The 56250-nt window shown below is 74.0% G+C and carries 56 protein-coding genes and 1 tRNA gene (1 of these 57 running past the window's edge); 36 read left to right on the forward strand and 21 right to left on the reverse strand.

Annotated elements, in window-relative coordinates:
- The 3 genes from EAO77_RS02555 to EAO77_RS02565 all read left to right on the forward strand — a co-directional run.
- A partial coding sequence (locus EAO77_RS02555; protein WP_410088204.1) for a PP2C family protein-serine/threonine phosphatase occupies window positions 1-1424 on the forward strand: 1424 nt, incomplete at its 5' end.
- 92 nt (window positions 1425-1516) lie between these two features.
- A complete protein-coding gene (locus EAO77_RS02560) occupies window positions 1517-2878 on the forward strand; it encodes a vWA domain-containing protein (RefSeq protein WP_147986502.1) in 1362 nt (453 codons plus the stop codon).
- Between the two features lie 70 nt (window positions 2879-2948).
- Window positions 2949-4295: an FHA domain-containing protein gene (locus EAO77_RS02565; RefSeq protein WP_147986503.1), complete on the forward strand. Its 1347-nt coding sequence runs from the start codon at window positions 2949-2951 to the stop codon at window positions 4293-4295.
- 27 nt (window positions 4296-4322) lie between these two features.
- On the opposite strand, the gene EAO77_RS02570 is transcribed toward EAO77_RS02565, so the two are convergent.
- Entirely contained in the window at window positions 4323-5348 is a 1026-nt protein-coding gene (locus EAO77_RS02570) for a methyltransferase domain-containing protein (RefSeq protein ID WP_147986504.1), read from the reverse strand.
- A 233-nt stretch (window positions 5349-5581) separates the two neighbouring features.
- Between EAO77_RS02570 and EAO77_RS02575 the strand changes: the two genes are divergently transcribed.
- The 4 genes from EAO77_RS02575 (at window position 5582) to EAO77_RS02590 (ending at window position 13294) form a co-directional block, all read left to right on the forward strand.
- The gene (locus EAO77_RS02575) at window positions 5582-5989 is read left to right on the forward strand and encodes a globin (protein WP_147986505.1); all 408 of its coding nucleotides are present in this window, start codon (window positions 5582-5584) and stop codon (window positions 5987-5989) included.
- A gap of 201 nt (window positions 5990-6190) precedes the next feature.
- Window positions 6191-9556, forward strand: a complete 3366-nt coding sequence (locus EAO77_RS02580; RefSeq protein ID WP_147986506.1) for an ABC transporter permease — start codon at window positions 6191-6193, stop codon at window positions 9554-9556.
- Window position 9557: 1 nt separating this feature from the next.
- Window positions 9558-12344: an FtsX-like permease family protein gene (locus EAO77_RS02585; RefSeq protein ID WP_147986507.1), complete on the forward strand. Its 2787-nt coding sequence runs from the start codon at window positions 9558-9560 to the stop codon at window positions 12342-12344.
- Window positions 12341-13294: an ABC transporter ATP-binding protein gene (locus EAO77_RS02590; RefSeq protein ID WP_147986508.1), complete on the forward strand. Its 954-nt coding sequence runs from the start codon at window positions 12341-12343 to the stop codon at window positions 13292-13294. Before EAO77_RS02585 ends, EAO77_RS02590 begins: the two co-directional genes overlap by 4 nt.
- A 190-nt stretch (window positions 13295-13484) precedes the next feature.
- On the opposite strand, the gene EAO77_RS02595 is transcribed toward EAO77_RS02590, so the two are convergent.
- From EAO77_RS02595 to EAO77_RS02625, 7 genes are all read right to left on the reverse strand, one after another.
- Window positions 13485-14144: a hypothetical protein gene (locus tag EAO77_RS02595; protein ID WP_147988901.1), complete on the reverse strand. Its 660-nt coding sequence runs from the start codon at window positions 14142-14144 to the stop codon at window positions 13485-13487.
- A gap of 8 nt (window positions 14145-14152) precedes the next feature.
- Complete coding sequence (locus EAO77_RS02600; RefSeq protein WP_147986509.1) at window positions 14153-14635, reverse strand: acyl-CoA thioesterase; 483 nt, start codon at window positions 14633-14635, stop codon at window positions 14153-14155.
- A 4-nt stretch (window positions 14636-14639) separates the two neighbouring features.
- Entirely contained in the window at window positions 14640-16304 is a 1665-nt protein-coding gene (gene ettA / locus EAO77_RS02605) for an energy-dependent translational throttle protein EttA (protein ID WP_147986510.1), read from the reverse strand.
- 168 nt (window positions 16305-16472) lie between these two features.
- Window positions 16473-17897, reverse strand: a complete 1425-nt coding sequence (locus EAO77_RS02610; RefSeq protein ID WP_147986511.1) for an LAETG motif-containing sortase-dependent surface protein — start codon at window positions 17895-17897, stop codon at window positions 16473-16475.
- A 280-nt stretch (window positions 17898-18177) separates the two neighbouring features.
- Window positions 18178-18630, reverse strand: a complete 453-nt coding sequence (locus EAO77_RS02615) for a single-stranded DNA-binding protein (RefSeq protein ID WP_147986512.1) — start codon at window positions 18628-18630, stop codon at window positions 18178-18180.
- A 213-nt stretch (window positions 18631-18843) separates the two neighbouring features.
- Window positions 18844-20685 (reverse strand): YfjP family GTPase, encoded by a 1842-nt coding sequence (locus EAO77_RS02620; protein WP_147986513.1) that lies wholly within the window; start codon window positions 20683-20685, stop codon window positions 18844-18846.
- A gap of 7 nt (window positions 20686-20692) precedes the next feature.
- Window positions 20693-22318 (reverse strand): dynamin family protein, encoded by a 1626-nt coding sequence (locus EAO77_RS02625; RefSeq protein ID WP_147986514.1) that lies wholly within the window; start codon window positions 22316-22318, stop codon window positions 20693-20695.
- Window positions 22319-22623: 305 nt separating this feature from the next.
- Here EAO77_RS02625 and EAO77_RS02630 point away from each other — a divergent pair.
- Window positions 22624-22696: transfer RNA gene (locus EAO77_RS02630), tRNA-Arg, on the forward strand.
- A 186-nt stretch (window positions 22697-22882) separates the two neighbouring features.
- Window positions 22883-23866, forward strand: a complete 984-nt coding sequence (locus EAO77_RS02635; RefSeq protein ID WP_261993776.1) for a tyrosine-type recombinase/integrase — start codon at window positions 22883-22885, stop codon at window positions 23864-23866.
- A gap of 430 nt (window positions 23867-24296) precedes the next feature.
- On the opposite strand, the gene EAO77_RS02640 is transcribed toward EAO77_RS02635, so the two are convergent.
- Window positions 24297-24707 carry a hypothetical protein gene (locus tag EAO77_RS02640; RefSeq protein ID WP_147986515.1) on the reverse strand — a complete coding sequence of 137 codons (411 nt, stop codon included), beginning with the start codon at window positions 24705-24707 and terminating at the stop codon, window positions 24297-24299.
- A 527-nt stretch (window positions 24708-25234) separates the two neighbouring features.
- Here EAO77_RS02640 and EAO77_RS02645 point away from each other — a divergent pair.
- The 22 genes from EAO77_RS02645 to EAO77_RS02755 all read left to right on the forward strand — a co-directional run bounded on the left by EAO77_RS02645 (window position 25235) and on the right by EAO77_RS02755 (window position 38406).
- Window positions 25235-25501 carry a hypothetical protein gene (locus EAO77_RS02645; protein ID WP_147986516.1) on the forward strand — a complete coding sequence of 89 codons (267 nt, stop codon included), beginning with the start codon at window positions 25235-25237 and terminating at the stop codon, window positions 25499-25501.
- A gap of 77 nt (window positions 25502-25578) precedes the next feature.
- Window positions 25579-26007 carry a cobalt-precorrin-5B (C(1))-methyltransferase gene (locus EAO77_RS02650; protein WP_147986517.1) on the forward strand — a complete coding sequence of 143 codons (429 nt, stop codon included), beginning with the start codon at window positions 25579-25581 and terminating at the stop codon, window positions 26005-26007.
- Window positions 26007-26498 (forward strand): hypothetical protein, encoded by a 492-nt coding sequence (locus EAO77_RS02655; RefSeq protein ID WP_147986518.1) that lies wholly within the window; start codon window positions 26007-26009, stop codon window positions 26496-26498. The genes EAO77_RS02650 and EAO77_RS02655 overlap by 1 nt, the downstream gene beginning before the upstream one ends.
- Window positions 26495-26758, forward strand: a complete 264-nt coding sequence (locus EAO77_RS02660; protein ID WP_147986519.1) for a hypothetical protein — start codon at window positions 26495-26497, stop codon at window positions 26756-26758. Before EAO77_RS02655 ends, EAO77_RS02660 begins: the two co-directional genes overlap by 4 nt.
- The gene (locus tag EAO77_RS02665; protein WP_147986520.1) at window positions 26755-27198 is read left to right on the forward strand and encodes a phiSA1p31-related protein; all 444 of its coding nucleotides are present in this window, start codon (window positions 26755-26757) and stop codon (window positions 27196-27198) included. The genes EAO77_RS02660 and EAO77_RS02665 overlap by 4 nt, the downstream gene beginning before the upstream one ends.
- A gap of 20 nt (window positions 27199-27218) precedes the next feature.
- On the forward strand, window positions 27219-27947 hold the full coding sequence (locus EAO77_RS02670; RefSeq protein WP_147986521.1) for a hypothetical protein: 729 nt from the start codon (window positions 27219-27221) through the stop codon (window positions 27945-27947).
- Window positions 27944-28225, forward strand: coding sequence for a hypothetical protein (locus EAO77_RS02675; RefSeq protein ID WP_147986522.1), 282 nt, complete (start codon window positions 27944-27946; stop codon window positions 28223-28225). Before EAO77_RS02670 ends, EAO77_RS02675 begins: the two co-directional genes overlap by 4 nt.
- Entirely contained in the window at window positions 28222-28593 is a 372-nt protein-coding gene (locus EAO77_RS02680; protein WP_147986523.1) for a hypothetical protein, read from the forward strand. Before EAO77_RS02675 ends, EAO77_RS02680 begins: the two co-directional genes overlap by 4 nt.
- Entirely contained in the window at window positions 28590-28790 is a 201-nt protein-coding gene (locus EAO77_RS02685; protein ID WP_147986524.1) for a hypothetical protein, read from the forward strand. The genes EAO77_RS02680 and EAO77_RS02685 overlap by 4 nt, the downstream gene beginning before the upstream one ends.
- Before the next feature lie 394 nt (window positions 28791-29184).
- Window positions 29185-29622 (forward strand): hypothetical protein, encoded by a 438-nt coding sequence (locus tag EAO77_RS02695; protein WP_147986526.1) that lies wholly within the window; start codon window positions 29185-29187, stop codon window positions 29620-29622.
- 17 nt (window positions 29623-29639) lie between these two features.
- Window positions 29640-30356, forward strand: coding sequence for a hypothetical protein (locus tag EAO77_RS02700; RefSeq protein ID WP_147986527.1), 717 nt, complete (start codon window positions 29640-29642; stop codon window positions 30354-30356).
- 728 nt (window positions 30357-31084) lie between these two features.
- Window positions 31085-31924, forward strand: a complete 840-nt coding sequence (locus EAO77_RS02705; RefSeq protein ID WP_147986528.1) for a hypothetical protein — start codon at window positions 31085-31087, stop codon at window positions 31922-31924.
- Window positions 31925-31940: 16 nt separating this feature from the next.
- On the forward strand, window positions 31941-32801 hold the full coding sequence (locus EAO77_RS02710) for a phage distal tail protein (protein ID WP_147986529.1): 861 nt from the start codon (window positions 31941-31943) through the stop codon (window positions 32799-32801).
- A gap of 25 nt (window positions 32802-32826) precedes the next feature.
- Window positions 32827-33810: a hypothetical protein gene (locus EAO77_RS02715; RefSeq protein ID WP_147986530.1), complete on the forward strand. Its 984-nt coding sequence runs from the start codon at window positions 32827-32829 to the stop codon at window positions 33808-33810.
- Window positions 33800-34885 (forward strand): hypothetical protein, encoded by a 1086-nt coding sequence (locus EAO77_RS02720; protein WP_147986531.1) that lies wholly within the window; start codon window positions 33800-33802, stop codon window positions 34883-34885. Before EAO77_RS02715 ends, EAO77_RS02720 begins: the two co-directional genes overlap by 11 nt.
- Window positions 34886-35620: a hypothetical protein gene (locus EAO77_RS02725; protein ID WP_147986532.1), complete on the forward strand. Its 735-nt coding sequence runs from the start codon at window positions 34886-34888 to the stop codon at window positions 35618-35620.
- A complete protein-coding gene (locus EAO77_RS02730) occupies window positions 35617-35871 on the forward strand; it encodes a hypothetical protein (protein ID WP_147986533.1) in 255 nt (84 codons plus the stop codon). Before EAO77_RS02725 ends, EAO77_RS02730 begins: the two co-directional genes overlap by 4 nt.
- 64 nt (window positions 35872-35935) lie before the next feature.
- Window positions 35936-36811, forward strand: coding sequence for a peptidoglycan-binding protein (locus tag EAO77_RS02735; RefSeq protein WP_147986534.1), 876 nt, complete (start codon window positions 35936-35938; stop codon window positions 36809-36811).
- On the forward strand, window positions 36811-37116 hold the full coding sequence (locus tag EAO77_RS02740) for a hypothetical protein (RefSeq protein ID WP_147986535.1): 306 nt from the start codon (window positions 36811-36813) through the stop codon (window positions 37114-37116). The genes EAO77_RS02735 and EAO77_RS02740 overlap by 1 nt, the downstream gene beginning before the upstream one ends.
- Before the next feature lie 47 nt (window positions 37117-37163).
- Entirely contained in the window at window positions 37164-37346 is a 183-nt protein-coding gene (locus EAO77_RS02745) for a hypothetical protein (RefSeq protein ID WP_147986536.1), read from the forward strand.
- A 68-nt stretch (window positions 37347-37414) separates the two neighbouring features.
- Complete coding sequence (locus EAO77_RS02750; protein ID WP_147986537.1) at window positions 37415-37747, forward strand: hypothetical protein; 333 nt, start codon at window positions 37415-37417, stop codon at window positions 37745-37747.
- A complete protein-coding gene (locus EAO77_RS02755) occupies window positions 37744-38406 on the forward strand; it encodes a collagen-like protein (RefSeq protein WP_147986538.1) in 663 nt (220 codons plus the stop codon). The genes EAO77_RS02750 and EAO77_RS02755 overlap by 4 nt, the downstream gene beginning before the upstream one ends.
- Window positions 38407-38454: 48 nt before the next feature.
- On the opposite strand, the gene EAO77_RS02760 is transcribed toward EAO77_RS02755, so the two are convergent.
- Window positions 38455-38982: a flavoprotein gene (locus EAO77_RS02760; RefSeq protein ID WP_147986539.1), complete on the reverse strand. Its 528-nt coding sequence runs from the start codon at window positions 38980-38982 to the stop codon at window positions 38455-38457.
- A gap of 118 nt (window positions 38983-39100) precedes the next feature.
- Here EAO77_RS02760 and EAO77_RS02765 point away from each other — a divergent pair, with 118 nt between their 5' ends.
- From EAO77_RS02765 to EAO77_RS02780, 4 genes are all read left to right on the forward strand, one after another.
- On the forward strand, window positions 39101-40282 hold the full coding sequence (locus EAO77_RS02765; RefSeq protein WP_147986540.1) for a multiprotein-bridging factor 1 family protein: 1182 nt from the start codon (window positions 39101-39103) through the stop codon (window positions 40280-40282).
- 52 nt (window positions 40283-40334) lie between these two features.
- On the forward strand, window positions 40335-40706 hold the full coding sequence (locus tag EAO77_RS02770; protein ID WP_147986541.1) for a DUF6415 family natural product biosynthesis protein: 372 nt from the start codon (window positions 40335-40337) through the stop codon (window positions 40704-40706).
- A 75-nt stretch (window positions 40707-40781) separates the two neighbouring features.
- Entirely contained in the window at window positions 40782-41123 is a 342-nt protein-coding gene (locus tag EAO77_RS02775) for a DUF397 domain-containing protein (RefSeq protein ID WP_147986542.1), read from the forward strand.
- Window positions 41123-41362: a hypothetical protein gene (locus EAO77_RS02780; RefSeq protein ID WP_147986543.1), complete on the forward strand. Its 240-nt coding sequence runs from the start codon at window positions 41123-41125 to the stop codon at window positions 41360-41362. Before EAO77_RS02775 ends, EAO77_RS02780 begins: the two co-directional genes overlap by 1 nt.
- A 49-nt stretch (window positions 41363-41411) precedes the next feature.
- On the opposite strand, the gene EAO77_RS39710 is transcribed toward EAO77_RS02780, so the two are convergent.
- The 11 genes from EAO77_RS39710 to iolC all read right to left on the reverse strand — a co-directional run bounded on the left by EAO77_RS39710 (window position 41412) and on the right by iolC (window position 55613).
- Window positions 41412-41606, reverse strand: coding sequence for a helix-turn-helix domain-containing protein (locus EAO77_RS39710; RefSeq protein ID WP_261993777.1), 195 nt, complete (start codon window positions 41604-41606; stop codon window positions 41412-41414).
- A gap of 533 nt (window positions 41607-42139) precedes the next feature.
- Window positions 42140-42613 (reverse strand): DUF1772 domain-containing protein, encoded by a 474-nt coding sequence (locus EAO77_RS02790; protein WP_147986545.1) that lies wholly within the window; start codon window positions 42611-42613, stop codon window positions 42140-42142.
- A 294-nt stretch (window positions 42614-42907) separates the two neighbouring features.
- Window positions 42908-44494 (reverse strand): vWA domain-containing protein, encoded by a 1587-nt coding sequence (locus EAO77_RS02795; RefSeq protein ID WP_147986546.1) that lies wholly within the window; start codon window positions 44492-44494, stop codon window positions 42908-42910.
- A 229-nt stretch (window positions 44495-44723) separates the two neighbouring features.
- Window positions 44724-45605 carry an ABC transporter permease gene (locus EAO77_RS02800; RefSeq protein ID WP_147986547.1) on the reverse strand — a complete coding sequence of 294 codons (882 nt, stop codon included), beginning with the start codon at window positions 45603-45605 and terminating at the stop codon, window positions 44724-44726.
- A complete protein-coding gene (locus tag EAO77_RS02805; protein ID WP_147986548.1) occupies window positions 45602-48385 on the reverse strand; it encodes an alpha/beta fold hydrolase in 2784 nt (927 codons plus the stop codon). The genes EAO77_RS02800 and EAO77_RS02805 overlap by 4 nt, the downstream gene beginning before the upstream one ends.
- Before the next feature lie 290 nt (window positions 48386-48675).
- Window positions 48676-49275 carry a DUF4291 domain-containing protein gene (locus tag EAO77_RS02810; RefSeq protein ID WP_147986549.1) on the reverse strand — a complete coding sequence of 200 codons (600 nt, stop codon included), beginning with the start codon at window positions 49273-49275 and terminating at the stop codon, window positions 48676-48678.
- 154 nt (window positions 49276-49429) lie between these two features.
- Window positions 49430-50932: a CoA-acylating methylmalonate-semialdehyde dehydrogenase gene (locus EAO77_RS02815; protein ID WP_147986550.1), complete on the reverse strand. Its 1503-nt coding sequence runs from the start codon at window positions 50930-50932 to the stop codon at window positions 49430-49432.
- Between the two features lie 23 nt (window positions 50933-50955).
- On the reverse strand, window positions 50956-52827 hold the full coding sequence (gene iolD, locus EAO77_RS02820; protein WP_147986551.1) for a 3D-(3,5/4)-trihydroxycyclohexane-1,2-dione acylhydrolase (decyclizing): 1872 nt from the start codon (window positions 52825-52827) through the stop codon (window positions 50956-50958).
- The gene (iolB, locus tag EAO77_RS02825) at window positions 52824-53657 is read right to left on the reverse strand and encodes a 5-deoxy-glucuronate isomerase (RefSeq protein WP_147986552.1); all 834 of its coding nucleotides are present in this window, start codon (window positions 53655-53657) and stop codon (window positions 52824-52826) included. The genes iolD and iolB overlap by 4 nt, the downstream gene beginning before the upstream one ends.
- Window positions 53658-53673: 16 nt before the next feature.
- The gene (locus EAO77_RS02830) at window positions 53674-54558 is read right to left on the reverse strand and encodes a deoxyribose-phosphate aldolase (protein ID WP_147986553.1); all 885 of its coding nucleotides are present in this window, start codon (window positions 54556-54558) and stop codon (window positions 53674-53676) included.
- Entirely contained in the window at window positions 54555-55613 is a 1059-nt protein-coding gene (iolC, locus tag EAO77_RS02835; protein WP_147986554.1) for a 5-dehydro-2-deoxygluconokinase, read from the reverse strand. Before iolC ends, EAO77_RS02830 begins: the two co-directional genes overlap by 4 nt.
- Before the next feature lie 125 nt (window positions 55614-55738).
- Here iolC and EAO77_RS02840 point away from each other — a divergent pair, with 125 nt between their 5' ends.
- Window positions 55739-56250: the 5' portion of a sugar phosphate isomerase/epimerase family protein gene (locus tag EAO77_RS02840; RefSeq protein WP_147986555.1), read on the forward strand. It continues 400 nt past the right edge of the window; 512 of the gene's 912 nt are visible here — the first part of the coding sequence; the start codon lies at window positions 55739-55741; the stop codon falls past the right edge of the window.

Consider the following 56250-nt stretch of genomic DNA (forward strand, 5'->3'; position numbering starts at 1 on the left):
CCGCCGGAACGCAGCCCACCCCGCCGCCGCCGGCGGCACCGCCGTCGGCCGGCGCGCCGGGCGCGGTCCACGGCGGTGCGGCTGTGCTGCCCGCGGCCGGCTCCGCCCACGGCGGTGCCCCGGTTCACGCGCCCACCGCTCCCCCGGCAGGCGCGGCCGGTGACGGCAGAGCCCACGGCGGCACGCCGGCAGGTACCGCCGGTGCGGCCGCTGCGGGAGGCGGGCAGCCCGCCGCGTACGACGGCCCGGCCGCCCCCGGGGAGGCACCGCGGGCGCAGGGCACGGTGCCCGGCCCCGCGGACGGCGGCCACGACCGGGCCGCCGCCCGGGCCGAGGGCGGGGACGCGCGTCCCGCCGCCGGGCAGGAGGGCGCCCCGATGCGCTACGACACCCCCCGGTCCGGGGACTTCGAGCTGGCCGCCCCCCGGCCGGGCACGGCGGTCGCCGTGGACCCGAGGACCGCGCAGCCCCTGCCGGCGCCCGCCCCCGCGGCCGGCGGCAAGCTGTGCGTGGCCTGCCGGGCCGGCCGCGTGGACACCGACGGGTACTGCGAGAACTGCGGCCACGCGCAGCCGCGCGAGCGTGACCACATGGAGCAGGAGCTCGGTTCGGTCGCCGCCGTCAGCGACCGCGGTCTGCGCCACCACCGCAACGAGGACGCGTTCGCGGTCTCGTCGACGGCCCTCCCCGACGGGTCGCCCGCCGTGGTCGCCGTCGTCTGCGACGGCGTGTCCTCGGCGACCCGCCCCGACGAGGCGTCCGCCGCCGCCGCGCGGGCCGCCAACGAGCAACTGCTGGCCGCCCTGCCGCGCGGCACCCACCCGCAGCAGGCGATGCGCGAGGCGATCGTCGCGGCCTCCGAGGCGGTCAACGCCCTGGCCACCGACGACACCGAGCCGGAATCCGGCCGCCACCGGAACGCCCCCGCCTGCACGATCGTCGGCGCGGTCTCGGCCGGCGGTCTGCTGGTCGTCGGCTGGGTCGGCGACAGCCGCGCCTACTGGGTCCCCGACGACCGCAGCGGGCCGTCGGCCCGGCTGACCGAGGACGACTCGTGGGCGGCCCAGATGGTCGCCGCGGGTCTGATGAACGAGGCGGAGGCGTACGCGGACGAGCGCGCCCACGCGATCACCGGCTGGCTCGGGGCGGACTCCTACGAACTGGACCCGCACACCCAGTCGTTCAAGCCGGACCGCCCCGGTGTGGTCGTGGTCTGCACGGACGGATTGTGGAACTACGCCGAGGGCGCCGAGGACATGGCCCGGGTGGTGCCCGGCGACGCGGCGCAGCGGCCCCTGCACAGCGCGCAGATGCTGGTCGGTCACGCGCTCGACGGCGGCGGCCACGACAACGTGACGGTGGCGGTGCTCCCGTTCGCCGTGCCGGCCGGCGAACCGGCGCCGCCGGCCCCCGCGACGCCGTAGTCCGAGGCCCCCGGCGCCGGCCGCCGGGGGCCTCGGCCGGCGTCGTACCGCCCCGCACCTCTGCCCCGATGGAGCCTCAAGGAGCCGATCAGATGGCCGTTTTCTCCAAGTCCCAGGTGCCGCAGTTCTCCGTCGACGTCTACCAGAACGCCTACCTCCCGGAGGGCGGCCGCGAGGTCAACGCGATCGTCACGGTGACCTCCACCGGCGGCGGCACGACCGGCGGGGTGCCGCTGCTGGGCGCGACCTCGGCGCCCTCGGCGATGCCGGGGCAGGCGGCGCCCTCGGCGGGCGTGGTGCTGATGGTCGACTGCTCCGGTTCGATGGACTATCCGCCCACGAAGATGCGCAACGCGCGGGACGCGACCGCCGCCGCCATCGACACCCTGCGCGACGGGGTCGCGTTCGCCGTGGTCGCGGGCACCCACAAGGCGGCCGAGGTCTATCCCGGCGGCGGCCGGCTCGCGGTCGCCGACCCGGCGACACGCGCGCAGGCCAAGGACGCCCTGCGCCGGCTGACCGCGGGCGGCGGGACCGCGATCGGCACCTGGCTCCGGCTCGCGGACCGGCTGCTCGCCTCCGCGGACCTGACCATCCGGCACGGCATCCTGCTCACCGACGGCCGCAACGAGCACGAGTCGCCCGAGGAGCTGCGGGCGGCCCTCGACGCCTGCGCCGGCCGCTTCACCTGCGACGCGCGCGGCGTGGGCACGGACTGGGAGGTCAAGGAGGTCACCGGCATCGCGTCCGCGCTGCTGGGCACCGCCGACATCGTCGCCGATCCGAGCGGACTCGCCGCGGACTTCACGTCGATGATGGAGAAGGCGATGGGCAAGGAGGTCGCGGACGTGGCACTGCGGCTGTGGACGCCCGTCGGCGTGGAGATCGTCTTCGTGAAGCAGGTCGCGCCCACCGTGGAGGACCTCACCGGGCGGCGCACCGAGGCCGGCCCGCGGGCGGGCGACTACCCCACCGGGTCGTGGGGCGACGAGTCCCGCGACTACCACGTCTGCGTACGGGTCCCCGAGGCCGGTGTGGGACAGGAGATGCTCGCGGCCCGGGTCTCGCTGATCGTCCCGGCCGCGGGCGGCGGCGCTCCGGAGGTCCTGTCCCAGGGACTGGTCAGGGCGGTGTGGACGGACGATCTCGCCGCCTCGACGGCGATCAACGCGCAGGTGGCGCACTACACGGGACAGGCGGAACTGGCCCAGGTCATCCAGCAGGGGCTGCAGGCACGCAAATCGGGTGACATCGGAGGAGCGACGGCCAAACTGGGCCGCGCCGTGCAGCTGGCGGCCCGTTCCGGCAACGAGGACACTGCGAAACTGCTTTCGAAGGTGGTGGACGTGGTCGACGTGGCGACGGGTACTGTGCGACTGAAGGCGAAGGTCGCGGACGCGGACGAGATGACGCTCGAGACGCGCTCCACCAAGACCGTCCGCGTGAAGAAGTAGCGCGCGACAGCACGCACGAGCAGACGCGAAACGGCCCCCGGGCCGGAGAAGGAGAGGGGGAAGCGCCGACATGCCGACCTGCCCGAACGGACACCAGTCGGGTTCCGACGACTGGTGCGAGGTCTGTGGCCACCGCATGGCCGGCCCCGGCGCCGGAGCCGTACCGCCTCCTCCCCCGCCGCCCCCCGCCTACGGCTACCCCGGACCGGGTGGCGACGGCTACCCGGGCCCGGGCGGCGACGGCCCCGGAGGGTTCGGCGCCGATCCGCAGGCGACCGCGCAGGCCGAGCTCTGCCCGCAGTGCCGCACGCCGCGTGAGGCGATGGCGCCCTTCTGCGAGGAGTGCCGGTACAACTTCCTGACGCAGACGGCCACTTCCTACACACCGATCGCGCCGCCGCCGCAGCCGGGCCTCAATCTGCCGCCCGGCTTCCAGGCGCAGCCCGGTCCGCCGCCCGGACCCCCGCGTGATCCCTTCGACTACCAGGGCTCGCGTCCGTCGCAGATGAACCGGCCCGCGGAGCCGCTGAGCCACGATCCGTCCCAGGGCCCCGGTCCCGGCCACGGTCAGGGCCCGATGCACGGTTCCGGCCAGGGCGCGGGACCGATGCAGGGACCCGGCCCCGGTCAAGGTCAAGGTCAGGGCCCCGGCCCGATGCAGGGCCCGGGCGGGCAGCAGCCCCCGCAGGGGTTCCCGCCGCCCGTGCCGTCGGCGTTCCAGCAGGGCGGCCCCCCGGCTCCGCCGGCGTTCCCGCAGCCCTCGCCGCCCGCGCCGCCGCAGCACACCGGTGGTGACGACTGGATGCTGTCACCCCCGTCGCGCACCCAGTCGCCCCCGCCCCCGGCCGGGCCACAGGCGCCCCAGGGCCCGCAGAGCCCTTCGCCGTTCGGGCAGCAGCCGCCGCCCCCGCACCAGGGCCCTCCGCCGCACCAGGGGCCGCCGCAGGGCGGACCGCACGGGATGCCGCAGGGGCAGCAGCCGCCGCCGTTCCCGTCCCAGGCGCAGGCACCGGCCGGCTGGACCGCCGTGATCGCGCCCGACCGCGACTACTTCATGGCGATGATGCAGCGCAGCGGCCCGGAGGCGACCGGACTGAACCTGCCCGCCTACTCGCCGGAGCAGCGGCTTCCGCTCTCCGGCAACCAGGTCAGCATCGGCCGCCGCCGGCACTCGACCGGCGAGTCCCCGGACATCGACCTGTCGGTGCCCCCGGAGGACCCGGGCGTCTCGCACCAGCACGCGGTGCTGGTGCAGCAGCCGGACGGCAGCTGGGCGGTGGTCGACCAGAACTCCACCAACGGCACCACGCTCAACGGCGCCGAGGAGCCGATCCAGCCCTACGTGCCGATCCCGCTCCAGGACGGTGACCGGGTGCACGTGGGCGCCTGGACGACGATCACCGTCCGCCGAGGCTGACGGTCCCGGTACGACGGGCCGGGGGCGTCACGCCTCCGGCCCGCCGAGCGGCCAGACGTACGGGCCCTCCGGGTCGTCCAGCCAGGCCCATTGCCGTCCGCCGCGGACGGTGACCCCGAACCGGTCCCGCTGCGGCCGGTGTTCGCGTTCCCACAGGGACAGCGCCTCACGCGGGTCGAGGCTGTCGGCCGTCAGCGTCAGCAGGAAGCGGAAGAGCTCGTTCTCGATCGCCCGCCGCGGCAGTCCGCCCGCGCTGCTCTCGGGCACCCCCATGCCCCCGCGCAGCGGCACGAAGTAGGCGGAGGTCCGCAGGAAGCGCCCCTCGGCGCTCGGCCGTCCGTCGGTGTCGGAACCCACCCGCAGGGCCATCAGTCCGGTGGACAGCGGGGCGACGATACGGGCGCCCGGACGGCACTGGGCGGGCCAGTCGGGGGGCACCGACGGCAGCGTGCAGGTGGCGACGACGGCGTCGAACGGCGCCCGCTCGGGGCAGCCGCGCGCGCCGTCGCCCGTGACCACGAAGGGCCGGTGACCGGCCTCGGCCAGGTGGGACCTGGCCGACTCGGTGATGTCCGGGTCCAGGTCCACGGTGGTGACGGCGTCGTCGCCGAGCCGGTGCGCGAGCAGGGCCGCGTTGTAGCCGGTGCCCGCGCCGATCTCCAGCACGGTGTCCCCGTCCGCGAGTTCGAGCGCGTCGAGCATCACCGCCATCAGGGACGGCTGGCTCGACGACGTCACCAGCGCGCCGTCGCGCAGGCGGGTGGCCAGCGGGCCGTCCTCGTACGCCCCGTCGAGCCAGCGGGCCCGCCGCTCCGGGTCGGGGTCCTCCCGCCAGAGCCGTTCGTAGACGCCTGCCTCGACCACGAAGTAGCTGGGGACGAACAGGTGCCGCGGCACCTGTTCGAACGCCGCCCGCCAGGCGGGGTCCGCCAGCCCTCCCCCGCGGACGATCTCGCGCACCATGGCGGCCCGCGCCTCGGCCCCGGGTCCGGCGAAGGGATCCGCTCCGGCCCCGGGGCGCGGACCGGGCGGCGGCTCCGTGTGTGCAGCCATGTCTCCACTCTGCTTCGCCCCGGCATCCGTGGCGAGCCGCGGGCAGCGGTCCCGCATCCGGCACGGGCGGCGGGCACCGCGGAAGCGGGGCGGCCGCCCCGGGCCACCCGTGCCGCCCCGGGCCACGCGTGCCGCCCCGGGTGCCGCCCCGGGCCACCCGGGGCGGCACTCGGCCGGAATACAGGGGTCCTAGGGCCTCCGGCCTCGGCCGGGGTGTCTGAGACGATGGACGGGTGAACGAGATTCCGCGCGGGACGCTTCAGGAGCAGACCTTCTACGAGCAGGTCGGCGGCGAGGACACCTTTCGACGCCTCGTCCACCGGTTCTACCAGGGCGTCGCCGACGACCCGCTGCTGCGGCCGATGTACCCGGAGGAGGACCTCGGTCCCGCCGAGGAGCGGCTGGTGCTCTTCCTGATGCAGTACTGGGGCGGGCCGCGGACCTACAGCGACAACCGCGGGCATCCGCGCCTGCGGATGCGCCACGCCCCGTTCACCGTCGACCGGGCGGCGCACGACGCCTGGCTGAAGCACATGCGGACGGCGGTGGACGAGCTGGGGCTCTCCGCCGAGCACGAGCACCAGCTGTGGAGCTACCTCACCTACGCCGCCGCCTCGATGGTCAACACCCCGGACCAGTAACCGCCTTCTCACCCAGCGCTCCCGGAGCCACACATTCCGGTCATCGCACGCCGGATAACGGTCACGATCGGGTCAAGGTCGTCCGGCAAGCGGTTACCCCCGACCGGTGTCCTCTGAAAGCATCCCGGGAGGATTCAGGGGCGGCCCGCCCGGCTGATCCGGCCGTACCGGCCGGAGGGAGCGGGCCGGGGTGGGGGACGAGTGACGGGGTTCGTACTGCTGCGCGTCAGGGCGCACGGACTGCTGCTGGCCGCGGCGCTGCTCGCCGTCGTGCTGACGACCTGCGTGCTGTCCGCACTCGCCGCCTTCTCCGGATCGGTCGGTGACGCGGCCCTGCGCCACACCCTCGGCACCCGGGAGGCGGCCGGCGCCGCCCTCACCGTCGCCGCGCGGACCCCCGCCGAGCGGCGCGAGGCCGCCGACGCGGCCGTCGCCCGCGGCGCCGCCGCCGCCTTCGACGGCCTGCCGGTCACCGTGCGCAAGCTGGAGCGGTCGGGCGCGTACGCGCTGCCGCGCTCGCTGCAGAGCCCCGAGGCGCGCAAGGGCGAGCCCGATCTCACGCATTTCGCCGCCCTGGACCCCGCACAGGTCGACACGGTGGCCGGACGGCTGCCGGCACCGGCCGGCGCCGGCGGTCCCGTGCAGGTGGCCCTGCCGGAGGCGGCCGCGAAACTGCTGGACCTGACCGTGGGCGCGCGGCTCGAACTGACCGACCGGCTCACCGAGAAGCCGCTCACCGCCGAGGTCGTGGGCGTGTACCGGGCCGCCGACCCGGCCGATCCCTACTGGCAGCTCGACCCGCTCGGCGGACGCGGGGTGCGCTCCGCCGTCTTCACCACGTACGGACCGCTGCTCGCCGACCCGGGGCTGCTGGCGTCGGGCCGCACGGGGGCGGGCGACTCCGCCTGGATCGCCCGCGCCGACTTCCGCACGGTGACCGCCGACCGGATCGGCGCACTGCACGCGGCGTCCGTCGTCGGCCCCGAGGCGCTCGGCAAGGACGCCGCGTTCGCCGGGGCCGTGACGGTGCGCACGTCGCTGCCGACGGTCCTCGCCCAGAGCGAGCGGGCGCTGCTGGTGGCGCGTTCGACGCTGCTGATCGTCGCCGTGCAGCTGGTGGTGCTGGCCGGCTGCACCCTGTTGCTGGTGGCCCGGCTGCTGAGCAGTGAACGGGCCGGCGAGACCGGCCTGCTGCGGGCGCGCGGCGCCTCCCGGGGACGCATCGCCGCGCTCGCCTCGGTGGAGGCCCTGCTGCTGGCGCTGCCCGCCGCCCTGTGCGCCCCGCTGCTCGCAGGACCGCTGACCCGGCTGCTCGCCGGCCACTCCTCGCTGGACGACAGCGGCCTGCGGGTCGGTGACGCCCCGATGGCCCAGGTGTGGCTGGTGGCCGTCGCGGTGGCGGTGTGCTGCGCCGCTGCCGTCGTGGCCCCCGCCCTCGGCGCGGGTGGCGAGGGGCCGCGGCGCGGCCGTGGCCGCTCGCTGCCCGGACCGGTGCGCGCCGGCGCCGATCTCGGGCTGCTGGCCGTCGCGGCCGTCGCCTTCTGGCAGCTGGACCGGCAGACCGGGACGGCCGGCGGCGGGGCGCTGAGCGGCGACCGGGAGGGCGAGCTCGGCATCGACCCGCTGCTGGTCGTGGCGCCCGCGCTGGCACTGCTGGCGGGCACCGTGCTCACCCTGCGGCTGCTGCCGCCGGTCGCCCGGCTCGCCGAGCGGTGGGCGGCGGGCGGACGCGGTCTGCCGCTGGCGCTGGCCGGCTGGCAGTTCAGCCGGCGTCCGCTGCGCGGCGCGGGCCCGGTGCTGCTGCTGGTGCTGGCGGTGGCGATGGGCATGCTCGCGATCGGCCAGGGCGCGTCGTGGGACCGTTCGCAGGACGACCAGGCCGACTTCCGCTCCGGCACGTCGGTACGCGTGCTGGACACCGGCACGGCCGGACCGGGCGATGCCGGACGGTACGCCGCCCTGCCCGGCGTGCGGGCGGTGGCCCCCGCGGTGCGGTCCTCCGTCGGCCTGTCGGGGAACCGCACCGCGACGGTCCTCGCGCTGGACACGGCCGGCGCGGGCGACCGTCTGCTGATGCGCGGCGATCTCGCGGACGCGGACCCCGCCGGGGTGCTCCGCGTCCTGAAGCCCGCCGAGAACGGCCGCCCGGGGCTGCTGCTGCCCGAGGACGCCCGGCGCGCGGCCCTCGAACTGCGGCTCACCGCCGAGGGCGCCCGCGGCGGCGTGTCGCCGTCCGGGATGCGGATCCCGGTGGTGGCCGTGCTGGAGGACCGCTACGGGATCGCCCACCGGACGGCCGCGGGGACCGTCCCCGTCGACGGCCGGGTCCACTCGCTCGCCCTGGAGCTGGGCGCCACCGCGTCGGGCGGTCACGCCCCGCCGGCCGGGCCGCTCGCGCTGACCGGGATACGGCTGCTCGACACCCCGACCCCGCAGCGGGCCGAGAACCAGCGGCTGACCGTCGAACGCGTCCTGTCCGCCGGGGAGGACGGCGCCCTGCGTCCCGTCACCGGCGGCGCGGGGATCCGCTGGGAGGCGGTGTACCAGGAGAGCACCGGGACCGACGCCGGGGAACCGGTGCCGCTGCGGCCCGCGGCGACGGGCTCCGCCCCGCTGGGCGTCGCCTGGACCGCCGCCCCCGCGCCGTGGGGCACCGACGCGTGGGGCAGGGCGCTGACGGCGCCGGACTTCGGGGTCCGGGTCGACGCCGTCCGCCCGCCCGCGCCGCGGGAGATCCCGGCCGTGGTCACCGACGCGTTCCTGGACGCCTCCGGCGCGGCGCGCGGCGACCGCGTCGACCTCACCTTCGGCGGCCGGGACCTGCGGGTCACCGTCGCCGAAGTGGTCCGGCGGCTGCCGACCACGGGCACCGGCGCGGCCGCGGCGGCCCTCGACGGGACGGACCGGACCGCGGCCGCCGCCGCTGACGGCGGCGGGGTCCTGCTGGACCTGCGGACGGTCAACGCCGTCCTGGCCCAGGACGACAGCACCTCGCTGACGCCGTCCGAATGGTGGCTCGCCACCGCGCCGGGCCGGGCGGACGACGTCTCCGCGGCGCTGCGCGCGCTCCCGGACGCCGACGGCGCGCAGGTCCTCGTCCGTGACGAGACGGCCGCCGAGCTGCACGGCGACCCGCTGGGCGCCGGGCCCCGTTCGGCGCTCCTCGCGGTCGCCGTGGTGGCCGCCGCCCTGGCCGCCGTCGGCTTCGCGGTGAGCGCGGCCGGGTCGCTGCGCGAGCGGTCGTCGGAGTTCGCCGTGCTGCGGGCCCTCGGCACCCCGCGGCGCAGGCTCGCCCGGCTGATGGCCGCCGAGCAGGGGGTGCTGATCGGTGTCGCCCTGCTCGTCGGTGCGGCCCTGGGCACGGTGCTGACCCGGGCCGTCGTGCCGCTGATCGTGCTGACGGGGCAGGCGGCCCAGCCGGTGCCGGGGGTCCTGGTCGAACTGCCCGTGGGACGGGTGGCGCTGCTGCTCGCCGGAGTGGCGGCGCTGCCGCTGCTGATCGTCGCCGTCATCGCCCTGCGCCGCCCGGACCCCGCGGTGACACTGCGCCACCAGGGGGACAACTGACATGACCGGCCGACCCTCGACCCGCCCCGCGGGCGGCTCCCGGCGTCCGCGGCCCGTCGCGCCCTGGGTGCGGACCCGGCTGCGCACCGCGCCCGGCACGGCCGCCGCCTTCGGCGTCCTCGTGCTCCTGACGGCCTTCCTGGCCGCCGCGTTCCCGCGTGCCGTGGACGCGTACGAGAACCGCGGCCTGCGGCACACGGTCACCGACGCCCCCGCCACCCGCAGCGTGCTGGAGGTGTCGACCCCGGGCCCCGGCCTCACCGGATCCGAGGCAGCGCGCGAGGCGAGCCTGCGCTCCGGGCCGCTGGCCGAGGCGTACGAGACGGTGCTGGACGCGCTCGGCGGCCCGCTGCGCGCCGTGCCCGGGGAATCGGCGTTCGGCGTGCAGACCAGCGTGCCGCTGCCCGCCACGGACACCTGGCTGCCGCGCCCCGACGCGGTGCCGCCGCACATGACGCTGGCGGCACAGAGCGGGCTGGCCGAGCACGCCACGGTCACCGACGGGCGGCTGCCGCGGGCCGGCGGCGACGTCACCTCCCGCACCCGTGAGATCGAGGCGGCGGTCACCACGGCGACCGCGAGGACCCTCGGCGTCGAGACGGGCGCCGTGATCCACGTGGGCGAGGCGGGCGGGCCGCGGCTCGCGGTGCGCGTCACCGGCATCGTGGAGCCCCGCTCGCCGCAGGGCAGCTACTGGTCGTACAACGAGGTGCTGCGGGCGCCCGGCCTGGGCGCCACCACCGGGTCCCCGCCCAGCGTCTACTGGAAGGCCGCCCTCCTCATCGCCCCGGACGCGGCCCCCGCACTGCTGGGAACCCTGGGCGCGCCGCAGCCGTACTGGCGTGTCGCCCCGGCGACGGCCCACCTCACCGCCCAGGACGTGCCCGAGCTGACCGGGCGTCTCGCGGCACTGGAGGACGGCCCCGGCCTGATCCGGCTGAAGGACGGCATCGACGAGAACGCGGACGTCTCGACCGACCTGGACGGAGTCCTCGGCGACTTCGAGGCGATGCGGTCGGCGATCTCACCCGTCGTCGCCGTCGCCGCCTTCGGGATCGGCTCCGTCGCTGTCGTCGTGGTCGTCATGGCGGGCGGACTGTTCGCCGCCCGCCGCCGCACCGAGATCGCGCTGCTGCGCTCGCGCGGCGGATCGCTGGCGGGCATCGCCGGAAGGCTGCTCGCGGAGACCGCCGTCGTGGCGGTGCCCGCCGCCGCGCTCGGTCTGGCGCTCGCGGTGTCGGCCGTCGACGACGCCCGCTCCGGGCACGCCGTCGCGGCGGCCGCCGCGGTGGCCGCCGTCGCGTGCGCCGCGCTGCCCGTGCGGGCGGCCGTACGCCACCGGGTGCCGCTCGCGCACGGCGGCCGGGACGACCTGACACTGGCCCGGCCGGGACGCCGCCGCACCATCGCGGAGCTGACGCTGCTGGTCCTCGCCGTGGGCGCGGTGACCGCGCTGCGCCGCCGGGGCACGTCCGACGCCGGCGACCATCTCACCAGCGCGGCCCCCGTCCTGGTGGCCCTGATCGCCGCCCTCGTCCTGGTCCGGCTGTACCCGGTGCCGCTGCGCTGGGCCGCCCGGCCGGCGGCACGGCTGCGCGGCGCGGTCGGCTACCTCTCGCTCGCCCGGGCGGGCCGTTCGTCGGCCGTCGGGGCGCTGCCGCTGCTGGCGCTGCTGCTGGCGCTGGCCACGGCCGGATTCGGCGGTTCGGTGCTGGCCGGGGTGGACGACGCGCGGGCGCGGGCGGCGCTGCTGGCCACCGGCGCCGACGCCCGGGTGTCCGGCGAGGGCGACTCCGTCGCCCTGCCCGCGGACGCGGCCCGCGCGATCCGCGCGGTGCCCGGCGTCGGCTCGGTCACGGCGGTGCAGATCGAGCACGCGCTGACCCTGCCGGCCGCCGGCCGTCAGGCCGAGGCGCCCGCCGTCTCCCTCGTCGCGGTCGACCCCGCCGCCTACGCGTCGCTGACGCACCGGCTCGGGCTCGGCGCCTTCCCGGCCCGGGCGCTGCGGCCGGGCGGGGACCCGGACGTGCTGCGCGCCGTGGCCTCCCCCGGCGTCGCCAGGTGGCTGGGCAGCGGCCGGCACCGGATCGACGCGGTCGCGGGCACCTTCACCGTGGAGATCGCCGAGGTGCGGGAGCGGACGCCGGCCGTCGCGTCGAAGGAGTTCCTCGTCGTCGACGCCTCCCGGCTCGAACGCCGGGCCCCCTCGGCGCTGCTGGTGACCGGTGACCGTCCGGACGGCGCCGCGCTGCGGGCCGCCGCCCGGGAGCTCGGCGGGGACCTCACCGTACGGCTGCGCTCCGAGGCGCGTGCGGCCTTCACCGACTCGCCGCTCCAGGCCGGGGCGGAGCGCATCTACGCGGCGGCGATCGGGGCGGGGGCGGGTTACGCCGTGCTGGCGCTGATGCTGTCGCTGCTGCAGTCGGCGCCGGAGCGCAGCATGCTGCTCGCCCGGCTGCGCACCATGGGCCTGACCACCCGGCAGGGCAGGACGCTGCTGGGGCTGGAGGCGCTGCCGCCGGCGCTGCTCGCCGCGGCGGGCGGCGCGCTCGTCGGCTGGGCCACGATCGGGCTGCTGGCGCCGGGCGTCGACCTGGTGCGGCTGGCGCTGGCGGCGGCGCCGGGCGTCGCCCCCGTGGACGACGTGTCGCTGCGCGCCGACCCGTGGTCGCTGGCGGTGCCGGCGACGGCCGTCGTGCTGCTGGCCGGTGCCGTCGCCGGGGTGCAGGCCTGGTGGGCGGGGCGGCGCGGATCCGTCAGGGAACTCAGGGCAGGAGACATGCGATGACCGACACGACGCTGGAGGAGCTGGAGCGGCGTGTCGCCGCACGGCGCGACCGGCCCTCCTACGGGCACGACGCCCTGATCACGTGCGACCGGCTGGTCCGGGTGTTCTCCACGGACGGGGTCGAGGTGCAGGCCCTCCAGGGTCTCGACCTCCTCGTCAAGGAGGGGGAGCTGATGGCGCTGGTGGGCGCGTCGGGCAGCGGCAAGTCCACCCTGATGAACATCCTCGCCGGGCTCGACGTCCCCACGGCGGGCGCCGCCCGGGTCGCCGGCAGCGACCTGCTGACGATGGACTCCACGGCACGGCTGCGCTACCGGCGCGAGGTGGTGGGCTTCGTCTGGCAGCAGACCGCGCGCAACCTGCTGCCGTACCTGACCGCCGAGCAGAACGTCGCCCTGCCCATGCAGCTGCGCGGCCGGGGCGGCGGACGCGGGCGGCGGAAGGCGGAGCGCGCCCGGGAGCTGCTGTCCCTGCTCGGCGCCGCGGACTACGCCGACCGCAGGCCGGAGCAGCTGTCCGGCGGGCAGCAGCAGCGGGTGGCGATCGCGGTCGCGCTGGCGAACTCCCCGTCGGTGCTGCTCGCGGACGAGCCCACGGGCGAGCTGGACTCGGCGACCGGCGAGCAGGTCTTCGCCGCGTTCCGGCGGGCGAACGAGGAGCTGGGGACCACGATCGTGATCGTCACCCACGACCAGGCGGTCGCCGACGAGGTGCGCCGCACGGTGGCCATCCGCGACGGCCGTACGTCGTCCGAGGTCCTGCGGCGCACGCGGGTGGACGCCGCGACGGGGCAGGAGTCGGTGGTGGCCCGCGAGTACGCGATGCTGGACCGCGCCGGGCGCCTCCAGCTGCCCGCCGACTACACGGCTTCCCTCGGGATGCGCGACCGGGTGGCCCTGGAGCTGGAGTCCGACCACATCGGCGTCTGGCCTGACGACGAGGGAGCCTGAGGGGCTGCGCTCGGGGGCCTGCGCCGGGGTTCGTCGGGTGCGGGGCCCTGCCGGGCGGGCGCTCTCGTGGCGGGCGTGGAGCCCGGGGCCGGCGCCTCACGGGCCGCGGCCCCGCCCGCGTCGCCTTCGCGGGGGCTCCGCCCCCGCACCGCGCGCCGCGGACGCCGGCGGGACCGACTCGTCGGCCCGGTCAGCGGGGGGTGACGGAGAGGCCGCCGAGCCCGTTCGTGCGCAGGGCGACCGACCCGTACGGGGTGCGCAGTCTCAGCCACGCGCCGGAGGACAGGAGGGCGACGGGCACGCCGGGGCGCAGGAAGCCCAGGGAGTGCGCGGCGTGCACGGCGCGCAGCGGCAGGCCGGTGCCGCCCACGTCGCGCGACCAGATCTCCCGGCCGATGCGGTCCCGCTCGGCGCGGGTACGCCGCTCGGCGGGCAGCGCCTCGTCACGGGCGCGGAATTCGGCGACGGCCGCCGCCACCGCGCCGCGCATCTCCCGCACACCGGGCAGGCCGGGCACGTCGCTCCAGCCGCCGCGCGGCGGGAGCAGCCCGGCCCAGGGCGGACCGGTGACCGCGCCGGGCACGGCGAACTCGGCGCCGCGCACCGACTCCAGCAGTTCACCCGCCGACACGGTGACGTCCAGCTCCACCGGCTCCGCCAGGCGGGCCGTGCGGATGGCGAGCACTTCGAACGACGGCGGCCGCCCGAAGACGGCGACCGCTCCCCCGCCCTGTCCGACGAGCCGGACGGCGGCCGCCCGGTCGTAGTGGATCAGCCGGGCGAGGAAGGCGGCGAGGTCGTCCGCCTCCCTCGCATCGGCGAGACGCAGGCTCTGCACGGGTACGGGCATGGGCGCGGTCATGCGACGAGGGCGTCCTCCGGGCTGTCCTCCGCCGCGTTCCCGGCGGCGGCACGGTCGCCCGTGCCGTCGTCCAGGTACCGCTGGAGGAAGGACTTCTCCTCCGCGGAGATCCGGCGCGGACGCTGCTCGGCCAGGTTGAACGGCACCACGACCGTGGAGGCCCGCACATACACCGTGCCGCCGTCGTCGGGCTCCTTCACCTCGTAGGCGATGGTCAGCGACGCCGCGGTGATCCTGGTGACCCAGGACTCGATGACCACCGGCTCGTGCCGGTGGACCAGCGGCCGCACGTAGTCGATCTCGTGCCGGGCGACCACGGATCCGCCGGAGAAGGACGGCGACCCGTCCCCCGGGGCCAGCCGGAACATGAAGTCGATCCGCGCCTCTTCCAGGTACCGCAGGAAGACGACGTTGTTGACGTGCCCGAAGGCGTCCATGTCCGACCAGCGGAGGGGACAGCGGTAGATGTGGCGGGCCATGCGCTCAGCCCCGGGTGAGCTTCTTGTAGGTGGCGCGGTGCGGCCGGGCCGCGTCCGGGCCGAGACGCTCGATCTTGTTCTTCTCGTAGGACTCGAAGTTGCCCTCGAACCAGAACCACTTCGAGTCGCCCTCGTACGCCAGGATGTGCGTGGCGACCCGGTCGAGGAACCAGCGGTCGTGGGAGACGACCACCGCCGCGCCGGGGAAGTCGAGCAGCGCGTTCTCCAGGGAGGAGAGCGTCTCGACGTCGAGGTCGTTGGTGGGCTCGTCGAGGAGCAGCAGGTTGCCGCCCTGCTTGAGGGTGAGCGCCAGGTTGAGGCGGTTGCGCTCACCGCCGGACAGGATGCCCGCCGGCTTCTGCTGGTCCGGGCCCTTGAAGCCGAAGGCGCTGACGTAGGCGCGGGACGGCATCTCGACCTGGCCGACGTTGATGTAGTCGAGCTCGTCGGAGACGACGGCCCACAGCGTCTTCTTCGGGTCGATGTTGGCCCGGCTCTGGTCGACGTAGCTGATCTTGACGGTCTCGCCGACCTTGATCGTGCCGGAGTCCGGCTTCTCCAGGCCCTGGATCATCTTGAACAGCGTGGTCTTGCCGGCGCCGTTCGGGCCGATGACGCCCACGATGCCGTTGCGCGGCAGGGTGAACGACAGGTCGTCGATGAGGACCTTCTCGCCGAACGCCTTGGAGAGGTTGGTGACCTCGACGACGACGGAGCCCAGACGCGGGCCCGGCGGGATCTGGATCTCCTCGAAGTCCAGCTTCCGCATCTTGTCCGCCTCGGCGGCCATCTCCTCGTACCGCGCGAGACGGGCCTTGGACTTGGCCTGGCGGCCCTTCGCGTTGGAGCGGACCCACTCCAGCTCTTCCTTGAGCCGCTTGGCGCGCTTGGCGTCCTTCTGGCCCTCGACCTTCAGACGGGTCTGCTTGGTCTCCAGGTAGGTGGAGTAGTTGCCCTCGTAGCCGATGGCGCGGCCGCGGTCGAGCTCCAGGATCCAGCCCGCGACGTTGTCGAGGAAGTACCGGTCGTGGGTGATGGCGACGACGGTGCCGGCGTACTTGGCGAGGTGGGCCTCGAGCCACTGGACCGACTCGGCGTCCAGGTGGTTGGTGGGCTCGTCGAGGAGCAGCAGGTCGGGGGCCTCGAGCAGCAGCTTGCACAGGGCGACGCGGCGCTTCTCACCACCGGAGAGGTTGGTGACGGGCCAGTCCCCGGGAGGGCAGCCGAGGGCGTCCATGGCCTGCTCGAGCTGGGCGTCGAGGTCCCAGGCGTTGGCGTGGTCCAGGTCCTCCTGGAGCTTGCCCATCTCCTCCATCAGCTCGTCCGTGTAGTTCGTGGCCATCTCCTCGGCGATGGCGTTGAACCGGTCGAGCTTGCCCTTGACCTCGGAGACGCCGAGCTGGACGTTCTCCAGGACGGTCTTGCTCTCGTCGAGCGGCGGCTCCTGCAGCAGGATGCCCACGGAGTACCCGGGCGAGAGGAAGGCGTCGCCGTTGGACGGCTGCTCCAGACCGGCCATGATCTTGAGCACGGTGGACTTACCGGCACCGTTGGGGCCGACCACACCGATCTTCGCGCCGGGCAGGAAGCTCAGCGTCACGTCATCGAGGATGACCTTGTCGCCGTGCGCCTTGCGCGTCTTGCGCATCGTGTAGATGTACTCAGCCAAGAGAAACCGTCCGGCAGGCAGTGGGTGGGCAGATACACCCATCTTGCCGTACGCCGCGCCATGGACGAAAACCGCGGTGCGCCCGGGCCGTCACCCTTGCCCGGCCGGGTACGCCGCGGGCCCGGCACGCGCTGCGTGCCGGGCCCGGGACGTGGGGTCAGCGAGCCGTTACTGTCCGGCTGCCGCCTTCTTCTTGCGCAGGACGAACATCGCGCCGCCGCCCGCGAGGACGAGGACGACCGCGATACCGGCGATCATCGGGGTCGCGCTGGAGCCACCGGTGGCCGCGAGGTCGCCCTCGCCGCCCGTGGTGCCCTCGGAGGAGCCGCCGGCCGAGGCCGGGGTCGGCTCGGAGGACGGGGTCTCCTCCTCCGGGGTCTCCGGTGCCGGGGTGCCCTGGGTCTCGCAGTCGAGAACACCCTGGAAGCGCTCGGAGAAGCCGTTCGGGCCGGTGATGGTGAAGTCGTACGCCTGGTCCTCGGCGACCGGCACGGTCACCGTCTTCGACTCGCCCGGCGCGACGGTGTGCTTGATGCCCGCGAGCTCGAAGGTGAACGGGGAGTCGCCCTCGTTGCCGGCGGTGACGTCGACGCCGCCCTTGGCGCAGTTCTTCTCGGCCGTGACCGAGGGGATGGCGCCCTTGGTGGCCCAGGTCGCCGTCGCGTTGGCGGTCACCGTGGTCTTGCTGGAACCGGCCAGGATCTGCGTCTGGCTCTTGCTGGCGCTGGCGAACGCGCGGCCCACCGGCACCGAGGTGGTGGCCTCGACCGTCAGCGAACCGGAGCCGTCGGCCGCGCCCTCGGGCACGTCGAAGCACAGCTCGGTGCCGTTGGCCGCGGAGGTGACGGGCTTGCCGTCCTTGTCGGTGATCTTCACACCGGAGACGGCGGCGTCGGCGGGGGCGGCCACCGAGACCTCGGCGGCGTTGGTCTGCACCGTGACGGGGCCGAGCTTGCTGCCCGCCTTGCCGGAGACCGCGCTGGGCTCCAGGGTCAGCGAGGTCTTCGGCTCCTGGAGGCTCTGCGCGCTCTCCTGGAGGTAGTCGGCGAGCTTCTCGGCCTGCTTGCTCTTGGCCTCGACCTCGGCGCCGTCCGAGAAGCGCCAGATCGCGACCTGGGTGCCGGCGGCGGCGGTCTTCTTGGAGAGCTTGCCCTTGATGCCGGCCTTGTCCGCGAGCGCGGCCAGGTCGTTCACCTGCGGGTAGGAGTTCTGGAGGATCCAGAGGATCTTGCCCGCGTCCTTGTTGGCGCCGAGCGAGGTCTGACCCCAGGGGGTCTCCAGGTACTTCGCCTTGTCCTGGGTGGGGTTGTGGATGTCGATGCAGTAGGTCTGCAGGACGCCACCCCCGTCGACGGTCATCTCGAAGAGACCGGCCGAGATCTCCTTCTTCTTGGTCTCGTCGCCGTCCTTGTACGTCAGGATGGCGTCGTCCCAGGTCTTCAGACCGTCGAGCGTGGCGACGGCACCCCCCGGGTTCTGGCCGGGCTCGTCGGCGGCGGCGGTGCCGGCGCCCGCGACGGAGCCCATCGCCAGCAGGCCGGTGGCGACGGCCGCGGCGGCTATCCGCCTGCGCGCATTGCGCCGCCCGGTCATGGCGGTAGCAGAGAACAGAGCAAACACAGAATTCCCCTCCGGGCGAGACGTTCGCATGGACGCGCGGATGCGCACACGTGTGATGCGTGGTGGGAGAGTCTCGCCAGCACTCTCATGTGCTCGATGAGCACGCCGGAATCCTATGGACGGGGGGATGCCGCGTCCCCCTTCATACCGTCACACAACCATTCCGAATCGGAATCGTTATCACCGGGGACCGTAACCGGCCTTCACCCCGCGTTTCTCCGTCACCGCATCGACAAATCGCCACGACTTTGCGTCACATCGCGGCTGCGGTCTGCTTCGGCGCACCGCCCGGATCCCCCTGTTCCGCGCCGTCCGGCCCGTGCTGACGGGTGCTCACCTGCGATTCTCCCCGCAAAGCCCGGCGGAACGCCGCGGTGCCCCGCGTCAGGTCGTGGCCGGCGGCGAGCGCGTCGATGTCGACGTACGTCCGGCGGCGGCCGTCGGAGTCCTCCTCCCGCACTTTCAGCCTGCCGTGCACGACGAGAGGTTCGCCGACGGAAACGGAGCCGGCGAGATTGGCCGCGAGGGACCGCCAGGCGAAGACCGTGTAGAAGTTCGTCGGCCCGTCCGTCCAGTTACCGCTCGTACGGTCCCAGCGCCGGGACTGAACCGCGAATCGGAATCGCGCCATCCCGCCCGCGGCCGTATCCCGGTACTCCACATTCGTGGCGACATTCCCCACCACCGTCACCAAGGTGTCGTTCATGACGTGCGCCTCCCGTGCTCCCGACCGGCTGGCATCGCCGGTCCCGGCCCGCGTGCCGCCTGTCCGGCGGCGCGTCGGTGAATCCGGGATCCATGCTGGCCGGGACGCGGAGGTCCCGCCGACCGCTGTGGACGAAGGCCCCGTTGTGGACAACTCCGTCACCCTTTCCGGGCACGGCCCCTGACGGAGCCGCACCCCGGAACACAGCGGACGTCACCCGATCCGGGCGCGGGTCCTGGCACGGGTCCCGCCGGGGCCGGCGCCCGGCCTCGCCGGGCCGGAGACCGTCGCGTACCGCTCCCGCACCTCCCGGTAGCGCATGAGTTCGGCCGCGACCGGGTCGAGCACCTTCGCCCGGCCGCAGCCCGCCGCCGCCTCGTGCAGACGCCGTCTGACGTCCTGTCCGTATCGCCTCGCCGGCCCCTTCGCGGCCGCCGCGCACGCCCACTCCACCAGGGGCCCGCCGACGATCCCGGCGAGCATCACCAGCACCGGCGGGACGATCCCCGGTTCCAGCACCCCGATGATCTGGCCCACCAGCCACAGGGCACCGTAGATCTGAAGCAGGGTCATGGCCGCCTGGGCCAGGACGGCGGCGGGCCACCACCGCGGCCGCTGGGGACGCTCGCCGGTGGCCTCCGCCTCCCGGACCGCCAGTTCGTCCAGCGCCTCGGGCAGTCCCCGGGCACCGCGCTGCGCGGCCTCCCGGACGGCCTGCGCCCACGGTGTGGGCAGACCGCTCGCGGCCTCGTCGGCGACGGACCTGACGGCCTGCTCGACCCGCTGCCGCGCGGTGAGTTCGTCCTCCGCGGGCGGCGGCGGCTCGAGGGAGGCGGCCCCGGGCATCCGGGTGCGCTCGTACCAGCGCCACAGCCTCAGCCACGGCGTCCCGCAGGCCCGTCCGGCGTTCCTGCGCCACGCGCGTTCCGCCGCCTCGCCCGCCGCCGTGGCACCGACGGCGTCCGCCAGCCGGGCCGAGAAGTCCTCGCGGGCGCGTTCGTGCAGCCCCGTGCGGCCGTCGGCCACGTACACCGGCCGCAGGGCGGCGGCGGCCGCGTCGACGTCCGCGGAGAGCCTGCGCGCCGCCGCGGTGCGCTCCTGGACGAACGTCCCCACCATCTCGCGCAGTTCCCCCACGCCCTCGCCGGTGAGGGCGGACAGGGAGAGGACGGTCGCGCCGGGTTCGCCGTGCTCCCCGACCGCCATGCCGTCGTCGTCGAGGAGCCGCCGCAGGTCGTCGAGGACCAGGTCGGCGGCGTCTCCGGGCAGGCGGTCGATCTGGTTCAGCACCACGAAGGTCACCTCCGCGTGCCCGGCGAGCGGCCTCAGATAGCGCTCGTGGAGCGCGGCGTCGGCGTACTTCTCCGGGTCCACGACCCAGATGACGGCGTCGACCAGCGCGAGGACCCGGTCGACCTGTTCGCGGTGGCGGACCACGGCGGAGTCGTGGTCCGGCAGGTCGATGAGGACCAGCCCCTGCAACTGCTCGTCGCCGTCCCCTCCGGCGAGCGGCCGGCGGCGCAGCCGTCCGGGCACCGCGAGCCGGTCCAGCAGCCCCGCCGCGCCCTCGGACCAGGTGCAGGCGATGGGGGCCGACGTGGTGGGCCTGCGCAGACCGGTCTCGGCGATGCGGACGCCGGCGAGCGCGTTGAAGAGGGTCGACTTGCCGCTCCCCGTCGCTCCGGCGATGGCCACGACCGTGTGCCGGGAGGAGAGCCGGCGCCGTGCCGCGGCCTCGTCCAGCACCCGCCCGGCCTCCGCGAGGGTGCGGCCGTCGAGTCTGGCCTGGGAGAGTCCGAGCAGGTCGCGCAGGGCGTCGAGCCGGTCCTTGAGAGGTCCGCCGTACGCGTCGGCGCCGGGGTCGCCGGCGCCCTCGCCGCCGTCCCCGCCGGCGGTGGCGGAGCCGTGCGGGCCGTCGTCGTCCCCGGTGGACGGGCCGTCGTCGTCCGGGCCGGGCTCGCCGTCCGGTGAGGTCCTCCGCTCGGCGCGGCGGGCGATCAGTCCGTCGTCCCAGCGGTCGCCGGTCTCGTTCGCGTCGTCGGTGATGGCGGTCACCCCGCGCTCACCTCTCCTTCTGCAGTAGGGACAGCGCGGCGATCAGCTCGGCCTGCGGCTCGGGGGTCACCTCGAGCGCGTCGAGGGGGGCGAGCCTGCGGTCCCGTTCGCCGTGCAGCACGTCGTCGATGGTGGTGGTCACGAGCTCGCCGCCCTTGTCCCGCAGCCGCAGCGCACCCTGGGCTCCGATGCGTTCGGCCAGCCGCTCGCCCGCGCCGCGGGCGCGCCGGCCGCCGAGCAGGGCGGTGGCGAGGAGGGCGGCGACGGTCTCGGCGTCGGGGGCCGCGTTGCGTTCCATGCCGCGGACCTCCTCCTCGGCGAGTTCCTCCAGGACCCGCCGCCAGCGCCGGACGGCGATGCCGATCCGCTCGCCGCTCTCCAGGTCGGCCCCGCTGTCGGGCCCGAAGGCCCCCGCGGCGGGTTCGCGCCGCCAGGCGTTCGCCACCTGCTCGTCGGCGGCGGCGACGGCGCACTGCAGCAGCGCGGACAGACTGGCGACGAGGGCGTCGAGGAGTTCGGCGGCCGAGCTGTCGCGGGGGTAGCCGCGCCAGCGGGTGCGGGCGTCCCCGGCCAGCACGGCCCCCGCGCGCAGCCGCCCGCGGACCCGTTCGCGCTGTGCGGCGTACGCCTCCTCGACGGCGCCGGTGAGCCGCACGGCGGCCGCGTACTGCGCGGCCACCGCGCTCGCCAGCTCCGGCATCCGCGATCCGAGCGAGTCGAGGACGCCGCCCGCGGTGCGTCCCAGCGCCTGCTGGCGCGCCGCGGGGTCCTGCGCCCGGTGGGCGAGCCAGGCGAGCAGCGGGGCGACGGCGGTGGTCGGCAGCAGACCGTTGCCGCCGCCCGCGGACTCGGGCAGTTCGGGCACGGTGAAGCGGGGCACATGGCCTAGGCCCGCCTTGGTGAGCAGGGCCGCGTACTGCCGCGACACCTCGTCGACGACCTGGTGGGGCACCCGGTCGAGCACGCTGACGAGGGTGGCGTCGTACTCCTTCGCGGTGCGCAGCAGATGCCACGGCACCGCGTCGGCGTAGCGCGAGGCGGTCGTGACCATCACCCACACGTCGGCCGCGCAGATCAGCTCGGCGGCGAGCCGGCGGTTCTCCACGACCAACGAGTCGATGTCCGGTGCGTCGAGGAGCGCGAGGCCGCGCGGCAGGGTCGAGGCCGTCTCGATCCGCAGCGACTTCTCGTCCGCTCCGCCTCTGCGGCGCCCGGAGCCCTTGCGCGCGAGGAGTTCGTCCTCGGGGTCGGTCTCGTCCTGCGGGGGCATCCAGACCCGGGTCAGGTGCGGCAGCACGCGCATCCCGGCGAACCAGTGGTGGTCGTCGGGATGGCACACCAGCACGGGTGTGCGCGTGGTGGGCCGCAGCACGCCGGCCTCGCTGACGCGCCTGCCCACAAGGGAGTTGACGAGCGTGGACTTGCCCGCGCCCGTGGAGCCGCCGATGACCGCGAGCAGCGGTGCGTCGGGGTCCTTGAGGCGCGGCACGAGGTAGTCGTCGAGCTGCGCGAGGAGTTCTGTGCGCGTCTGCCGGGCGCGGGAGGCGCCCCGCAGCGGAAGCGGCAGACGCACGGCGGCGACACGGTCGCGCAGGGCGGAGAGTGCGTCGATCAGCTGAGGCCGTGCATCCAAGGTCACCACATGCGAAGAATGCCCAATTTTGGAGCCTTTTTGAAGCGTATGGACATCTCTGCGCGCCGATCAGACAGATGGGACAGAAGGGGCGAGTGGGACCCAGGCATAACGAGTGCACAACACCCGCCGCGCGAGGCGTCAAAAGCGATGCACGAATCGCACCTGCCTGCGATTATCGGTTCGCTTCACCGAACCTCCACATCGTGCCACGCAGGTGAAGCAGCCGGGCCGAGGGCAAGGGAGCCCTATCCTTGTGCCCGGCAAGGCCGCGGACGCCCGAGAGGGGCTCCAGGCCGCATCCGGCCCCCGTAGCTCAGTGGATAGAGCAGGCGCCTTCTAAGCGCTTGGCCGCAGGTTCGAGTCCTGCCGGGGGCGCAAGCACAGGATGACCAGCGGAAACGCTGGTCATCTTTTGTATCGGCCGCTAGCACAGAGCGAATTAGCCAAGCGCCTAGCCCGTGAACCATATCGGGCGTACCGTCGGATCACACCCCCCGGACCCTTACAGCCAACCCGGGGGCGAGACCCATTCGCGTACCCGAATGGGAACGGGAGGTCACGTTGCCCGCCGTCACAACCACATTCCTGGAGTCCGCCGGCCGTCCGCCCTGCGTCAACCTCCGGCCAGACGTCGCGTCATGGATCCGCTCTCTCCGCGCCCGCAACCTCTCGGAGAACACGCAGCGGATCTACCGGCGCGCCGGAGAGTCGTTCGCCGCCTACCTGCTCGAGGAGTACGAGCCCGCGGCAGAGGGCGGACGCCCGGCGCCGGCCTCGCTCGACGACATCCACCGCGAGCACGTAGAGGCGTACATCGCGGACCTCCTGCAGCGCACGTCCGCCGGGAACGCTCACCAGCACTTCAGGTCGTTGAAAACATTCTTCAACTGGCTGGTCGACGAGGAGGAGTTGAACCGCTCCCCCATGCGGACGCTCAAGGCTCCGACCGTGCCGGAGGTCGAGGTACCGATCATCCCGGACGACTCCCTCAAGCGACTGCTCGCCGCATGCAAGGGGACCGGGTACAAGGAGCGTCGAGACACCGCGATCATCATGCTTTTCCTCGACACCGGGGTCCGCCTCTCGGAGCTCACCGAACGGCGAGTGAAGCACCTTGACTTGGATCTCATGGTGTTCCACGTCGTCGGCAAGGGCGACCGGGAGCGGTCGGTGCCGTTCGGGCGGAGTACGGCCCAGGCGCTCGACCGATACCTCCGGGCGCTCGGCAAGCACCGCGGGCGGGCGCTCGAGGACGAGGACGCCCTGTGGTGGAGCGTGAAGCGTGGCTGCCGGCTGACGATCTGGGGGGTGGGGACGATGATCGAGAACCGCTGCAAGGAGGCCGGCATCCCACATGTCCACCCGCACCAGTTCAGGCACACGTTCGCGCATCTGTGGAAGCTGCAGGACGGCTCGGAGGATGACCTCATGCGGATCACCGGATGGCGTTCCCGGACGATGCTGTCCCGCTACGCGGCCTCCGCGGGAGCGGAGCGTGCACGGCTGGCGCACAAGAGGTTGAGCCCGGGGGACCGGCTGACGTAGCCGGTCCCCCGCGGGGACTCAGTGATCGCGGCCGCTCTCCGGATGGGGGGCGGCCGGTTCTGTGGTGCTGTCATACGCCCGGCTGTGTTCGCTTCGCGACCACCGGCCGGTGTCGACCGACTCTTGGAACAAGTCGGTGAGGGCGCTCACGATCTCTTCGGGCTTGGCGCCGAAGTCGATTGCAACCTCTACGTGCCGTCGACTGTCATACAGGGCGACGGGGCACTCTCCGTGCAGGTCGACGGCCTGGACGCGGATCCGCGGTACCTCTGTCACTCGACCCCCATTCCCGCACGCGCACAGACATGAGTTATCGCACGTACGTTCGATCTGCACGAGGTCCGATCACTCTACGCGCAGGGGCCGCAATAGTGGCGTCACCTGAAGGAGTGAACATGAAACATTTTTGCCTTGAAGCAAACGTGTTCGATCAGTCGCCCTGATCGCGCTTCCGGGCCTGCTCGATGAAGGCTCGTGTCGCCGGCATGCCCTCACCTTCCGCACCGGCACGGTGGGCCACCCGGACCACAGCATCCGTGTCGCCGGCGGGGGTGGAGAAGGGGTCACCGATCTGCCACCCGAGGAACTGGCGAGCGGCAGCCGCCTGAACCCGCTCGAGCGGCAAGGAAAAGCCCGCAGCGATGGCGCGCATGAGCGGGGGGTTGACCTTCACATCCTGACCGGACGCAACCTTCCACAGGAGGTTCGCGCTCGGGCGGTAACCGGAGTCCGGGTCCACGGCCCGCTCGGAGACCTGCTCCCAGGTGGGCAAGCCGCTGCCGCGCTGGCCGGCCCTCGCGCTCATGAGCTCAGCGAGCGTCTCGGTGTCCCGACTGGTCACGGGCGGGTCTCCTGGTCTGCGGCGTGGCCAGGATGAACCGGCAGTCCACCCAGTGGCGGGGTACCACGCGCGCGCAAGACCATTGTCCACACTTCGACTCAGGGTTGCCTACGTGGCCTGCAAAGTAAGGCTCAAAACAGCGCGGCGTGTGTACACATAGGGGACGCATGCATGGGTGGTGGACACGCGATTAGCTCTATGCTTAGCTGTCCCCATCCTCGAATGGGGATGAACAACCGGAGGAAGCCGCGTGCCCGACGCCAGATACCACCTGCACGACGGGGCCCTGCTGCAGCGGCTGATGAAGTACCCCCTCCCCGGCGGCCAGGTATGGAGCGTCCGCACCCTTGCCGACGAAGTGGGGGTGTCGTACAGCAAGATCCAGAAGCTCATTACCGGCGAGCGGGCCGGCATAGGCGGAGCCCATGCCAACGCGATCGCCACTGCAGTCCAGTCCACACGGGCTGCTCTTTTTTCGGCCACTCCATCCTCATTCGGGGATGGGAATGAACGGAGGACCACCCCCCATGGACCCCACGACCCGCACGCTGCGCGCCCGACTCGCCGCGCACACGAGCTGGGCGAACACGCTCGACCCCGCGTCGAGGACGGCGAAGGCCAGGTCCGCGGCGCTCGGCCGGTTTGAGAAGCGGGCCCGCGAGATGCACCCCACGGCCACGGACGAGCAGATCGCTCGCGTAGCGGAGCAGCTCAAGCGGGCGCACTACACGGCGATGCAGCTCAAGGCCGCCGCATCTCGCCGCGCCCGCAAGGCCAGCGTCGCCACGGCCTGAAAAACAACGGGGCCGCCCGGACCGGCATCCGGAACGACCCCTCGGCTCCACCTCACACACAGAAACGAGGCTCACCGTTGAGCACCAACCCTAGCGACTCCGGCCGTACGGCCGCTCTCGCGATCGACGCGCTCGGCCGCATGCACCGCGACGCGGCCGCCATCAGCCGCGTTCTCACCCAGCTCCTCGCCGACGCCGGCGACGACCTGCCCGACCTGACGCGCATCCAGACGCAGGTGGGATACAGCGACTACCCCCCGTGCATCCGGCTGCGCGCCGGCGACCCCGACGTCGCCCGCGCCTGGGCCGCACACCTGGGAGTCACGCTGACCCGAAAGGACGTCCCGACCGCAGTCATCGACGGCGGATCCCGCCACTACGCAGGCTCCACCGAGCGGGACGGCGTCCAGGTGGAGATCGGATCGTGCACCAACTACTACGGCCCCGCCGAGTGGTCCGCTGCCCTGGCCGAGACGCCGGCGGACGAGGCCGAGGTGACCGCGTGATGACGACGCCGACCACCCCCGCCGCCGCGCTCACAGTGCAGACCAGCGACGTACGCCACAACCCCGCCCAGCGCGACCGGATGATGCACGCCACCGCCGCCGTCGAGGACGTCCTCGGCGCGCTGCAGGGCGGCACCCCGAGCAACATCAGCCTCAGCACCGACCAGGACGGCACCGTCCGCGTCACCATGACCTGTGGCGCCGAGGTGGTCCGCGAGTTCGCCACCTGCTTCGGTGCCGAACCCCGCCTCATCTCCTGTCTGTTCGGCGAGGGCGCGCACTGGTACGAGGCGGACGCGATCGTGCGTGGCGTCGCCGTGAAGGCCGGGCACCTCACCAGCACGCAACCCGCCGAGGCCACGGACCCCTGCCACCCCTGCGGCTGCCCGAAGCGCTTCAACCGCCACGCATGGGGCTGCCCCACCCAGTCCGACGACACGCTGGCGTCCCCGACGGCCGACGTGACCGAGTCCCACGGCGGTGAGTCGTGACGACTATCGGTATCCCGCCCCGCACACCCGCCGAGTGGGACGTGCCCCCGGCCCGGCTCACCGAGCAAATGGCCGGCCTCGTCGCCCGGCAGCGCGAGCAGCTCGAGGCCGAGCTCGCCGAGCTCCGCGCGCACGCCGAGCAGCACCTCGCCGCCCGCGGCGAGGCACCGACGGCGGAGCACTTCGCGGACTGGCACGACTTCCTCGACATTGACCCCGACCTCCGCGGCCGCGACTACCGGACAGGAGGCAGCCGGTGAGGACGACCTTCCTCCTCGACGCAGTGCCGGGCATTCACCCGGGCACGGAGATCGACCTCACCCGGGACTGGCTCGACTTCCTCGGCGGCCGCTGGCGCTGGACCGAGAAGCACACCGACGCCGGCGTCCCGACGATGCGGCAGATCGGCACGGACGCCCCCACGGAGCTGTACCCGCTGGACGAGCTGTACCTGTGGCGCGGCCCGTTGACACCGGCCCCCCGCCCCGCGACCACGGACCAGGCCGCCGCCGTGCTCCACGCGCCGTACAAGGGCGACGAACAGGTCCGTCCGCCGCTCCCGGTCAAGCCCGTCCTCAAGTCCCCGGCAGCGACCGCCGTCGCCGCTGTCGTCGCGGAGCCGAAGCCCGCCGACCCTGTGCCGTCGCCGGGCATGTTCGCCCAGTTCCTCGCCCGTCTGCGCCGTGGGGGTGCCCAGTGAAGTTGGACCTTCTCCGCCTCATGTCCCAGGACGTGCAGGCCGCCCTGGTCGCGAACCGGCGGACCGCGATGGGTATCGCGCTGGCCCTGGAACCGCGCGTCTCCGCCGCATTGGCCGGCGCCCGGCGGGAGGCGGCCGCAACGGCGCTCGCCGACGCGGCCACCGACCTCACCCACCTGCCCCAGTGGTTCACCCCCGCCCCGGGCGCGGACTGGGAAATCGGAGTGCTGGACGCCGCGACCCGTGTCGGTCGCACGGCTGAGAAGACCGCCGCAGAGAAGGACACCCGCGACAGCGTGTCGCACACGGGCGAGTCCACTCCGCTGGTCGTCTCGCGGTTCGACGTCGTCCTGCAACCCGCGCCGGAGGAGGGGCAGCTCCTCACCATCGGCGCGATCGCCGAGGACGGGCGCGCCGTCGCCCTGGTCCTCGACCCCGAGACCCGGGCCCGGCTCGCCGACTGGCTGCGGCCCGTCGCCCGCGTCTGGGTCGCCCGGCACGTCGACCAGCCGACCCCGCTCGGCACCTACGACGACCCGGCCGCCGCGCAGGAACACTGCGAGGCCGAGCTGTCCGCCGAACACCCCGCCGGCACCGCGCTGCTGTGGCGCTGGGACACCGACGAGGACGCGCCGGACGATCAGCCGCGCGAGCTGGTCGCCCGGATCGACGACACCGAGACGCCAACCGGCTACCTGGTCGCCCCGGTGGACGTCCAGTCCACCTACGACACCGAGGCCACCTGGTGAGCCCGGCCCCCTCGGCCCGCCTGGCCGAGCTCGAGGACCAAGAGCAGGCCCTGCTCCTGCTGCTCCCGACCGAGGACATCACGGACCCGGGCGCGCGGGAGGCGTGGCAGCAGGTCGCCGCCGTCCTCGGCGTCGCGGTGCCGTACACGCGCCCGCTGGACGAGGAGCCGATCCCGTACACGCTCGTCGACCCGACGCCCTGTGCCCTGGTGTCCTCGGCCCGGCTCCGGGCGTTCCTCGCCCCCGCCCATCCCCGGCCGGGGAGGCGAGTCCGGTGACTCTTCTGCTGCCGCCCCGGTTCGACCGGGTCACGCACATCACCATCGCCGTCCCCATTCCGACGGCGCCCGACCTGCAGGGCCCCGACAGGCGGGCCGTGATCCCGGAGCGTGTCGAGATCACACTCAGGCGGACCGAGACAGGCCCGGACGTCCGGGAGTGGGCGCACGTCGCAGTCATCGGCCCGCGCCGCCTGCGTTCCGGCGCCGCCGGTCGGCACATCTCCGTGACCGGGTGGGAACGGGCACTCAACCGCGGCCCGCACGGCCACGTGCACCGGCCCGTCTGGCTCACCCTGACCCTGCGCCAGCAGCTCCCGGACGGCTGGCACTCGGCCGTCCTCGACCTGGCGGGGGTGACTCCGTGACCACGACCGACAGCGTCCTTTGGCCGGTGGCCATCTCCGCCGGCGCCTGGGGCCTCGGGCTGATCGTGGTCTTCCGCACTGCCCCCGCCGTCGCGCACGCCACCGTGCGCCTGGTCGTGGCCGTCCGGCGGGCGGTGCGCCAGCAGGCAGTGGTCGTCACGGCCGTGGTCGTCCTACTGGGAGGTCCTCGTGCCTGACACCGTCCTGTTCCTGCTCCTGGTCCTCGCTGTCGCCGCCGCCATCGGCGGTCCGGTCTGGGCCGTGCACACGGTGCGGGCTCTCGCCCGGCGCCGGTGGTGCCCGCACCTGCCCGCTCTTCACCACCCCGGCCCCCGGGGCCGGGTGCGGTGCGAGATGTGTGGCCGCCGCCCCGCCCCGACACGACGGTGACCGGCGAGCCGGACGGTGCCCCGCGGTGCGGGAGCCCGGCCCGTCCGCATGACGCCGCCCCGCCCCGGCTGTTCCCCGCGGGTTGGTTCTGCGCCCTTCACACCCCACGCGCCCGCCGCGGCCTGCCGGAGATTCCGCCCGGCCCCGGCTGGCCCCCCGGCAACTACCTCAACCGCGACCTCGAGCACCAGGAGGACACCCATGACGACTGCACCCGCGCGACGGAGCCCGGCCCCGACCCCGCGTGACCTCGCCCAGCGGCCGGCCCCCGCGCCGCTGGCGTCCGACGCTCTGATCGAGACGCTCAGCAGCCTCCCCGACGGCGCATTCCTCGCTGTCTGGTACCGGGGCATGGACAGCTCCTCGATGGGCCGGTCCGTGCGCCTGGTCGGCGCCGCGCTCGCCGAGCTGGCCGACCCCGACTCCGGGCAGATCCCGCCCCACCGCCAGCCCCGCGCCGCCGGCCTCATGACGGCCACCGGCCTCGCCCGCTACCAGATCGACGGCGCACTCAGCCTCATGCGCAAGCGGCTCTGGCTCCAGATCCGGCGCGCCCCCGGCCCCAACTCCCGCTCCTACGACCGGTGCGACCTGCTGCTCCGCATCCCCGCCCGGTACCTGCCCGGCCTCACCAAGTAGCCCAGGAGACCACCGACATGCCCACGCCCACCCAGCACTGGACCGACTCGCTGCACGACTCCGTGTGGTCCCTGTACGCCGCGGCGCACGAGTACCAGACCGCCGCCCGCGCCGCCCACGTCGCCCTGCAGTCCGTGGAGATCGACCGCCGGCAGATCCACGAGGGCCAGGTCGACGCCGTCCGCCTGATCGGCGACCGGGGCGACTCGCAGACCCGCCGGCGCGAACCGCACCAGCAGGCTGTGTTCGCGCTGCACCGGCAATACGGCGACATCGCCCGGGGCATGGACCGCCGGTACCAGGACGCCGCCCTGCTCTACGCGACCGGCGCGGTGTGGGCCGTCAACGCCGTCCTCGACGGCGACACCCCGCCGGTCGTGGAGTTCCTCCGCGACGAAAACGGCGACCTGGTCCACCGCGCGGTGACCCTGCCGACGCTGGACCGCTACTCCGAGGCCACCGCCTTGGCGGCCGCGTACGAGCGCCTGGCCACCTGCATGGACGCGGAGCGGTACGCCGAGGACCTGGCCGGCGCCGACTACGTCACCGAACCCGAGGCTGCCGAGATGTTCCGCGCCGGTGCCGAGGCGGACGGCATGGCAGACGCCGCGTTCGCCTACGGCCTCGCCGCGCAGAAGGCCGTCAGCTTCGTCCTCAACGGCCCCCGCCGCGAACGCGAACGGCAGCTTGCCCTCGCCCGCGCAGCCGCGGCGGCCGACACCACCACCGCCTGACCCACCCCGGGAGACCACGCCATGTCCGCCGCCGTCGCGCACGCAGCACCCACCGGTGCTGCCTCGGCGCGCCCCCACGCAGCCGCGCCCGCGGCCGCCGGGGCACGCCCGCGCGCCGGCGGCGGCTTGCGTATCTGTGTGCCCCTGCGCCTGGTTGTAGGTGCGCAGTACCGCGACGCGGCCCTGCGCACCTACATCAAGATCGCAGCACTCGCCCTCAGGCCCGCCGGCTGCCGCGCCAAGGTCGTCACGATCGCCGGATGGCTCGGGACGTCCGCCTCGGAGATCGAGCGAGGCCTGCGCGACCTGCAGAACCCCGACCCGGTCGACGGCATCACCGAGGTCCTCACCACCCGCAAGACCATGCGGGACGGCACCGGCGAGTCCGCCCACCGCACCGTCCGCCCCGTCGAGACGGACGCCGGCGAGCTGTTCGTGTGGATCCCGGTCCGGGCCGCGGACGTCCTGCGGCCCCGCCTGCTGCGCCTGTACGGGGCGATCGCCTACGCGCAGGCCCGGCGCATGCCGCTGACCGTGCGGGAGCTCGCCGACCACCTGCGCCACGAGTCCGGTGACCACCAGGGCGAGACGCTCACCGAGCGGCAGACGGCCCGGCTCCTGGACGAGCTCGCCGCCACCGGCTGGATCACCGTCCACCACCGCCAGGGCCCGCGCGGCCGCCATGCCTATGAGGCCAACCCCAGCCCGCTGCACAGATGCTCGAGCAGATGGGAGAGGCCGGGTACGGCCTCGTCCAGTCCCTCGCCAACGCCTCCGATCAGCAGTTCAAGGACATCGTCGCCAAGCTCAAGAAGACCGGCGACATGGCCAAGGCCACGCTCGCCGATTTCACCCAGCAGCTCACCGGGGTGAACAAGGGGCAGCAGCAGTTCTCGGCGGACCTGCAGCAGCTCGCCGCGATGGGCTACGGCGACCTCGCCATGGCGCTCGCGGCGCAGGGCGACGCCACCGCGATGCAGCTCGCGCGGGGCGCGGTGACCGGCGGCGCCCGGGAGCGGGACGCGGCCAACAAGGCCGTCCAGTCCAACCGGGCGACGCTCACGGGCGAGGACCTGGCCGCGTCCCTGGTGCTGCTGTCCACGCTGCGTGGCGGCCCGGGCCGCGGGTATGCCGAGCTGGTCGCCGCAGGCCTCGACCCGGGCACGATCCGGGCCCTGGTGCCCCGGATGCTCGGGCAGATTCAGGCCCTGCCGGAGGAGAACAAGGCGCACTTTCTGCGGCAGTGGGCGCAGCAGGGCGGTGGGGTGGCGATGGCTCGGGGCGGGATCCTCACCCGGCCCACCGCCGTCCTCGCGGCGGAGGCCGGCGACGTCGAATCGTGGATCCCCGTCAACGGCTCCCCGCGCTCGCGTGGGCTGCTGTCCGCCACTGCACAGCTCATGGGCTACAGCCTCACCCCGGCGGCCCGCTACGGGCCCGCCCGGGGCGCAGGCGCCACGAGCGTGCGGGAGGGCGACCGGCATTACTCGGTCACCCTCAACGGCGCCCGCCAGACCACGGCGGAGCAGGCGCGCGACGTGGTCCGTCACATGGAACTCCTCACCTGAGAAAGGGGGCCGCCGGATGTATCTGCCGGGTACGGACCTGGGCGGCATGCGGGCGGACCTGGGCGAGCTGCCGCTCGGTGCGGTCGACGCGAACGGGGTGGCCTGGTTCCTGCAGGGGATGCAGGGCTGGGACTCGCCGGAGCTCCGCGCCGAGCTGCAGCAGCGCGAGGGCGATCACGGGGCCTGGCACACGCCCGGCTACCTCGCCGAGCGGCCCGTCTCGCTCACCGGGACGATCGTGGCCCCGGACCGGGCCGCGCTGGAGGACGCGATGGACCGGGCGCGGGCGGCGGCCGCGCTCGAGGACGTCCTCCTGGTCGTGCGCGAGCACATCCCCCGCCAGGCCGTCGTGCGCCGCAGCGGCCGGCCGGTCATGGAGTACACCACCGACCGGATCGCGACGTACAGCCTGATGGTGACGGCCGCCGACCCGCGCCGGTACGCCACCGAGGAGCAGTCCGGAAGCACGCCGCTCGCCTCGTCGACCGGCGGGCTGACGCTGCCGGCAACGCCGCCGCTGACCCTGGCGGCGACCACGGTGTCCGGGGAGGTGTCGGCCTACAACTCGGGCGACCTCGCCACCCGCCCGGTCCTGCGGATCGACGGGCCGGTGGCCGCCCCCCGCGTCTACGCCCAGTACGAGGACGCCGCGGTGCGCGCGCTGCTGTACGCGGAGACGCTCGGCGCCGGGGACCAGCTCGTCATCGACGTCGACGCCAAGTCCGTGACCCTCAACGGCACCGCCAGCCGCAGGCGGTTCCTGACCGCCCAGTGGCCGGAGATCCCGCCGCGTCAGACCGTCCGTTTCCAGTTCACCGCCGACGTCTACGCGCCCGGCGCACAGCTCACCGTCACCTGGCGGTCGGCATGGATGTAACCCCCCGATGTGAGAGGAGCCGTTGATGCCCACGGACCCGACATGGATGAACACCGTGGCCTACGACGGGCCGGAGCTCCGCCGGGCGGACTCCCTGCTGCTGATGGGCAACGCCGCGGCGGGCGGCGGCCGCAGCGGCGTGCGGCCCGGCGACCCGGGCCTGACCGTGTCCCTGGCCGGATCGACGATCAACGTGTCCGCGGGGGTCGCGGCGATCGCCTGGCCCGGGCAGGGCGTCTACCGCGTCGCTCTGCCGGCCTCCGCCTCGCCCGGCTCGGTCGCGGCCGCGCACGCCACGCTGCCGAGGATCGACCTCGTGTATCTGCGCGTGTGGGACACCGACGTCGACGCCTCCGGCCTGCGGCAGGGCGACGTCGTGTATCTCGCCGGGACCGCCTCGTCGACGCCGGCCGCGCCGGTCCCGGCCGGGACGGTCATCTACATGCCGCTCGCCACGATCAGCGTGCCCGCCTCCGGCGGCGGCTCCCCGGCCGTCTCCACCGCGGTCCGCCCGGTCACCGTGGCCCCGGGCGGCATCCTGCCCGGGCAGACGTCGACACCCTCGTCCCCGTACGCCGGGCAGGCCTGGCACGACGGCACCGACCTCAAGGTCTGGAACGGCGCATCCGTCGACACGTACGCGAAGGTCCGCACCACCCCGTGGACCAACCTCAGCGTCGCGGCAGGGTTCACCACGCCGTTCGGATCCCTGTCCCCGCTCGGCGCCCGCCTGGTCGTCGACGACGGCGTGACCATGGTCAAGCTCCGCGGCTCCGTCGGCTGCACCGCCGACGTCACCACCGCCCAGGTGTTCGCCACGTTCCCCGCCCAGTTCCGGCCGCCGTCCGGACAGCTGCGCACCATCACCGTGGCCCGGAACTACAACGCGTCGACGGCCGGCAGCACCCGCGTCGAGGTCGCCTCCAACGGCACGGCCACCGTCTACGGCTCGGTGGCCCCCGGGCAGACGACGTGGTTCTGCTTCGACGGATGCGAATATGACCTCTAAGCCGGTCGAGCTCGACTGGTACGGCTGCGACCTGCGCACCGGCCGCATCGTCGAGGACCTCCCCGCCCTGCGCCCCACCGGGGTCCTCTCCCGCCGCCTCGGCGCGCACACGTCGACGAGCTTCGAGCTCGCCCTCGGCGGTGCGCCGGCGGACTGGGAGGCCGCCACCGCCCCGGGCCGCAGCCTCCTGGTCGCCGTCGACCGGGCCACCGACACCCCCGTGTGGCCCGGCATCGTCCTCACCCGCGGCGGCGGCAGCGCCCAGACCGTGAGCCTGGGCGCCGCGACCCCGGAGGCCTACCTGGAGCGGCGGTACACCGGGGACGTGACGATCGTCCAGCAGGACCAGGCGGACGCGGCCGCCGCCGCGGCGACGCCGGCGCTCACGCAGGGCCCGCCGTTCGTCCTCGACACCACGGCGACCGGCACCCTCATGGACTGGATCGTTCTCGACGGCGACGACCGCACCGCCCTGTCCGCGCTCCAGGAGCTCATGGGCCTCGACGGCGGCCCGGAGTTCACCGTCGACGTCGCATGGAAGGGCGACCGGAGCGGGTTCGACCTGCCGCTGCGGATCGCCCCCCGCATCGGATCCCAAGCGGTGAGTCCGGAGGGGACGTTCGATTTCCCCGGCTGCATCACGTCGTACGCGCTCGCCGAGTCGTACGAGGCCGGGAAGGGCGCCACCGTCACGCAGGCGCGCGGCGAGGGTGAGGGAACGTCACGGCTCACCAGCGTGCCGCAGGTCGCCGACCAGCTCGAGGCGCTCGGCTGGCCGCGCCATGTCTACCGGTTCACCCCGGCCACCGGGGTCACCGACCCCGACCAGCTCACCCGTCACGCCGCCCAGGCCCTCGCCCTCATGGGCACCGGCGCCCAGGTCTGGACCGTGGACGCCGTCGCCTCCGCCGCCCCGCGTATCGGCCGGGACTGGGCGCTCGGCCACACCGTCCGCATCTCCGTCACGGCCTCGCCCCGGCACCCGAACGGCGTGGACGTCGTCGCCCGCGCCTGGTCCTGGGAGCTCGACCCCGGAGCGGACCGCGTCCGCCCCATCCTCGTTCAGGAGGACTAGATGCCCACCCCCGCCCACCAGCTCCCCGGCGGCCCGACCGACCTCAACCGACGCGTCGCCGCCCTCGAACGCGAGCTCCGCGAGCTGCGCGCCGCCCGCCGCGCCCGCCACACCTCCCTCGACGTCGACGGCGCCCTGCGCCTGGTCGACGCGCAGGGCAACGTCCTCACCGAGATGACCAGCTCATTCGGCGGCAGCCGGGCCGCGGTCGCCGCGTATGAGGAGCGCTCAGAGCGGCAGTTCTACGCCGCCCTCGCCGCCGGGGACCTTGCCTTCGGGATCGAGGGCATGCGCCGCCAGGACGAGGGCCGCGTCGCCTTCGCCGACCTCGGCGACCGCCTCGAGCTCTACCTGTCCTCCGGCAGCCGCGAGAGCGCCGCCAGCAGCCTCATGGTCATGTACTCCGGCACCGCGCCCGGGTCCGGGGACAGCCTCATCGACCTCGTCACCGACAAGGTCGCCGTCGGCGGCGTGCTCACCGCCGGCAGCATCGCGGTGGGCACCACCACCGTCACGCCGAGCGCGGCGAACATCCCGACCTCCTTCATGGTGACCGGCCTCAACGTCCGGGGCAGCAACCTCCGCGCGTACGTCACCGCGGCGACCGCCGTCCCCGGCGGCGCCGGCGTTACCGGCGTCGGCGCCACCAACGTCACATCAGGCGGGTTCACCCTCTGGGTCACCCGCGCGAACACCACCGCAACCGCCCTCTACTGGATGGTGATAGGCCAATGATCAAGGTCGACAGAACCGATGACGTTCCCTCCGAGCCGCAGCCGATCGTCTGGCAGCCCTACCTGTACTACCGGGTCACCGCCCGGGACGAGAACGAGGACTGCGTTAACTACGAGCAGGTGTTCCTCTGTGAGCCGTTCTACTCCAACGACGGCGCCCCGATCCGCACGCGCGTCGTGTGCGGCCGCTGCGGTCACGACATGACCCTGCTGACCGCCGAGCTCCTGGTCCCGCAGCCCGAGGTCTCCTGACCTCTCTCCCCTCCCCACGACGGCCCCGCCACCGGCGGGGCCGTCCGCACATCTGGAGCACACCATGGCCACACCCCTGTCCGCGGACAGACTCCTGCAGGCCCTTCGCGCCGAGGGCCTGCGCGTCGTCGAACACCGCTCGTGGCGCACGAACAGCCGCAACCACAAAGGCCCCTGGGGCCCGGTGGAAGGCGTGATGATCCATCACACCGTCACGTCCGGCACCGCCTCGTCCGTGGAGCTCTGCTACAACGGGCACTCCAGCCTGCCCGGACCACTGTGCCACGGCGTGATCGCCAAGGACGGCACCGTGTACCTGGTCGGCAACGGGCGGGCCAACCACGCCGGCCTCGGCGACGACGACGTGCTGCGGGCCGTCGTCGACGAGCGCGCGCTCCCCGCCGACGACGAGGCCAACACCGACGGCAACCGGCACTACTACGGCTTCGAGGCCGTCAACCTTGGCGACGGCAAGGACCCTTGGCCGGAGGCACAGCTGGAGGCCATCGAGAAGGCGTCCGCCGCGATCTGCCGGGCGCACGGCTGGTCGCAGCGCTCGGTGATCGGCCACCTGGAGTGGCAGCCGGGCAAGGTCGATCCGCGTGGCTTCACGATGGACGCGATGCGCGACCGGATCCGGCAGCGCCTCGGCGGCACCCCGGCTGGTGCGCCGGCGCCCGCGGCGCCGCCGCGCTACGAGCCGTTCCCCGGCGCGGCGTTCTTCGCCGCGGGCAGGCGGAGCGCGGTCGTCACGGCGATGGGCAAGCGGCTGGTGGCCGAGGGCTGCGGCCGCTACCAGGTCGGGCCCGGGCCGTCCTGGTCGGAGGCCGACCGCCGGTCCTACGCGGCCTGGCAGCGCAAGCTGGGCTACTCGGGCAGCGACGCCGACGGCATCCCCGGCAAGACGAGCTGGGACAAGCTGAAGGTGCCCAACGTCTGATGGGGCATCGCCGCGACGTCCCGCCGACGGACTGGCCCGGCATGGAGATGACCGGGCTGACCCGGCTCACCGATGACATCTACTACGGCTGGATCGGGGGTCAGTCCACCCCCACGTTCTGGCACTGGTGCAGCGCCGTGGCTGGCCTGCCGGCCGAGCTCACCGTCTCCGGGGGCTGGCGGGCCGCGGGCACCCCCGCGCACACCGTCGTCTCGCGCGACCCCCTCCACCTCGAGCCGTCCCTGCTCTGGTCCTGCTGCGGAACCCACGGCTGGGTCCGCGGCGGCCAGTGGACCAGCGCATAGCCCGTCACCCCGGCGTGTGTCCGGGGCCAACAAGAAGAGAGAGAACGATGAAGATCAGCAGCGTTGCGAAGTCGCTCGTGGCCGGGGTCGCGGCCGGCGCCACCGCCGCGGTGACCGCCGTGCAGGACCAAGTGCTCACGACCGGGGAGGGCGTGACGATCGTCCTGGCCGTCCTCGGCGCGTGGGGCATCACGTACGCGGTGCCGAACCGCCCCCGTGCGGGCTCCTGATTTACGCGCGGCGGCCGGGCCCCGGCCGCCGCGCACGCTCCGCCGCACCAGCACAGGAGGTACCTCGGGTGGACCCCATCGTCATCAGCGCCGTGTCCGCCCTGGCCGTCGGCCTCGTCTCCGGAGTCGCCGCCATCATCGGGGCCCGGATCAACGCGAGGGCCAACCACGGCGGTGCGGTGATGACCGGGGCGATGACCCTCGTCGACCAGCTGCAGGAGGAGCGCGACAAGCTCGGCCGCGAGCTCGCAGAGAAGGAGCGGCTCCTCGCCGAGGCGTACGCCACCCTCGCAGGCGAGCGCGCCGAAAAGACCTCGCTCCTCGCCCAGATCACTGAGCTGACCGCCCAGCGCGAGCGGCTGCTCGCCCAGATAGCAGCCCTCGGAGGGACACCATCGTGACGCACCGCAGGCCTCAACTACTCGCCCGCCAGTGGCGAACGCTGGCCCTGTCCGCAGTGCTCCTGGTGCTCTCCGGGGCCGTCGTCCTCGTCTGGCTGCGTATCGACGGCGAGGCAGAGCAGCGCCGCCAGGCCGTCGCCGAGGCCAACCGCCGCGGCGACGCGGTCAGCACCCTGGCGGGGGACGTCCGCGTACTGCGGGCGCAGATCCTCGGCACAGGAGAGACTCCTCGAGCGCCGGCGCCCGAGGACGCGGTCGACGACCTGGCGGACCGGGAGACCGTCCCGGTACCGATACCGGGGCCGGCCGGTCCCGCCGGGCCGCGCGGGGAGCAGGGCGTGCCGGGGGCGGAGGGGAGCCCCGGCCCGTCCGGGGTCGGCAGCCCGGGCCCATCGGGCGCCGATGGCGCGGCCGGTGAGGCGGGGCCGCCCGGGCCGCAGGGCGAGCCTGGGCCTGCTGGCCCCGCCGGGCCGCCCGGCGCCGCAGGCGAGCCCGGCCGCGACGGCCAGACCTGCCCGGCCGGGTACAGCCTGCAGCCCCTACCGAGCGATCCGGACTCCCTCGCCTGCAGGCGGACAGGGGCGCCCTCGCCCAGCCCGTCACCGACCGGTCCGTCCGCCGTCCTGGGCCTCGATCCGACCCGCAGGCAGTACCCGTGAAAACGCCCCCGCCCCGGCTCCGGCCGGTGGCGGGGCGCTCTTTGCGTTCTACGGCAGGGCGTCCAGGACCAGGTGCCACGGGTACTCCTCCGGCCGCCCCTGCCCAGGCGGGTTGGGCACCCAGCCGCCCGCCCCGTACAGCACCGTGACGCCCGCGCTGCGCAGCGTCTCCACGGACCGGTCCAGCTGCGGGTGGGCGGCGAGGGCCTGGTTGACGCACGGCATCGTCACCGTGGGGAGGCGCTTGCCGATGGCCTCCACGGCCACGCCGACGGGCCAGGTCGGGGTGAGCCCGAGCGCCCAGGCGTTCAGCGAGTTCGCCGTGATCGGGGTGAAAGCGATGGCATCAGCGGGCGGCCAGGGGTCGCCCTCGCCGGGGGCGCGGTAGGCGGAGCGGACCGGGTGTCCGGTGAGCGTCTGCAGGCCGGTGAGGCTGTGCTCGAGCCACCCGGCGGCGGTGGGGGTGAGGCCGAGGCAGACGTCCCAGCCGCGCTCCTGCGCGTCCTCGATGGCGCCGGCAACGTGGTAGACGGGGGGCGCTGCTGCGCAGAACAGATACAGGGTCCTCGTGTCCATGCGCCTATCGGATCACATGCAACCGCCCCCGATCCCGGTGGGATTGGGGGCGGTTGGGGTCCTCGCGCGTCTGGCGCGGGTAACGTCCCGGATGACGAGTCAGGAACGGAGCCCCAGTATGCCCTCTCCAGACGACGAGCACACGGGTGCGCGAATTCGGCGGCAACGGAAGCTTGCCCACCTCACGCAGAGGCAGCTGGCCCAGCGGCTGCCGTACAGCCTCAGCCTGCTGAATCAAGTGGAGTGCGGCGCCCGGCGGCCGCGGCCGGAGTTCGTGGCAGCGGTCGCAGCCGCGTTACGTGTCGACGTCGCAGACCTCACAGGACCAGCCACCGTGACCGATATCCAACAGACCCGGCTCGCCGCACTGGTGCGGCCGATGCGCGAGTGCCTCGACCTGTGGGACCTCGAGCCGGAGGGCGAGCACAGCACACCGCTGGCCGACCTCACGGCCGAGGCTGACCGCCTGTGCCGCGCGGTGCGCGCCACTCACCTGCGGCAGGCCGCTTCGGCCCTGCCGACGCTCATCACCGCCCTGACGCACCGGGTGCAGACGTCGCCCTCGACGGGGGCCTGGCAGGCGCTCGCCTCGGCGTACCGGACGACGTCCGACGTCGCCTTGAAACTCGGGTACCCGGACCTCGCGACCGTGGCGCTCGACCGCATGGGGTGGGCCGCCGGCCGCGCGTCCGATCCGTGCCTCGCCGCGGTCCGGCAGTACAAGCGCGCGCTCGGCCACCGGGACGGCGTGGACGCCGAGCTCGGCCGCCGCCTGGTCCACGCCGGGCAGCAGCTGCTCCACGGCGAGACGTCGCGCGAGGCCCTGGCCGTCGCCGGGCAACTCCACCTCGGAGCCTCGGCCGTCGCAGCCCGCGCCGGCGACGCCGCGGCCGTCGCCGAGCACATCGCCGAGGCCCGCGCCCTTGCCGAGAGGGTCGGCGGCGAGGCCGGCGAAGTGCACTGGCTGTCGTTCGGCCACATCAACACCGACCTTCACGAGATGGGCGCCAGCCTCCGCATGCGCCAGTACGACCAGGCGCTCACCCAGGCCCGGGCCATCACCCTCCCGCCGGCGACACTCACCTCCCGGCGCGCCCGGTACCTCGTCGACCGCGCCGTGGTGGAGATGGAGACCGGGCACCCGGACACCGCGCTGCGGCACCTGGTCGACGCCCGCCGGGCCGCGCCCGAGCAGACCCGGTACCACCCCGGCACCCGCGAGGCGATCACCGGACTCCTGCACACCGCCCGGCGCAGCCGCGACTCCCTGACCGGCATGGCCCACTGGGTGGGCCTATAGCACTCACAAATCTGTGAGTCCTGAGGGTGTCCGCGCGGGACACCCTCAGGACATGAGCGATCCGCGTACACCGCACCCGGCCGCGAGTGACACGGCGCCGCCGGACCTCGAGACCATGCGGGACACCGCGCGCAGGATGCAGGCCCTCGGCGGGCCCCCGGCGCGCCCTCAGGACCTGGCCCTCCTGGTGGACACCCTGCGCGGCCATGTGCAGCTCCTCGTCCCGGAAATCCAGGCCATGATCCGCGCCGCGCCCTCCGGCGACTACGCGGCCGCCGTGGCGCTGGTCGGCGTAGACGAGGCGTGGCGACGGCTGAACACGCACCCCGGCTTCGGCGAGGATGCCGCATTCAGGCACGCCCGCAAGATCAGCCTCTCCGTGGCGTCGCTGTGCGACCACTGGGAAAACCTCGCCCGCCCCTGAGCTCCTCGCCGCCCAGGCGGAGGAAGACGTCTGGACGGCGAGGCCCCACCCATCACCAACACGAGAGGACCCATCATGGGCACCATCACCAACGGCATCACCACCAAGGCGCACGAGCAGACGGCGGCGCCCGGCCTGGACTGGCGCAAGAGCAGCCGGACCGACCTCGACCCCATCCTCAAAGACTGCGTCATCGTCGCGGCGGCGCCGGCCGCGCAGGGGCACCCGAGCCCGCACGTCCCGGACGGCACCCGCATGATCGCCCTGTCCGACGACAAGGACCCCGGCAGCCCGGTCCTGTACTTCACCCGCGCTGAGATCAGCAAGTTCTTCGACGGCGTGCAGGCCGGCGAGCTCGACGAGTTCCGCGCCACCGCCGAGGAGCTCGAGGCCGCCTCGGCCGCGGCCGTCGCCTGATGAACGCCGCTCAGGTGCAGATGGCGTACGCGCGGATCGGCCGGCAGTACGACCGGTCCCCGTGCCGGGAGTGCCGTGGCACCCAGACGATGGCCGTCCTCATGGGGGACAAGGTCATCGTCACCTGCGAGGCCTGCGGCGGCGCGACACCCAAGCGGATGCTGACCCCGGACGACTACGCCATCAGCGCCTCGACGGGCACGCCGAGCACGCGCGCGATACGCAGCAGCCGACCGTAGGTCGGATCGCTCGTACCGGCCGGGCGAGGCCGTTCCCGCCCGGCCGGGACTACTCACGCACCAGGTCGGCCAGCGGGACGCCGATCGCGTGGGCAATGAGGATCAGGGTGTCGATGGTGGCAGCCTGCTGGCCCTGCTCAATGCGCACGACGGAGGGCCGGTCGAGGCCGGTCGCGAGGGCGACCCGTTCCTGTGTCAGGGCGGCGCGCAGTCGTGCCGCCCTGATCCGTTCGCCGATCCGCACGCGCTCGGCGTGGACCCAAGACGGCGGAGGGCTGGAGCGCGGCACCTGTCCACGCTCGCCCTTCCATGATCGAATGTATGTAGGCCAAAACCTACATCGTTGGGACGTACGTCCTACACCGCCCCCGGCCTGCGGGTCGGGTGCGCTGCGGCGGTCTCTGCACGAGGTCACTCCACCCGGATGGTGGAGCCGCGGCGCGGCCGGCCCCGGACCCATACGATGGGTCCGGGGCCGCGCTCATGTGGGGGCGCCTATTACAGGCCAGATTCCTCAGAATCTTTGGCCAAGCGCCTAACCCACGTTGGGTCAATGAGCCACCTGGGAATACGCAGGTGAGCACAGAGCTAATTGCCAGATACCTTCTAAGCGCTTGGCCGCAGGTTCGAGTCCTGCCGGGGGCGCTTCCAGCGCACCACCGTGAGGCCCTCCGACCCGGAGGGCCTTTTCGCTGGTCGGGGCAGCGTAGCGGGCGGGTGGTAGCAGGGGCGTAAGGGCGGGGGCCGGGCCCCCGCCCACGATCACCGGAGCGGCCGTCAGTCCACTGCCGCGGCGACGAGCAGTGCGAAGGCGGCGGTGACCAGCAGCGTGCGGACGAGGTGGAGCCTGTTCCACTTCGTCTCGAAGGCGGCCCGCACCTCGCTGTCCGGCACGGGGGGCGTGGCGCGTTCCGAGGCCGCCAGGGCGTTGTTGAGGGGGATGTTGCCGGCGACGGTGACGAGGTGGTTGAGGACCGAGCAGACGAGCGCCGCCACGAGGAGCCGGCCGTCGGCCGTGGTGCGCCCCTCCACCGGCACGGCGAGGGCGGCGACCGGGAACGCGACGATCGCGGCGAAGACGAGGAGGAACACCCCGCGGGGCACGGTCTCGTTGACCCGCCGCATCGCCGGGACGAACTCGGCGTCGGAGAGCCGGCCGAGTCCCGGCATGACGCCCGTCAGGAAGATGAGCATGAAGCCGGCGTACAGGCCGGTGGACACGACGGCGAGGGCGAGCAGCAGGGTCGGCATGCCCGCCATCATGGCGTGCCACCGCCCGCCCGCGCAGCGGCATTCCGCGGGGCGGGCGCGGTGCGCCGCGCAGCGGAATCGGGGCGCCGGGCGCGGGACCGCAGCGGGTACGGGGCCCCGGGCCACGGCCGGTCCCGGGACCCGTGGAGCCGCCTCCGGGCGGCGGGGGCCCGGGGAGCCGGCCCTGGGGCCGCGCCCCAGGGCCCCAGGCCGGCGGCCGGGGCCGGTCCGGGACCGGCCGTCGGTGCCGGCCGGCCCCGGGCCGGGCCGCCCCGCACCCGGGGGCCGGTGCGGTCAGTCCCCGGTGCGGCGGGACGCCTGGCCGATGGCGTCGGCCAGGTCCTTCACCGCGTCGTCCTCGGTGGACCCGGCGAGGGCGCGTGCGTGTCGTTCCAGGGCAGCGAGGCCCGGGTCGCCCGGCAGGCCGCCGCCGCGCAGGGACTCGGCGAAGTAGGCGGCGACCGCGGTGACCTGGAGGCGCGGCGGTGCCTGGGACCACAGCGCGTCGTCGATCGCGCCGGTCTCCACCGAGCCGCTCGCCTCGTGGGGGGTGCGGGTCCGCGGGTCGAGCCAGCGGACGGTCGCGGTGGCCACATGGCCGCGTGCCCCGTCCCTGAGGCGCACCGCGTACAGCGCGGTCACCGTGTGACCCGGGCCGACCTCGCCGCCGTCGACGCGGTCGTCGCGGAAGTCGTCGTCGGCGACGGCCCGGTTCTCGTAGCCGATGAGCCGGAACTGCCGCACGGTCGCGGGGTCGAAGGCCACCTGGGCCTTGGCGTCGCGGGCCCGCAGTTCGACGTGGGCCGGCAGCTGGTCGACGAAGACCTCGCGCGCGTCCTCGGTGGTGGAGACGTAGGTGGTGTGACCGTCGCCCCTGTCGGCGAGACGTTCCATCAGTTCGTCGCCGTAGTCGCTGCCCACCCCGACGCCGAAGAGGGTGATGCCGTGCTCGCGGCGGGCGTCGTCGATGCGGTCCAGGATGGTGTCCGCCTCCGTCGCCCCGGTGTTGGCGAGGGCATCGGAGAGCAGGACGACGCGGTTGGTGGCGCCGTTCCTGCGGCCTTCGACGGCGACCTCGTACCCGGTCGTCACCCCGGCTTCGACGTTGGTCGAGTCACTGGGCTCCAGATCGTCGACGATGCCGTGGATCCGGTCGCGGTTGCCGTCCAGGCGGGTCATCGGCAGCCGGGTCTCGGCCTCGCCGCTGAAGGTGACGACGGCGATGGAGTCGTCGTCGCGCAGCTGGTCGGTGAGGGTGCCGAGCGAGGTCTTGACCAGGTCGAGCCGGCCCGGTTCCGCCATGGAGCCGGAGACGTCGACGACGAACGTGAGCGCGGCCGGCGGGCGTTCGCCGGCGTCCTCGGCGGCCGCGGTGGCCAGGCCGACCCGCACCAGGGACCAGGCCGAGCCGTCCTTCCCGCCGCCGTCGGAGGACGATGTGATCTCGCCCTCCGCCGCCCCGCCGGCCGCCCCGCCGGGACGGGCCCCGTCGACGGTGACGGAGAATCCGTCGCCGTCGGGGCGGCGGTAGTCCTGGCGGAAGCTGTTGACGAACTCCTCGGGCCGCACCTGCTGCCCCAGCGGCGTCCCGCCCTCCTTCAGCACCCGCCGGGTGTAGTGGTACGACGCGGTGTCGACGTCGAGCGCGAAGGTCGACAGGTAGTCGGGCGCCGGCTTCGCCTCACGCTCCCCCGACGCCTCGTCACCGGCCGCGTCGTCACGGTCCCCGTAGGCGCCCCGGCCCCCGTCCGGGGCCACCGGGGCGGGCACGCCGTCGTGGCTCCTGCCGCCCTCGGCCCGGTCGGTGGCGCTGCGGTCGCCCGAGCCCGCGCCGCACGCCGCCGTCAGGGCGAGCCCCGACGCCAGCAGTACAGCCGTCATCCCGCGGACCGCCCGCTGGGCGGCCCGTCCTTTCCCGGCAGGGACCTTCACGTCCGGACGGAGTCTCATCCCGGTTCCCCCTCGCTGTCGCGTCACGTGTGAATGTGACGTGCGAGGAGCCGGGACGGACCGGCCGAAGGGGTTGCGGATGGGTCTCGATGTGGCAACGCGCCGGGTTCTTCCGCCCTGTTCGGGGTGTTCGCGTCCCGAACAGGACCGTCCCCCGGCGCTACGACACGATGTCCTTGCGGGAGAAGTTGCGGAAGGCGAGCGCGAACAGGACCAGCGCGTAGGTGACGGAGACCGAGGCGCCCTTCACCATGCCCGTCCACTCCAGCTGCGGCTGGAGGGCGTCGATCCAGGCGAACTGCCAGTGGGCGGGCAGTACTTCGCGCCAGGCGCCGAGCGCGGTCACCGCGTCCAGCACATTGCCGATGATCGTCAGACCGACGGCTCCGCCGACCGCGCCGAGCGGCGCGTCGGTCTTGGTGGACAGCCAGAACGCGAGCCCGGCGGTCACCAGCTGGGACAGGAAGACGAAGGCGACGACGACGCCGATCCTGCCGAGCGAGTCGGCGGCCGGCAGCGACCCTCCGGTGGGCAGCCGGAGCGGCCCCCACCCGTAGGCCACCGAGCCCGCCACCAGTCCGACCAGCGGCAGCAGGACCATCGCGGCCGCGCTGAAGCCCAGGGCGACCGCGAGCTTGGACCACAGCAGCCGGGTCCGCGGCACGGGCGCGGCCAGCAGATAGCGCAGGGACGACCAGTTCGCCTCGGAGGCGACGGTGTCCCCGTGGAACAGCGCGACCGGCACCACCAGCAGGAAGCCGGCGGAGACGAACAGACAGGTGGCGGCGAAGTTGGCGCCCGACGCCGTCGCCGTGTCCATCAGGTTGATCCGGCCGTTGTCCCGGCTGTCCGGGGATCCGCCGATCGCGAAGGCGGCGATCAGGACGAACGGCAGGGCGGTGAGGATCCCGGCCATCACCAGGGTGCGCCGCCGCTTCAGCTGCCGCACCGCCTCCACGCGCAGGGGCAGGGTGCGGCCCGCCCGGTATCCGGGGGCGGCGTCGGCGAGCCCGGCCGGGGCCTCGTGTACGGGCGCGCTCATGCGGAGCCTCCGATCAGGGTGAGGAACGCGTCCTCCAGGCGGCGGTGCGGCCCGACGCCCGTGACGGGCACGCCGAGACGGACCAGTTCGGCGATGAGCGTGGCGGCGCTCGCGCCGTCCAGCCGGACGAGCAGTCCGTCGCCGGTGCGCTCGGCCGAGCCGATACCGGGCAGCGCGGCGAGCTTCTCCACGACCGGGTCGGCCACCTCGCCGTCGGTGGTGACGAGCAGGATGTCGCCCTCGCCGGTGATCTCGGCCACCGGCCCCGCCTGCACCAGTCGCCCGCGGTCCATGACCACGAGGTGGGTGCAGGACTGCTCCACCTCCGAGAGGAGGTGGCTGGAGACGATGACGGTCCGGCCCCCGGCCGCGTACCGGATCATCACGTCCCGCATCTCGCGGATCTGCGGCGGGTCGAGTCCGTTGGTCGGCTCGTCGAGGATCAGCAGGTCGGGGAGGCCCAGCATGGCCTGGGCGATGGCGAGCCGCTGCCGCATGCCCTGCGAGTACGTGCGGACGGCACGCGCGAGCGCGTCGCCGAGGCCCGCGATCTCCAGTGCCTCGTCCATGTGCGCGTCGCCCGCGGGCCTGCCGGTGGCCTGCCAGTACAGTTCCAGGTTCTCGCGGCCCGAGAGGTGCGGCAGGAAGCCCGCTCCCTCGACGAACGCGCCGACCCGGGAGAGCACCGGCGCCCCGGGACGGATGGCATGGCCGAAGACCCGGATCTCGCCCTCGTCCGGACGGATCAGGCCCATCAGCATGCGCAGGGTCGTGGTCTTGCCCGCTCCGTTGGGGCCGAGGAGACCGAGCACCTGACCCTTCTCGACCCGGAAGGACAGGTCGCGCACGGCGTACCGGTCGGTGGATTTCGCGTACTTCTTGGTGAGTCCGGTGATCTCCAGCGGCACGTCCGCGCGCTCCGGGTCGGGCGCCGGGGCGACGGCACGGCGGCGGGCGGTGACCAGCAGGGCGGCGGCGACGACGACTCCGGCCGCGGGCAGCGCCCAGACCCACCAGGCGAGGCCGGCGGCCTGGGTCCGCACCGACGGGGCGGTCGGGACGGTCAGGGGGCCGTCCGCCGAGACGGTGTAGGTGGCGGGCTCCGCCGGGGAGGCGTAGCCGAGGTCGGTCGCGGACAGGACGAGGCGCAGCCGGTGGCCCGCGTCGGCCTCGTGGTCGACGGCGGGGAGCCGGAGGGTGACCTTCCGGCCCTCGCGGGCGTCCTCGATCCGGACGGGGGCGACGAGTTGCGAGGGCAGCACCTGCCGTCGGCCGTCCGGCGCGACGTCGTAGACCTTGCCGAACAGGACCGCCTCGCCGGTGTCCGACCTCACCGTGACGGTGACCTGCGGTGTTCCGGTGATGCGGGTGGTCTCCGTCAGCGGCGCGGTGGTGAAGGACGCCGACTGGCCCGGGAAGTCGAGGGAGATGCCGACGCCGAGCGAGGACAGGGCGCCCGCCCCGGCGCCCAGACCGGGGACGGAGGAGACGGAGGGCGGGCTGGCGCCGGCCGGGTTGGTGAAGGTCTGCTCGCGGCCGGTCAGGGGGAACTCCCGTGCGCCGCTGTCCAGTCCGGGGTAGCGGTCGGCGGTCGCGCCGCGCAGTTGCGCCCGGCCGTCGGTGGAGTCGACCCCTCCGGTGCGGCTGACGCGGAACGCGGGGCCGGTGTCCGCGCTCTCGTCCTTCTTCAGGTAGCGGTCGAACCAGTCCCCGATGCGGGCCTCGACGCGGTCCGTCTCGCCGTCGCCGCCGTCGTGGCCGCCGGAGATCCAGTCGACGGCGACGGGTGCGCCGCCGGCGGCCACGGCCTTCGCGATGGCGTCCGCGTGGGTGAGGGGGAACAGGGAGTCCGACTGTCCCTGCACGATCAGGGCGGGGACCCGGATCCGGTCGGCCACGGCGGAGGGGCTGCGCTGCTCCAGGAGCCGCCGGGCCTCGGCGTCGGGGCGGCCGGCGACGGCGACGCGCTCGTACATGGCGCACAGCTGCGGCTGGAACCGGCCGCAGCCCGAGGGGTTGCGCGGTGTGGCGCCGGCGCTGCCGGATCCGGTGGCCGCCCCGCCGGCGGGGGCCTGCCCGTCGCCGGGCGCCTCGCCGTCGCGCTGCCCGTCGCCGGGTGTCCCGCCGTCGGAGGGGGGGGCGTCGGTCAGACCGCCGCCGGCCGCCGAGCCGGTCGTGAAGAAGATCCCGGCCCAGAGCTTCTTGTACACACCGTCCGGGAACAGCGCGTCGGCGAGGTTCCAGTACGTGATCCGGGGCGCGATGGCGTCGACCCGATCGTCGTGTCCGGCGCCCAGCAGGGAGATCGCCCCGCCGTACGAGGAGCCGGTGATGCCGACCCGCGGATCGCCCTCCGCGTCCAGTTCGACCTCGGGCCGTTCGGCGAGCCAGTCGATCAGCCGGGAGACGTCCTTGACCTCGTGCGCGGGGTCGTTGAGGCCGATGCGGCCGGTGGAGGCGCCGAAGCCCCGCGCGGACCAGGTCAGTACGGCGTACCCGTCGCGGGCCAGCTTCTCCGCCTGGGCGCGTACGTCGTCCTTGCTGCCGCCGAAACCGTGGCCGATGAGCACGGCGGGCCGCCGCCCTTCGCCGCCCGCGGTGAAGTACGAGGTGTCGATCTCCGCTCCGGGCATGGTGTGCACCCGGTCCTCGCGGTGCACGGCCGGCGTGCCGTCGTCCGCGACGGCCGTCCAGGTGCCCGCTCCGGCGAGGACCGCGAGGGCCGCCGCTCCGGCGAACCATCGGCTCCTCGCGGCGGGCCGGGGAAGTCGGATCTTCATGTCTGAACCCTAAGCGCACCACCTGTGTGCCCTCCGCTGCCGCCAGGCGGAACCGGAAGGCCTTCTGAGGTAGTACGTCCCGCCCGCGGCATACACCAGACGCGGTATCCGGAAGGGGCCGCCCGGAGCCCGCCCGGTGGGCTCCGGCGCCGCACGGCCCGGTACGGCCTGCTCGGAGCCGTCAACCGGCGTGCGCACCAGGGGCCTTGACGCCATCCGCGCCCCTACGGCCGGCCGGGCAGGGCACGTGTGGCGCAGGTCACCTCACGACCCCTGACCGCCGCGGCCGGTCACGGCGCGACGAGACGTCCGAGGAGCTCCGGATCCGCCGGGTACGGCCGTTCCCGGGGCAGCAGCCGAGCAGCCGCGTCCATCTCGCCCACCCGCACCAGCCCGTGGATCTCGCGGGCCAGCCCGGTCACATCGGTGATCGACACCGTCCACTCGTCCGCGTAGCGGCGTGCGGCCTCCCCCGCGAGACCGAGCTGCAGCGACCGGTACGGCAGCGGCGCCAGCGACAGGTCCCTCTCCGGGTCCCACTGCACCCGGGCCGGCGACTGCCGGAGCTCGCGCCGCCACTCCGCGCGGTCGGTGTGGAGGCCGCGCCGGTAGTGGGACAGACAGGCGTGCCGCAGCGCCCAGTCGAAGCCGTCACGCCGGATCTCGACGGCGAGCACCGTCTCCTGGCCGGGCTTGGCCGCCCAGCCGCAGCGGTACATCATCCACAGGAACGACGGCTTGATCCAGGTCATCCGGTCCCGCTTCCAGGCCGCGGGGAAACGGCCCGTCCGGGCGGCCGGACCGCCGAGTTCCGGACGGTAGGCCTGGTAGACGGTGACGGTCTCCTCCGTGTGGCGGGCGCGGATGCGGTACTTCGGCTCGTCGGGCATGACGTACACCCTCCGGCCCCGTGGCCTGCCCACGCCACCGGTTTACCGGCTCCCCGCACGGACGGGGGTGCGTGCCCCTCACCCTGCCGCCGCCCCGGCACGGCCGAGGGGCCGCCCCGGCGGGCGGCCCCTCGGCGGGCGGATCCGGGCGGGATCAGTGGTTGCGGGGGAAGCCCAGGTCGACGCCGGCAGGGGCGTCGGCCGGGTCGGGCCAGCGGGTCGTGACGACCTTGCCGCGGGTGTAGAAGTGCACGCCGTCGTTGCCGTAGATGTGGTGGTCGCCGAAGAGCGAGTCCTTCCAGCCGCCGAAGGAGTGGTAGCCGACGGGCACCGGGATGGGCACGTTGACGCCGACCATGCCCGCCTCGATCTCCAGCTGGAAGCGGCGCGCGGCGCCGCCGTCCCGGGTGAAGATCGCGGTGCCGTTGCCGAACGGCGAGGCGTTGATGAGGGCCACGCCCTCCTCGTAGGTCTCGGCGCGCAGCACGCACAGGACCGGGCCGAAGATCTCGTCGCGGTAGGCGTCGGCGTCGGTGGAGACCTTGTCGAGGAGCGAGAGGCCGATCCAGTGGCCGTCCTCGAAGCCGTCGACCGTGTGACCGGTGCCGTCGAGGACCACGTCGGCACCCTGCGCGGCGGCACCCGCCACGTAGGAGGCGACCTTGTCGCGGTGGGCCCTGGTGATCAGCGGGCCCATCTCGGACGCCGGGTCGTCACCGGGGCCGATGACGATCTTCTCGGCGCGCTCACGGATCTTCCGGACCAGTTCGTCACCGATGGCGCCGACCGCGACGACCGCCGAGATCGCCATGCAGCGCTCGCCGGCCGAGCCGTACGCGGCGGAGACCGCGGCGTCCGCTGCCGCGTCAAGGTCGGCGTCGGGCAGGACCAGCATGTGGTTCTTGGCGCCGCCGAGGGCCTGGACCCGCTTGCCGTGGGCGGAGGCGGTGGTGTGGATGTGGCGCGCGATGGGGGTGGAGCCCACGAAGGAGACGGCGGCGACGTCGGGGTGCTCCAGCAGGGCGTCGACCGCGACCTTGTCGCCGTGGACGACGTTCAGCACGCCGTCGGGCAGCCCGGCCTGCGTGGCCAGCTCGGCCAGCAGGTTGGCGGCCGACGGGTCCTTCTCGCTCGGCTTGAGGACGAAGGTGTTGCCGCAGGCGACGGCCAGCGGGAACATCCACATCGGCACCATGGCGGGGAAGTTGAACGGCGTGATGCCGGCGACGACGCCGAGGGGCTGGCGGATGGCGGCGACGTCGACCCGCTGCGAGACCTGGGTCGACAGCTCGCCCTTGAGCTGGGTGGTGATGCCGCAGGCCAGCTCGACGATCTCCAGGCCGCGGGCGACCTCGCCGAGGGCGTCGGAGTGGACCTTGCCGTGCTCGGCGGTGATCAGGGCCGCGATGTCGTCGCGGTGGGCGTCGAGCAGCGCGCGGTAGCGGAAGAGGATCGCGGTGCGCTGGGCGAGGGACGAGGTGCCCCAGGCCGCGTACGCCTTCTTCGCCGTCGAGACGGCCGTGTCGACCTCGGCCGCCGAGGCGAGCGCGACACGCGTGGTCACGGCGCCCGTGGCCGGGTCGGTGACCGGGCCCCAGTTGCCGGACGCGCCTTCGACGGTCGTGCCACCGATCCAGTGGTTGACGGTCTTCGTCATGGCGAAAAGCTCCTTCGCGTCCTTCAGAGATGGCGGCGTCGGGCGGCGACGTGCCGGTCGTACTCCTCGCGCGCCGTGACCGCCGCCGGGCGGGCCGCGGTCTCGGCCACCGGAACATCCCACCACGCCTGCGCCCCGGGCGGGCCCGACACTGTGTCGGGCATTCCGGTCTCCGTGTAGACACATGTGGGGACGGTCGCCTCCCGTGCCTCGGCCAGGGCTTCCCGCAGGTCACCCACGGTCGTGGCGCGGAGCACCCGCATCCCGAGGGAGGCCGCGTTGGCCGCGAGGTCGACGGGCAGCGGCGCCCCGTCGTACGCCCGGCCGGGGCCGGTGCGCCGCCGGTACGCGGTGCCGAAGCGCTCGCCGCCCACCGTCTCGGACAGTCCGCCGATGGATGCGTAGCCGTGGTTCTGGAGGACGACCAGCCGGATCGGGACGCCCTCCTGGACGGCGGTGACGATCTCGGTCGGGTTCATCAGGTAGGTGCCGTCGCCGACGAGGGCCCACACCGGGCGGCCGGGGGCGGCCATCGCCACGCCGATGGCCGCCGGGATCTCGTAGCCCATGCAGGAGTAGCCGTACTCGACGTGGTACTGATCGGCCGAGCGGGCGCGCCACAGCTTGTGCAGGTCGCCGGGGAGCGACCCGGCCGCGTTGATCAGGATGTCGTCCCCGGTGACCATCTCGTCGAGGAGACCGAGCACCTGGGCCTGGGTGGGTGGCAGCCCGGGGTCGGGGGCCCGGAACGCGGCGGTGACACGCTCCTCCCAGGCGGACTTCTCCTTGCCGTACGCGGCCTCGTAGGCGGCGTCGACGCGGTGGCCGCGGAGCCCTTCGGTGAGACCGCGCAGGGCGGCGCGGGCGTCGGCCACCACGGGCAGCGCCGAGAGCTTGTGGGCGTCGAAGCCGGTGACGTTGATGTTGAGGAAGCGGACGCCGGGGTGCTCGAAGAGGGTTCCGGAGGCCGTGGTGAAGTCCGTGAAGCGGGTGCCGACGCCGATGACCAGGTCGGCGGCGCGGGCGAGACCGTCGGCGGTGGCGGTGCCGGTGTGGCCGATGCCGCCGACGTCGGCGGGATGGTCATGGGGCAGGGACCCCTTGCCCGCCTGGGTGGAGGCCACGGGCACCCCGGTGGCCTCCGCGAACGCGGCCAGCGCGCCTTCGGCCGCGCTGTGGTGCACCCCGCCGCCGGCGACCAGCAGGGGTCTGCGGGCGGCGCGGACCGCGCGCACGGCGTCGGCCAGCACGTCAGGGTCGGGGTGGGGCGCGGTGATCCGCCACACCCGCTCGGCGAAGAACTCCTCCGGCCAGTCGTACGCCTCGGCCTGCACGTCCTGCGGCAGCGCGAGGGTCACCGCGCCGGTCCGCGCCGGATCGGTCAGCACCCGCATAGCCTGGAGCGCGGCCGGGATCAGCGCCTCGGGCCGGGTGACGCGGTCGAAGAAGCGGGACACGGGGCGCAGCGCGTCGTTGACCGACACGTCGCCCGCGTACGGGACCTCCAGCTGCTGGAGGACCGGGTCGGCGGGCCGGGTGGCGAACACGTCCCCGGGCAGGAGCAGCACGGGCAGGTGGTTGACGGTGGCGAGGGCCGCACCGGTGACCAGGTTGGTGGCCCCCGGGCCGATGGAGGTGGTGACGGCGTGGGCGGACAGCCGCCGGGACTGTCGGGCGTATCCGACGGCGGCGTGCACCATGGCCTGTTCGCTGCGGCCCTGCACGAACGGCATCGCGTCGGCGGACTCCAGCAGCGCCTGGCCGATGCCGGCGACGTTGCCGTGGCCGAAGATGCCCCAGGTGGCGGCGATGAGCCGGTGCCGCTCGCCGTCGCGCTCCGTGTGCTGGGCGGCCAGGAAGCGCACCAGGGCCTGGGCGGTGGTGAGGCGTCTCATCGGTAGCCCTTCGTCTCTCCGGTGAGATGGCCGGGGTGGAAGCGGATCAACCACTCGCGGTCGGCGCCCGGTCCCGCCATCACGTTGAGGTAGTACATGGTGTGGCCGGGCTCTGCGACGGAGGGCCCGTGCCAGCCGTCGGGGACGAGGACCACGTCCCCGGTGCGGACCTCGGCGAGCAGGTCGGCGCCGCCGGGGCGGGACGGGGACACCCGCTGGTAGCCCGTGCCGTCCCCGTCGATCTCGAAGTAGTAGATCTCCTCCAGCTCGCTCTCCTGCCCCGGCAGGTGCTCGTCGTGCTTGTGGGGCGGATAGGAGGACCAGTGGCCGCCGGGGGTGAGGACCTCGACGGCGATCAGCCGGTCGCACGCGAAGGAGTCCGCGGCCGCGAAGTTGTGCACCCGCCGGGCCTGCATGCCGCTGCCGCGGGCCTCGACGGGAACCTCCGGCGCGGGGCCGTAGCGAGCGGGGAGTCGACGCTCGCACCTCGCTCCTGCCAGGGCGAAGCGGCCTCCCGCACCGGAGGCGATCAGGGCATGGGCGTCACGCGGCACGTAGGCGAAGTCGCTCACTCCGCCGAACACGCCTTCCCGCCCCTGCAGTTGGAACAACTCGCCGTGCGTCTGCACCGTACAGCCGCCGCTCAGCGGCAGCACGATCCATTCGCTGTCACCGGTGTCCAGCCGGTGCGATCCGCCCGGGGGGAGCTCCAGCACCCGCAGGCCCGCATACCCCCAGCCCGCCCGCTCGGGGCCCATGTCGACGGTGTACGGTCCGCTCGCCGCGCCGCCCGCCGGGACGTGCAGGTCCGGCTTCTCGAAGTCGCTCATACCTCCTGCGTACCCCCTACAGCAGTCCCACGGCCGTATCGACCGCGCCCGCCACGTCGCCGTCGGCCGGATACAGCAGCGCCCGCCCGGCGACCAGCCCCTGGACCGTGGGCAGGCGCAGGGCGGCGCGCCAGCGCTCGTACGCCGTGTCCCGGTCCCCGCCGGTGTCCCCGCCGAGCAGGACGGCGGGCAGGGTGGAGGTCTCCATCACCGTGCGCATGTCGTCCGGGTCCTCGGTCACGGGCACCTTCAGCCAGGTGTAGGCGGAGGTACCGCCGAGTCCGGACGCTATGGCGAGGGAGCGCGCCACGGCCTCGGCGCCCAGATCGTTGCGCAGCAGTCCGTCCCTGCGGTGACAGATGAACGGCTCCACGAAGACGGGAAGCTGACGCTCCGCCATCTCGTCCACGGCGCGGGCCGCCGCGGCGAGGGTGTCGAGGGAGGCCGGGTCGTCGTAGTCGATGCGCAGCAGCAGCTTGCCGGCGTCGAAGCCGAGCCGGTCGAGGTCGCTCGCGCGGTGGCCGGTGAAGCGGTCGTCGAGCTCGAAGGAGGCGCCGGCCAGGCCGCCGCGGTTCATGGAGCCCATGACGACCTTGTCGTCGAGTGCGCCGAGCAGCAGGAGGTCGTCGAGGATGTCGGCGGTGGCGAGGACGCCGTCGACGCCCGGGCGGGACAGGGCGAGGCAGAGCCGTTCCAGCAGGTCGAGGCGGTTGGCCATGGCGTGCGGCCGGTCGCCGACGGCGAACGCGCCGCGGGCCGGGTGGTCGGCCGCGACGATCATCAGGCGGCCGCTGTCGCCGAGCAGGCCGGACCGTCTGCGCCGGCGGCCGGCCGCCTCGGCGACGGCCTCGGGGTGGCGGGTGCGGATTCCGACGAGTTCGCCGATGTCGACGCGGCTCATGACGGTGTCCCGCCGGCGCCGGGGCCGCTCGGGGCCGTGCCGGGCGGTCCGGCGTCCGGCTCCTGCGGCGCGCGGCTGGGGTCCGGCGGGACCGGGCCGCCGGCCAGGACCTGGGCGACCTCGCCCTCCGTGGGCATGGCGGCGGAGCAGGCGAGGCGGGCGGCGACCACGGCGCCCGCCGCGTTGGCGAAGCGCAGTGTCCGCTCCAGGTCCCATCCGGCGAGCAGTCCGTGGCACAGCGCGCCGCCGAAGGCGTCGCCGGCGCCGAGGCCGTTGACCACGTCCACCGGCACCGGCGGGACCTCGGCGCGGGTGCCGTCGCGGTGGGCGGCCAGCACACCCTTGGGCCCCTGCTTGACGACGGCGAGCTCGACGCCCGCGGCGAGCAGCGCGTCGGCGGCGGCGTGCGGTCCGCTCTCACCCGTCGCGACGGCGCACTCCTCCGCGTTGCCGACCGCGACGGTCGTGTGGGCCAGCGCCTGTGCGTAGTGGGCCCTCGCGGTGCCGGGGTCGGACCAGAACATCGGGCGCCAGTCCAGGTCGAAGACGGTGATGCCCGCCTTCGCCCGGTGGGCGAGCGCGGCCAGCGTCGCGGTGCGGCTCGGCTCGGCGCACAGGCCGGTGCCCGTCATCCAGAAGATCCGTGCCCTGCGGATCGGCTCGCGCTCCAGCTCGCTCTCCCTGATCTCCAGATCCGGTGCCTTGGGCTGTCGGTAGAAGTAGAGGGGGAAGTCGTCGGGCGGGAAGATCTCGCAGAAGGTGACGGGCGTCGGATACGCCTCGACCGAGGTCACCCACCGGTCGTCCACGCCGAAGTCCCGCAGGGCGCGGTGGAGATACTCCCCGAACGGGTCCTGGCCGGTGCGGGTGATCACCGCCGTCCGCCGGCCCAGCCGGGCCGCCGCCACCGCGACGTTGGACGGAGAGCCGCCGAGGAACTTCCCGAAGGTGTCGACCCGTTCCAGTGGGACACCGGTGCGCAGCGGATAGAGGTCCACCCCGATCCGGCCCATCGTGACCACGTCGTACGGCTGGGGGGCGTACGGCTGACTCATAGGTGTCCCTTCGGTCAGAGGGTGTCACCAGGTCTAGCCGCCCCCGGCGAACCCTGTCAACATTTTGTCCGGACATTCGGACCAAGCCTTGACACCCTTCTCCGGCGGCCGGAAAGCTGACGGGCATGAGCTCCCCCGTCCCCGCCCACAGCCGTATCCGGGTCGGCTCGGCCCCCGACTCCTGGGGGGTGTGGTTCCCCGACGATCCCCTGCAGGTGCCCTGGCAGCGTTTCCTCGACGAGGTCGCCCGTGCCGGGTACGAGTGGATCGAACTCGGCCCGTACGGCTACCTCCCGAGCGATCCCGTCCGGCTGGCGGAGGAGACGGGGCGGCGCGGACTGAAGGTCTCGGCGGGCACGGTCTTCACCGGCCTGCATCACGGACCCGCCGTCTGGGACGAGACCTGGGCCCATGTCTCGGAGATCGCCGCGCTCACCCGGGCCATGGGCGCGGAACACCTGGTGGTCATCCCGTCGTTCTGGAGGGACGACAGGACGGGCCGGATCCTGGAGGACCGTGTCCTGACCCCCGCGCAGTGGCGCGACCTGACGGAGCAGAGCGAACGGCTGGGCCGTGAGGTGCAGGAGCGCTACGGACTGAGGATCGTCGTCCATCCGCACGCGGACACCCATGTCGA

It is taken from the genome of Streptomyces sp. T39 (assembly GCF_008042045.1).
Lineage (GTDB): Bacteria > Actinomycetota > Actinomycetes > Streptomycetales > Streptomycetaceae > Streptomyces.

Coding starts and splice junctions, on each gene's coding strand:
- EAO77_RS02560 (WP_147986502.1), top strand. CDS start 1,517: ATGGCCGTTTTCTCCAAGTCCCAGGTGCCGCAGTTCTCCGTCGACGTC.
- EAO77_RS02565 (WP_147986503.1), top strand. CDS start 2,949: ATGCCGACCTGCCCGAACGGACACCAGTCGGGTTCCGACGACTGGTGC.
- EAO77_RS02570 (WP_147986504.1), bottom strand. CDS start 5,348: ATGGCTGCACACACGGAGCCGCCGCCCGGTCCGCGCCCCGGGGCCGGA.
- EAO77_RS02585 (WP_147986507.1), top strand. CDS start 9,558: ATGACCGGCCGACCCTCGACCCGCCCCGCGGGCGGCTCCCGGCGTCCG.
- EAO77_RS02590 (WP_147986508.1), top strand. CDS start 12,341: ATGACCGACACGACGCTGGAGGAGCTGGAGCGGCGTGTCGCCGCACGG.
- EAO77_RS02595 (WP_147988901.1), bottom strand. CDS start 14,144: ATGCCCGTACCCGTGCAGAGCCTGCGTCTCGCCGATGCGAGGGAGGCG.
- EAO77_RS02600 (WP_147986509.1), bottom strand. CDS start 14,635: ATGGCCCGCCACATCTACCGCTGTCCCCTCCGCTGGTCGGACATGGAC.
- EAO77_RS02610 (WP_147986511.1), bottom strand. CDS start 17,897: ATGACCGGGCGGCGCAATGCGCGCAGGCGGATAGCCGCCGCGGCCGTC.
- EAO77_RS02615 (WP_147986512.1), bottom strand. CDS start 18,630: ATGAACGACACCTTGGTGACGGTGGTGGGGAATGTCGCCACGAATGTG.
- EAO77_RS02645 (WP_147986516.1), top strand. CDS start 25,235: ATGGACCCCACGACCCGCACGCTGCGCGCCCGACTCGCCGCGCACACG.
- EAO77_RS02655 (WP_147986518.1), top strand. CDS start 26,007: ATGACGACGCCGACCACCCCCGCCGCCGCGCTCACAGTGCAGACCAGC.
- EAO77_RS02670 (WP_147986521.1), top strand. CDS start 27,219: ATGTCCCAGGACGTGCAGGCCGCCCTGGTCGCGAACCGGCGGACCGCG.
- EAO77_RS02695 (WP_147986526.1), top strand. CDS start 29,185: ATGACGACTGCACCCGCGCGACGGAGCCCGGCCCCGACCCCGCGTGAC.
- EAO77_RS02700 (WP_147986527.1), top strand. CDS start 29,640: ATGCCCACGCCCACCCAGCACTGGACCGACTCGCTGCACGACTCCGTG.
- EAO77_RS02705 (WP_147986528.1), top strand. CDS start 31,085: ATGGGAGAGGCCGGGTACGGCCTCGTCCAGTCCCTCGCCAACGCCTCC.
- EAO77_RS02710 (WP_147986529.1), top strand. CDS start 31,941: ATGTATCTGCCGGGTACGGACCTGGGCGGCATGCGGGCGGACCTGGGC.
- EAO77_RS02715 (WP_147986530.1), top strand. CDS start 32,827: ATGCCCACGGACCCGACATGGATGAACACCGTGGCCTACGACGGGCCG.
- EAO77_RS02720 (WP_147986531.1), top strand. CDS start 33,800: ATGACCTCTAAGCCGGTCGAGCTCGACTGGTACGGCTGCGACCTGCGC.
- EAO77_RS02725 (WP_147986532.1), top strand. CDS start 34,886: ATGCCCACCCCCGCCCACCAGCTCCCCGGCGGCCCGACCGACCTCAAC.
- EAO77_RS02730 (WP_147986533.1), top strand. CDS start 35,617: ATGATCAAGGTCGACAGAACCGATGACGTTCCCTCCGAGCCGCAGCCG.
- EAO77_RS02735 (WP_147986534.1), top strand. CDS start 35,936: ATGGCCACACCCCTGTCCGCGGACAGACTCCTGCAGGCCCTTCGCGCC.
- EAO77_RS02740 (WP_147986535.1), top strand. CDS start 36,811: ATGGGGCATCGCCGCGACGTCCCGCCGACGGACTGGCCCGGCATGGAG.
- EAO77_RS02745 (WP_147986536.1), top strand. CDS start 37,164: ATGAAGATCAGCAGCGTTGCGAAGTCGCTCGTGGCCGGGGTCGCGGCC.
- EAO77_RS02760 (WP_147986539.1), bottom strand. CDS start 38,982: ATGGACACGAGGACCCTGTATCTGTTCTGCGCAGCAGCGCCCCCCGTC.
- EAO77_RS02765 (WP_147986540.1), top strand. CDS start 39,101: ATGCCCTCTCCAGACGACGAGCACACGGGTGCGCGAATTCGGCGGCAA.
- EAO77_RS02770 (WP_147986541.1), top strand. CDS start 40,335: ATGAGCGATCCGCGTACACCGCACCCGGCCGCGAGTGACACGGCGCCG.
- EAO77_RS02775 (WP_147986542.1), top strand. CDS start 40,782: ATGGGCACCATCACCAACGGCATCACCACCAAGGCGCACGAGCAGACG.
- EAO77_RS02780 (WP_147986543.1), top strand. CDS start 41,123: ATGAACGCCGCTCAGGTGCAGATGGCGTACGCGCGGATCGGCCGGCAG.
- EAO77_RS02790 (WP_147986545.1), bottom strand. CDS start 42,613: ATGCCGACCCTGCTGCTCGCCCTCGCCGTCGTGTCCACCGGCCTGTAC.
- EAO77_RS02795 (WP_147986546.1), bottom strand. CDS start 44,494: ATGACGGCTGTACTGCTGGCGTCGGGGCTCGCCCTGACGGCGGCGTGC.
- EAO77_RS02800 (WP_147986547.1), bottom strand. CDS start 45,605: ATGAGCGCGCCCGTACACGAGGCCCCGGCCGGGCTCGCCGACGCCGCC.
- EAO77_RS02805 (WP_147986548.1), bottom strand. CDS start 48,385: ATGAAGATCCGACTTCCCCGGCCCGCCGCGAGGAGCCGATGGTTCGCC.
- EAO77_RS02810 (WP_147986549.1), bottom strand. CDS start 49,275: ATGCCCGACGAGCCGAAGTACCGCATCCGCGCCCGCCACACGGAGGAG.
- EAO77_RS02815 (WP_147986550.1), bottom strand. CDS start 50,932: ATGACGAAGACCGTCAACCACTGGATCGGTGGCACGACCGTCGAAGGC.
- iolD (WP_147986551.1), bottom strand. CDS start 52,827: ATGAGACGCCTCACCACCGCCCAGGCCCTGGTGCGCTTCCTGGCCGCC.
- iolB (WP_147986552.1), bottom strand. CDS start 53,657: ATGAGCGACTTCGAGAAGCCGGACCTGCACGTCCCGGCGGGCGGCGCG.
- EAO77_RS02830 (WP_147986553.1), bottom strand. CDS start 54,558: ATGAGCCGCGTCGACATCGGCGAACTCGTCGGAATCCGCACCCGCCAC.
- iolC (WP_147986554.1), bottom strand. CDS start 55,613: ATGAGTCAGCCGTACGCCCCCCAGCCGTACGACGTGGTCACGATGGGC.